Origin of the sequence: Sphingomonas aerophila, assembly GCF_014199305.1 — a bacterium.
In the GTDB taxonomy this organism is placed as follows: Bacteria; Pseudomonadota; Alphaproteobacteria; order Sphingomonadales; family Sphingomonadaceae; genus Sphingomonas; species Sphingomonas aerophila.
Genome location: NZ_JACIJK010000009.1, coordinates 1 through 56,502, shown reverse-complemented (window position 1 = coordinate 56,502; position 56,502 = coordinate 1). Strand labels below are relative to the sequence as shown.

Sequence of the window (56,502 nt, the reverse complement as noted above, 5' to 3'; positions counted from 1 at the left end):
GAAGGTGGTGGGACGTGCCATGAACCGGCGTGGCGTGGTGCCGAGAAAGGTCTCCGCGTCCCGCAGGAAGTGCGACGCGTCGAAATAGCTCTTGTCGATCAAGTCGTAATTCGCCGCGTCCCCGGCCGCGAACAGGCGTAACAAGGACCGGAGAAACCGTGCACGACGGAGCAGCAGCTTGGGCGTCATGCCAAAGAACTGACGCGACAGCGCGCGCAACTGATGCGGCGCAAGCCCAAGCTGGCGGGCGACATCCCCTACGTCCAGGATGTCCTTGGTCACGGTGATGAGGGCCAACTGGCGGATCAGCGGCTCGTCCGGGTGAACCGGGCCGAGCAGGTCGGCGAGCACGGAGTCGAGCGCGCCCTTGATGTCCCGGTCGCTGCCCAGCCCGGTAAGGGCCGCCAGCATTCGTTCGGCCATGTCGGCGCCGCCAAATTCCGAAAGCGGGACGATGCGATTGTGGATATCGCTCGCGCTACGTCGAAACAGTCGTGACCAGCCAAGCGCGCTGACCCCGGTGCCGATCATCACTCCGCCGTGCGTCGTCAGCCGCATGGCCCAAGTCGTCGGACCATATAAGGCAACTTGCGGAACCGCCCCGATCTTGCGGCTACCCATGGCGGCCGAGATTGGTCCAGCATCAAAGGAGATGTTGATCATTACCGGTGCTGGCAGGAACCAGTCCACCAACTCCGCCGGCGAGTCCGACGCGTAGCAGGTGTAGCCGGTAATGTAGTCGGATAGCGTCGCCGCCGGCTGGTCGTAGCGCATCCGCATCCCCGGCCCCATTGAAAAGGCGGAGTCGGGGATGCCGGGTGTCTGCGTCCCGCCGGAAACAAAGCTGCGCTTCACCCGGCGGAAACTTATCAAATGTGAATCGGTTTCCCGGTCACGGCCATGGCCGCTTCTTTGATTGCCTCGGAATGGGTCGGGTGGGCGTGGCAAGTATATGCGATGTCTTCGCTGGTCGCGCCGAACTCCATCGCCTGCGCGGCCTGGGCGATCATGGTGCCTGCAACGCTGGCGATGGCCCAGACGCCGAGCACGCGGTCGGTCTTGGCATCGGCGATGATCTTCACGAAACCATCGGACTCATGGTTGGTCTTGGCGCGGCTGTTCGCGAGCATCGGGAACTTGCCGACCTTTATCTCGCCAACCTTTTCGCGCGCGGCCTCTTCAGAAAGGCCAACGCCGGCGAACTCGGGGCTGGTGTAAACGACCGAGGGGACGACGTCGTGGTTCACGATGCCGTGCTGGCCGGCGATGTTCTCGGCGACCGCGATGCCTTCATCCTCCGCCTTGTGCGCAAGCATCAGTCCGGGCGCAACGTCGCCAATCGCCCATATGCCCGAAACCGAGGTGCGGAAGTCGTGATCGATGTCCACCTGCCCGCGCTTGTTGAGCTGCAGCCCAGCGGCTTCCAGGTTCAGGCCGTCCGTGTTGGGGCGCCGGCCGATCGCGACGAGCACAGCGTCAGCCTGAATCGTCTCGCCCTCACCGCCCGCAGCGGGTTCGACCGCGACGCTGGCCCGGTCACCCTGCACGGTGACGCCGGTGACCTTTGTCGAGAGTTTGAATTCGAAACCCTGCTTCTTGAAGATTTTGTTGGCTTCCTTGCGGACCTCGCCGTCGAAGCCGGGCAGGATCTGGTCGAGATATTCGACCACGGTCACCTTGGCGCCAAGGCGCTTCCACACTGATCCGAGCTCCAGGCCGATGACGCCGCCGCCGATTACGACGAGGTGCTCGGGGACCTTGGGCAGCTCAAGCGCGCCGGTGGAGTCGACCACCACCTTCTGGTCGACGGTAACGCCGGGCAGCGGGGTCACCGAGGAGCCGGTGGCAATGACGATGTTCTTGGCGCGGACCGTCTGGCCTGCAACTTCGACGCTGTCCGTCCCGGTGAACTTGGCGTGTCCCTTGAGCCAGGTCACCTTGTTCTTCTTGAACAGGAACTCGATGCCACCGGTCAGCGACTTGACCGCGTCGCGACGCTGCGCGTGCATCTGGTCGAGGTCCAGCTCCGCGGTAACCTTGATGCCGAGCTTGGCGAGCTTACCAGAGGCCGCCTCGTCGAACAGCTCGGACGCGTGCAGCAGGGCCTTGGACGGAATACAGCCGACGTTGAGGCAGGTACCGCCAAGCGTCTCGCAGCTCTCGGCGCACGCTGTCTTGAGCCCTAGCTGCGCGGCGCGGATCGCGGCCACATAGCCGCCCGGGCCGGAGCCGATTACAAGGACGTCATAGTCGTAGGTCTGGTCAGACATTCAAAGCTCCGTTCGCCCTGAGCATAGTCGAAGGGCATGCCCCGAAAGTGCGTCGACTTCGCTCGGCACGAACGGAGATAGGGATGATCCGGCTGGGATCACAGGTCGATAAGGATGCGGGTCGGGTCTTCGATCGCGTTCTTGAGCGCGACCAGGAAGGTAACTGCCTCGCGGCCATCGATCAGGCGGTGGTCATAGGAGAGCGCGAGATACATCATCGGGCGCACCACGACCTGCCCGTTCACCACCACGGGACGCTCCTCGATGCGATGGAGGCCGAGCACCGCCGCCTGGGGCGGGTTGATGATCGGCGTGGACATGAGGCTGCCGAACACGCCGCCGTTGGAGATGGTGAAGGTGCCGCCCTTCATCTCGTCCATCTTCAGCGTGCCGTCCTTGGCGCGGCGGCCAAAGTCGCCAATCGTCTTCTCGATGCCTGCGACCGACAGGTCCTGCGCGTCGCGAATGACCGGAACGACCAGTCCGTTGGGCGCTGAGACGGCGACCGAAATGTCGGCGTAATCGTGATACACGATCTCGTCGCCCTCGATCGAGGCGTTGACGGACGGAATGTCCTTCAGCGCCATCGTCGCGGCCTTCACGAAAAAGCCCATGAAGCCCAGGCGCACCCCGTGCTTCTTCTCGAACAGGTCCTTGTACTTGGACCGGGCCTCCATCACCGCGGTCATGTCGACGTCGTTGAACGTCGTCAGCATGGCGGCGGTGTTCTGCGCTTCCTTCAGCCGCTTGGCGATGGTCTGGCGCAGGCGCGTCATCTTGACGCGCTCTTCCTTGCGGCCGCCGCTGGTCGGCGCTGTCGAAGGTGCCTGCGAAGCAGGTGCGGCGGTGGGTGTCGGCGTCGGCGGCTTCGCCTGGGCAGCGGCGGCCACGTCCTCCTTGGTGATGCGGCCATCACGACCGGTCCCGGTAACGGTGGAGGGATCGACACCATGCTCCAGAACCGCGCGGCGAACCGACGGGCTGAGCGCGGCGGGGCTGTCACCGGTCGCTGCTGGTGCGCTCTGCGCCGGGGCGGCCGGGCTGGCGGCGGGCGCCTGGGTCACCGCGGGCTGGGGGGCTGCCGCCTGCGCCGGAGCGCCGCCGCCAGCGTCTACGGTCGCGATCATCGCGCCAACGGCCACGGTGTCCCCGACCTTGACGGCATGCTGGCCCATGACACCCGCAACGGGGCTGGGCACCTCAACCGAGACCTTGTCGGTTTCGAGGCTGGCGATCGGCTCATCGAGCTTCACCGGGTCGCCCGGCTGCTTCAGCCATTCTCCAAGCGTGGCTTCGGTGATCGATTCACCCAGGGTCGGGACCAGGACTTCGGTTGCCATTCTTCCGTTCCTCGTTCCCCGGCGAAGGCCGGGGTCCAGTTGCGCCGTGCCCAAATGGAGGGCGCTGCACGTTGTTGCCTACACCTCCCGCTAGATCCCGGCTGGGCGCCCACAAAGTGCTACTTTGGTGGCGCGGCCCATGCCGGTTTCCAGGGGAGGGCTCAAATCAGCTGCTCGGCCCTTGGGTGGGCCGGGCAGCGGTGGTGTCGTTCTTGCGGGTGCGGCGTACCTCGTCGCGGACCCCGTGGCCGAGCGCGTCGGCGACGAGCGCGGCCTGTTCCAGCGTGTGCCGCTTCATCAAGCCCGTCGCGGGAGAGGCTGCGGCGGCGCGGCCGGCATAGCGCGGACGCTTGGGCGCGGTGCCCGCCTTGATCATGGCCTCCTCGACGGAAGGCTCGACGGAGGTCCAGTAGCCGTTGTTCTTGGGCTCTTCCTGGGCCCAGATCACTTCCTCCAGCGCCGGCATACGGGCAAGCCGCTTGCTGAGCGCGTCGGTCGGGAACGGATAAAGCTGCTCGACGCGGATGATCTGCGTCGCAGTGTCGCCCGCAGCGTCTCGCGCCTCGATCAGGTCATAGGCGACCTTGCCCGAGCAGAGCACGACGCGCTTCGTCGCCTCATCGGCCGCTCCGTTCGGGTCGGACAGGAGACGCTGGAAGTGCGTACCGCCCTGGAAATCCGCGGCAGACGACACAGCCATCTTGTGCCGCAACAGCGACTTGGGCGTGAACACCACCAGCGGCTTGCGGAAAGAGCGGTGCATTTGCCGGCGCAGCAGGTGGAAATAGTTGGCCGGCGTGGTGCAGTTCGCGACCTGCATGTTGTCCTGCGCGCAAAGCTGCAGGAAACGTTCCGGGCGTGCCGAGGAATGCTCGGGTCCCTGCCCTTCATACCCATGCGGCAGCAGCAGCACTAGGCCGTTGGCACGCAGCCACTTGGCCTCACCGCTCGCGATGAACTGATCGATCATGATCTGCGCGCCGTTGGCGAAATCGCCGAACTGCGCTTCCCACATCACCAGCGTCTTCGGGTCTGCCAGGGCGTAGCCATATTCGAAGCCGAGTACGCCATATTCGCTCAAGGGACTGTCGAGCACCTCGAACCGGCCATGTTCGCTGGTCGAGAGCGGCACGTACTTGTGTTCGTCATTCTGGTCGACCCAGACCGCGTGGCGCTGCGAAAAGGTGCCGCGCCCCGAATCCTGGCCCGACAGACGAACGCCATAACCCTCGGCGAGCAACGCACCGAAAGCCAGCGCCTCGCCGGTTGCCCAGTCGAAGTTCGCGCCGGTCGCGAACATCTGCTTCTTCGCCTCGAGCACGCGCGACAGCGTCTTGTGCGGCGACAGGTGGTCCGGAACCGTGGTCAGCGTGCGGCCGATCGCGTCGAACAGCTTGGGCGTCAGGCCCGTTTCAGCGGCGCGGCGCGCGCCCTCCCCGTCGGACGGCGCGCTAAGGCCCGTCCAGCGGCCCGCGAACCAGTCTGCCTTGTTCGGCTTGTACGACGCGCCAGCCTCGAACTCGCCTTCAAGCAGGGTCGTGTACTGGTGGATGTTTTCGTCCAGCCACGCCTGGTCGATCACGCCTTCGCTGATCAGCCGCTTGGAATAGATCTCGCTGACGCCCGGATGATCCTTGATCACCTTGTACATCAACGGCTGGGTGAAGCTCGGCTCGTCACCCTCATTGTGGCCGAAGCGGCGGTAGCACCACATGTCGATCACGATATCGCGGTGGAAGGTCTGGCGGAACTCCATCGCCATCTTGGTCGCGAAGGTTACCGCCTCGGGATCATCGCCGTTGACGTGGAACACCGGCGCCTGGACGCCCTTCGCCACATCCGATGGATAGGGTGAGGAGCGCGCGAACTGGGGCGAGGTGGTGAAGCCCACCTGATTGTTGATGATGAAATGGACGCAGCCGCCGGTGTTGTAACCGCGAATGCCGGAGAAGCCGAGGCACTCCCACACGATGCCCTGGCCCGCAAAAGCGGCGTCACCGTGGATCAGCACGGGCAGCGAGCCCGAGTGATCCTTGAGGTCGTTGGCGATCGTCTGGATCGCGCGGGTCTTGCCCAACACGACTGGATCCGCCGCCTCAAGGTGCGACGGGTTGGCGACAAGGCTCATGTGGACCTTGACCCCGTCGAACTCACGGTCGGAAGAGGTGCCGAGGTGGTACTTCACGTCACCCGAACCGCCGATCTCCTCGGGGTTGGCAGAGCCGCCCGCGAATTCGTGGAAGATGACGCGCAGCGGCTTGCCCATGACATTGGCGAGCACGTTCAGGCGGCCGCGGTGGGCCATGCCGAACACGATCTCGCGCACGCCATACTGGCCGCCATATTTGATGACCGATTCAAGCGCCGGGATCATCGACTCTCCGCCGTCCAGGCCAAAGCGCTTCGTGCCGACATATTTGCGGCCGAGGAACTTCTCCCACTGCTCGGCCTCGATCACCTTGTTCAGGATCGCCTTTTTGCCCTGCGGCGTGAAGTCGATGGCCTTGTCCTTGCCCTCCATCCGGTCCTGGAGGAAGCGGCGCTCGTCCACGTCGGCGATGTGCATGTATTCCAGGCCGACATTGCCGCAGTAATTACGTCGCAGCGTGTCCACGAGTTCGCGCACCGTGCACCATTGCAGGCCCATGGTGCCGCCGAGATAAACGGGACGGTCGATGTCCGCGTCGGAGAAGCCGTGATATTCGGTGCGCAGGTCGTCGGGCAGCTCGCGGCGCGAAAGGCCCAGCGGATCGAGATTGGCCGCGAGGTGGCCACGTACGCGATAGGTGCGGATCAGCAGCTGCGCGCGGATCGCGTCGCCGGCGGCGCGGATGATCTCGTCCTGGCTTGGCGCAGCAGCAGCGGCGGGAGCAGGCGCAGGCTTGGCGCCGCCCTTCGCGGGCTTGGGCGCAGGCTCCATCTGCGTCGGATCGAGCGCCGCGGTCAGGTCGTCCGTGGTGGTGAGCGGCCAGCGGCTCGACTCCCAGCTCGGACCCTGAGGCCCGGCCTCAAGCCCCTGGAAGAAGCCCTGCCAGGCCGGCTCGACCGAACCGGGCGAGGACTGGTACTTCGCGTAGAGCGCTTCAATGAACGCCGGGCTGACGCCCGCCGCGATGTCCGAGAAATCCTGGCCTTCGTAGCCCATCTTGCCGTCTCCTTCGTCACCCCGGCCTAGGCCGGGGTCCAGGGTCGAGAGCAGTGCGCTCGTGGCTCTGGATCCCGGCCTGCGCCGGGATGACGGAATGTTTAAGCCTTCAACACTTCCAGCAAGGTCGAGCCGAGCTCCGATGGCGAAGCCGCCACCTTGATCCCGGCCGCTTCCATTGCGGCAATCTTGTCCTCGGCGCCGCCCTGGCCACCCGACACGATCGCGCCGGCATGGCCCATGCGGCGGCCCGGAGGCGCCGTGCGGCCGGCGATAAAGCCTGCCATGGGCTTCTTGCGACCGCGCTTCGCCTCGTCGCGAAGGAACTGCGCCGCTTCTTCTTCGGCCGATCCGCCGATCTCACCAATCATGATGATGGACTCGGTCGCATCGTCGGCCAGGAACAGCTCCAGCACGTCGATGAAGTTGGTGCCGTTAACCGGGTCGCCACCGATGCCGACCGCCGTGGTCTGGCCAAGGCCGGCGTTGGAAGTCTGGAACACCGCCTCATAGGTCAGCGTGCCCGAGCGCGACACGACGCCGACGGAGCCCTTCTTGAAGATCGAGCCCGGCATGATGCCGATCTTGCACTCGCCCGGTGTCAGCACGCCCGGGCAGTTCGGACCGATCAGCCGCGACTTGGAACCCGACAAGGCGCGCTTGACGCGAACCATGTCGAGCACGGGGATGCCCTCGGTGATCGTGACAATGAGCGGGACTTCCGCGTCGATCGCTTCCAGGATCGAGTCCGCGGCGAAGGGTGGCGGGACGTAGATCACGGACGCGCTGGCGCCGGTCTTGCTGACCGCTTCCGCGACGGTGTCATAGACCGGCAGGCCGAGGTGCTCGGTGCCGCCCTTCCCCGGCGTGACGCCGCCAACCATCTGCGTGCCGTAATCCAGCGCTGCCTTGGTATGGAAGCTGCCGGTCTCGCCGGTCATGCCCTGAGTAATGACCTTGGTATTCCGGTCGACGAGGATGCTCATTCTTGCTCCTTGTTCCCCGGCGAAGGCCGGGGTCCAGTTCGGAAGGTCCTCATGGCAGCGGCAGACGGTCGTACAGGTCTTCCCAATCCGGGTTGACGCCTTCGATTTCCTGCAACTTCCAGACTAGCTTCCATTCCTTCATTTGCAGCTCGCGCTGCCTTGCGCCTTCGATGCTGTCGTGCGCCTCGTACCAGACGAGGCGATCGCAGCCTTACTTCCTGGTGAAGCCCTCGACGGCCCCGCTGCGCTGCTCCCAAACGCGTTTGTGGAGTTCGCTGGTCCCGCCGATATAGATGGGGCCGTTTCTGCCGCTCGCCATGATGTAGACGTAAGCGGCGCGGTCCACCTTTGGGCTTCTACCACTGCACCCCGGCTTTCGCCGGAAAACAGCTTACTTCAACGTTTCGTCAATCCCCTTGCAGGCGACCAGCAATTCCTTGACCGCGTCGACCGAGACCTGGAGGTTACCCTTTGCCTCCTCCGACAGCTTGACCTCGACCACCTTCTCGACGCCCTCGGCGCCAATCACCACGGGCACGCCGACATACAGGTCGTCGATCCCGTACTGCCCGGTCAGATGGGCCGCAGCAGGCAGGATGCGCTTCTGGTCGTAGAGATAAGCTTCGGCCATCGCGATGCCGCTGGTAGCGGGCGCATAATAGGCCGAGCCGGTCTTCAGCAACGCCACGATCTCGCCGCCGCCGCCGCGGGTGCGCTTGATGATCTCGTCGACCTTTTCCTTGGTCGAGAAGCCCATCTCGATCAGGTCTGCGACGGGGATGCCCGACACAGTCGAATATTCGAGCACCGGCACCATGGTGTCGCCATGACCGCCGAGCACAAAAGTGTTCACGTCCTTCACCGAAACGCCGAACTCCTCGGCGAGGAAGTGGCTGAAGCGTGCCGAATCGAGCACGCCGGCCATGCCCACCACCTTGCGATGCGGCAGGCCCGAGAACTCGCGCAGCGCCCAGACCATCGCGTCGAGCGGGTTGGTGATACAGATCACGAGGGCGTCGGGGGCGTTGTCGCGAATGCCCTCACCTACCGCCTTCATCACCTTGAGGTTGATGCCGAGCAGGTCATCGCGGCTCATGCCCGGCTTGCGGGCAACACCGGCGGTGACGATGATGACGTCCGCGCCGCGAATGTCGGCATAATCGTTCGTGCCGGTGATCTTGGCATCGAAGCCTTCAACCGGACCGCACTGTGACAGGTCGAGCGCCTTGCCCTGAGGCACGCCTTCGACCACGTCGAACAGAACGATATCGCCCAACCCCTTCAGCGCCGCGAGATGCGCGAGCGTCCCACCGATGTTACCGGCGCCGATCAGCGCGATCTTCTTGCGGGACATGCAATCCTTCTCCGTTGAGCCGGGCTTCGGCGAGAGCGCATAGGCCCATCCGACGCGTCCGGCAACCGCTTAAGGATCGAAGGTAAAGAAACTTACTGCAAACGTCTCGCAATATCAACAGCGCTGATGCTTACTCCGCCCCATGCCCGGTGGCCAGATATTGTTCCGACCGCATCTCCTCCAAGCGGCTGACTGTACGCTGGAACTCGAAGGCGCCGTCGCCCGAGGGATAGAGCGCGTCAGGCTGGGCGTCCGCGGCTGCGAGCAGCTTCACCTTGTGCTCGTACAGCGCATCGATCAGCGAGACGAAGCGGGCAGCCTCGTTGCGGTTGTCGGGACCAAGTCGGGGGATGCCGACCAGGATCACCGTATGGAAGCGGCGGGCGACGGCGAGGTAGTCGGACGCGCCCCTCGCCTCTCCGCACAGGCGCTTGAAGGAGAAGACGGCGACGCCTTTAAGCGCCTTGGGCACGTGCAGCGTCCGACCCTGGACCGTCAGGTCCTCGCTTGGCACACGCGCGCGGTCCTCCACTGGATAGTCTGTCAGCCGGAAGAACGCGGCCGACAGCTGCGCGGTCGCATCCGGGCCGTTGGGCACGAGCCAGGTGTCCTGCGAACCCAGCCGGTCGCGGCGATAGTCGACCGGGCCGTTGAGCGCGAGCACATCGAGGCGGTCCCCGATCAGTGCAATGAAGGGCAGGAAGTGCTCGCGATTTAGGCCGTTCTTGTACAGGTCAGCAGGCGCGCGGTTGGAGGTGGTGACCACGGTGGTGCCGGCGTTGATAAGTGCGGTGAACAGCCGCGACAGTATCATCGCGTCGGGGCTGTTGGTGACCATCATCTCATCAAACGCGAGCAGCCGCGCTTCCTCTGCCAGCGCGGCGGCGACCGGCAGGATTGGGTCGCCATTCTCCTTGCGGCGTTCGTCGGCGATGCGGGCGTGGATCTCCAGCATGAACTCGGCGAAATGGACCCGGCGCTTGCGGCGGATGTCCAGGTTCGCGAAGAACAGGTCCATCAACATCGACTTGCCGCGCCCCACCCCGCCCCACAGGTAGAGGCCGCGTGGCGCCTGCGGCTTGGCGCGGAGCAGGCGCCACAGGGTACTGCCGCGATGGGGCACCGCCTCCAATTGGGTGGCGAGCGCGTCGAGCCGGGCGGCGGCGGCGGCCTGTTCGGGGTCGGGGCGCAATTCGCCTGCGGTGAGGAGCGCCTGATAGGCGGAAAGGACTTTCATTCAGTCGATGCAATCGCGAAGTCAGGGGATGTGAGCGCCAGGGTAATAAGGGTCACGCCGGGGCGCCCGGGGCGTGGGACTTGCGCAGCGTGGCAGTGAAGCTGGCGATGACGGGAGTAGAGTCTTGAACCACAAGGCCGCGCAGGAACAGCAGGCGGCCAGTTTCGCGAAGCAGTTCGATCCGCGCCTCCAAGGGCTCGCCCAACGTGCCGCCCGCGATGAATTGGCTAGCAAGGTCCACCGTTACTGCACCGCCGGCCTGGAGGACACCAAGGCCGCGGGCGGCGGCAAACAGGGCGCAGTCGATGAAACCGAGCAGCGCGCCGCCATGGACCTGATCGCGAACGTTCGAGTGCTGGCGATCGGGAACCATGCGGACGCGGGCAATGCCTTCGTCGGCGCGGACCAGGATAGGGCCGAGGAACGCGTTGAAGCGGATTTCGTCACGGAGCGTCCATTCCATCCAGCCAGGATGGTCGGGATGCTCAGCGTAGTGGAAGGGGGATTGGGTCACGCCCTTTGGAGTCACGCCGCTTTCCTGCATGGACTGACCATCAGCTTCCGCCGCCACGACACGGCAGCGCCGCGTCGATCAGGCTGGACGATGCCGACCTGTCGGCCGCCATCGCCGGTTCGGGCGGCAGCTGCGCTGCCGCCCCGCCGTCGTCAAAGGACCCGCTCGGCTTCCATCTTCTTGACCTCGGCAATCGCCTTGGCCGGGTTTAGGCCCTTGGGGCAGGTGTTCGCGCAGTTCATGATCGTGTGGCAGCGATACAGACGGAACGGATCCTCCAGCTGATCGAGGCGCTCGCCCGTGATCTCGTCACGGCTGTCGGCCAACCAGCGATATGCCTGAAGCAGAATGGCCGGGCCCAGGAATTTGTCCGAATTCCACCAATAGCTGGGGCACGAGGTCGAGCAGCACGCGCACAGTATGCACTCGTACAGCCCGTCCAGCTTGGCGCGCTCTGCTGGCGTCTGCAGCCGCTCCTTACCCGCAGGCTGCGGCGTCTCCGTCTGCAACCACGGCTTGATCGACGAGTATTGCGCGTAAAAGTGCGTGAAGTCGGGGACGAGATCCTTGATCACTTCCATGTGCGGCAGCGGCGTGATCTGCACCGTGCCCTTCACGTCCTCGATCGCGGTGGTGCAGGCAAGGCCATTGCGTCCGTCGATGTTCATCGAGCAGGAACCGCAGATGCCTTCGCGGCATGACCGGCGGAAGGTAAGCGAGGAGTCCTGCTCCGCCTTCATTTTGATCAGCGCGTCGAGCACCATGGGGCCGCATTCGTCGAGATTGATCTCGAACGTGTCATAGCGGGGGTTCTCGCCCGTATCCGGGTCGTACCGGTAAACCTTGAACGTCTTGGTGCGCGACTTGTCCGCGTTGGGCGTCGGCGACGTATGGGCCTGACCCTTATTGGGAACGCTGTTCTTGGGCAGCCTGAACTCGGCCATCAGAGGCTCCTTTGCTGCGGTGCGAGCTATGCCTTTCGCTGCGGCCGCGCAACCCCTGGAGACGGATCAGATAATGTCGAGCACCAGACCCAGGTCGCGGGCCTCCTCTGCGTCAATGTACCAGTTGCTGGTCGCCTTATCGAGCAGCTCGTTGAGCGACACCTTGGACCCGGCGACGATGTCGCGGAAGCCTTCTTCCTGGATGCGGATCGAGTGCTCGATCTCGTTCAGCTTTGCACGCAGCGTCGCTGGCAGCGTGGACAGGGGTCCGGTAAGCTGCAGCGTCGAATTCATCGATCGCTCGTGCAGCATCAGGCGGGTGTTGCGGGTCAGGAAGCGCTTGTCGGCCGGGAACGCGCTCATGAAGGTCGCGCCGGCAGAATACACCGCAACCTTGCCCAGGAACAACGCCTCGCGGCCATAAGCGTCGCGGAGCAGCCGGATGTCGTCGCCCATCGCGCGTCCAATCTCCGGATCGCCGCCAAGCGTGGTGATGGACACCACCAGCGGGCCGTCGACCGGAGCGGCAAGGATGGCGTTCTTGAAGCGATCATACATCGCGTCGTCCACCGTACCATGGAGGCGGACCTGCGGTGCGGCGAGAAGCGGGTAGCGCTGAACGGGAGTTTGGTCGGGCATGGCCCACGCAACAGCCCCATCGCGGGCAAGTTCCAGCGCTGCGTCAAAATTGCGCTGGCCGGTTGCCCCGAACCACAGGCCGTTGAGCGCTTGAGGGGAACCGGCACGACTCCGGGTGGGTTAGGCCCGGCATGTCCATTACGCTCAAGCCGCTCGCCGATCAGGTCGTTGTTATTACCGGCGCCAGTTCCGGCATCGGCCTTGTCACTGCCCGCACGGCTGCCCGGCGGGGCGCCAAGGTGTTTCTAATCGCTCGAAGCGAAAAGGAGCTGGGCGACGTCGTCGGTGAGATCAACGCGAGCGGCGGAACAGCGGACTTCGCTGTCGCCGACGTTGGCGACGAGGAGGCGGTGGAGGCAGCGGCAGCGCGCGCGGTGGAGCGGTTCGGCCGTATCGACACCTGGGTCAACAACGCGGGCACCACCGTCTATGCCCGCCTGCTCCACCTGCCCGATGACGAGCATCGGCGCATGATGGACACCAACTATTTCGGCGCCGTCCATGGCTGTCGCGCGGCCGTGCCACGGCTGAAAGAGTCGGGTGGTGCGCTGGTCACGGTCGCCTCCATCGCATCCGACATGCCCAGTCCGGTGCTGGGCGCCTATGCCGCCACCAAACATGCGCTGAAGGCATATATCCAGGCGCTGCGCATCGAGCTGGTCGAGGATGCGCCCAAGATTTCGGTCTCGCTGATCAAACCTGCCGGGATCGACACGCCGATCGGTCAGCATGCCACCAACCATGAAGGCGGCGAGGCGCAGATCCCGCCGCCGGCCTATGACCCGCAACTGGTGGCCGACGCCATCCTCTACTGTGCGGAGCATCAGCGCCGCGAGCTGACGGTTGGCGGCGTGGGTCGGGCGCAGGCAGTGTTCCACAACCTGTTCCCCGCCCTGTTCGAGAAGTTGGCGGTGTTCGCAGCGGCAGGTGCGGTTGATCCCACCAAGCAGCAGCCCGGCCCGTCCAATCTGTGGAAGGGTGGCCAGGCGGGCGAGGAACGATCGGGCGAGCACCCTGCCCGGCTGCGCCACAGCATCTATGCTGAGGCGGCCAAGCGTCCGGGCGTCACCGCAGCTATCGGCCTTGGCGGACTGGCGCTCGCAGCTGGCGTGTTGTTCGCGAACAACCAGCGCAAAAGCTGATCAGGCTGCCGTGGGGGTCAGCAAACCTCCGCGGTGTAGGCAGGCAGAGGGCCCGGCGGCACACGCAGCGGAGAATTATACCAACGGTCCGCATCGAGGCGGTGGTTGTCGCCAAAGGCCTCCCGCAGGACGGCGGCGAGCGGCGGGTCGTAACGGGCAAGGTCCTCATCCGACAGTATGTGGACATCGCCGAATGAAGCGTAGGGTGCAGTGTTGAACCAGAACTGCGTGCCCACGGCCCAATATTCCTCGACGGTGGTGGAGGCGTATTCGCCCTTCCACCGGCCGGCCTTGGAGGCGGCATCGTAGGCGGCAAATACCCGGTTGTAGAGCGCGCGGTCGGCGACATAGGCCGCGCGAAAGATGTCGTGCGAGAACTCATGGACGAAGATGTTTTGGCCGCGATAGCGATCGCCCGTCAGGCCGAGCAAGTTTTCCGTGCCGGCACTGGTCAGCTTGCCCGCCAGGCCACGAGCGCGCCAGTTCCAGTATTGGCGGTCGGTCAGGCCCCCGATCCGTTCGTCATAGTGCTTGCGTTCGCACCGGGTCAGGCGCGGGTCGTCGGGCTTGGGCCGGGTCCAGCTTGCCTGTTCGGGCAGGTCGGTAGTCGCCTCATCCGGCGCCATCACCGCGATGCGATAACCCTGCCGGGCAAGCTCGGCCGCAATGTCGGGACGATGGGCGAGCATCTGCCGCACGATCGCGGCAGCGGTGGTGAGCGCCTCCTCAGGTGCCCGGGAGGAGGACACCACGGGCAGGCCGGCGGCATCCAGGTAGCGCGTGTAGAACGGGTTGAGGCCCAACCCGGCGGGCGGTGCCACCGCGATGACGGGCGGCGAGCTCGCCGCGCCAGTCAGCAGAGCTCCGGCCAGCAGAATAGGGGCGCTCGCCAGGGCGACGCGTGCGAACATGTTCGTGCCCGTCGCACTTCGGGACCGCGGAGGCAAGCGAGTGCCAGAGAACCGAACGTTCAGCAAGCAAGGCGGTGCGCCGGCTTTCCCGGTCGTTGAACGGCCAGCGGGTCGGTAGTTCGAGCCCCAGGATCCGGTCTCTCGCAGTGCTGGTGCGGATTGCACCGAGCGATCGACGGGTCGCGGCGGACAGCACCCACGTTTACGACCGTCGGGCAACCGTCGCCTTCGCTCTACGACCCGGGTCAGACGCTTGCTTTCGAGCGGTGCGAGCCGCCCGGGGGCGGTCGCGCTCACGTCCAGGCCGACGGTGCGGGCACGCGTCCGATAAGAGCTGCTAGCCGATGCCGACCTTCTCGGCGGAACGGGCGTGGACACCGCGCGGCCCGCCAGCGGCCGGAGAGGGACATGCCACAGGCCACATCAGTCGGCGGCTTTGTATCCCGCCCCTCTCCGCTCCGATGTGTCTCCGTACCTTCCAGACGAGATACTGCACGAACACGGTAAGTTCGGGCCCTACCGCTACCCCGTAGGAATGCTCAGTACACGCGCTTCTTGGGCTTGATGTACTCTACATCGTCAGTGAGCGTGTAATCGTGCACCGGACGATAATCGATCGCAGTGGCGCCACCGGTTCCGCCCCAGCCAGTGAAGGTGGTGAGCGTGTGCTTCATCCACTCGCCATCGTTGCGGTCGGGGAAGTCTTCGTTGACGTGGGCGCCGCGCGACTCCTTGCGGTTGGCGGCCGACTCTACCGTCACGACTGCCTGGCCGATCAGGTTGTCCAGTTCCAGCGTTTCCACCAGGTCGGTGTTCCAGATCATGGAGCGATCCTTGATCCCGACATCGGTCATGCGGTTGTAGGTTGCGCGGATCAGCTCCTGCCCTTCGGTCAGCAGCGCGTTGTCGCGGAACACGGCGCAATGCTTCTGCATGGTGCGCTGCATTTCCAGGCGGATCTGTGACGTGGGCGAGCCGCCCTTGGCATGGCGGAAATGGTCAAGGCGGCTGAGCGCCAGTTCCTCCGAACCTTTGGGAAGCGCGTTGTGCGGTGCGTTGGGCTTTGCAATCTCCGCGATCCGCTTGCCCGTCGCACGGCCGAACACGACCAGATCGATCAGGCTGTTGGAGCCCAGGCGATTGGCGCCGTGGACGGACACGCACGCCGCCTCACCCACCGCGAACAGGCCGGGGACGACCGTGTCGGGGTTGCCGTCCTTCAGGTGGACGACCTCGCCGTGGAAGTTCGTGGGGATGCCGCCCATGTTGTAGTGTACGGTCGGGGTGACCGGCAGAGGCTGCCGCGTAAGGTCGACGCCCGCGAAGATCTTCCCCGTCTCAGTAATGCCCGGAAGGCGCTCATGCAGCACCTTTGGATCGATGTGGTCGAGGTGGAGGAAGATGTGATCCTTGTGCTCGCCGACGCCGCGACCTTCGCGCATCTCCATCGCCATAGAGCGCGACACGACGTCGCGGCTGGCGAGGTCCTTCGCGGACGGGGCATAGCGCTCCATGAAGCGCTCACCCTCGGAGTTGGTAAGGTAGCCGCCCTCACCACGCGCGCCCTCCGTGATCAGCACGCCCGCGCCGTAGATACCGGTCGGGTGGAACTGCACGAACTCCATGTCCTGGAGTGGCAGGCCAGCACGCAGCACCATGGCGTTGCCGTCACCGGTGCAGGTGTGGGCGGAGGTTGCCGAGAAATAGCAGCGGCCATAACCGCCGGTCGCAAGCACGGTGTTGTGGCTGCGGAAGCGGTGGATGGAGCCGTCCTCCATGCACAGCGCGATCACGCCGCGGCAGACGCCGTTCTCCATGATCAGGTCGAGCGCGAAATACTCGACATAGAAGTCGGCGTCGTATCGCAAAGACTGCTGGTAAAGGGTGTGGAGCATCGCATGCCCCGTCCGGTCCGCGGCGGCGCAGGTGCGCTGCACGGGCGGGCCGTCGCCCATGTTCTGCATATGGCCGCCGAACGGGCGCTGATAGATGGTGCCGTCGTCGTTGCGGCTGAACGGCATGCCCGCATGCTCTAGCTCGATCACTGCCGCGGGCGCTTCGCGCACCATGTACTCGATCGCGTCCTGGTCGCCGAGCCAGTCCGACCCCTTCACCGTGTCGTACATGTGCCAGGACCAATGGTCGGGCGAGTTGTTGCCAAGGCTGGCCGCAATGCCGCCCTGTGCGGCGACGGTGTGGCTTCGGGTCGGGAACACCTTCGTGATGCAGGCGGTCTTGAGCCCGTTCTGCGCGCATTCCATGACCGCGCGCAGGCCCGAACCGCCCGCCCCGACAACCACTGCGTCATAGCTGTGGTCGATGATCTTGTAGGCTTCCGCCATTACTTGGCTCCGAATGCAATCTTCGCGATGGCGAAGAGGGCGGTCGCGCCGAGGCCGACCGTGAAGAAGTTGAGCAGGATCAGGAACACGACCCGGGTTTCGTTATGCTGGTAATCTTCGATCACCACCTGCAGCCCCAGGCGAAAGTGCGTAAAAACGGAGATCACCAGCAGCGCCATTGGCACTGCGACCCAGGCGGACTGCATCCACAGCCGCATCGACGCATAATCGAAGCTGCCGCGCGACAGGATCGACACAACCAGCCACAGCATCAGGAACAGGTTTGAACCCGCAGTGACGCGCTGGCGCCACCAATGATGCGTGCCCTCCTTTGCGGATCCGAGCCCGCGGACGCGACCAAGCGGAGTGCCGGTACCCATTACTTGATCCCCAGGATGAGCCAAAAGGCGGCCGTGGCGACGACCGAGATGATGAGGCTTGCCATCGCGCCCATCTTGTTGCGCTTGAGCTCGTAGCCAGCGCCCGTGTCCAGAAACAGGTGACGCACGCCCGATGCCATATGCTGGAACAGGGCCAGCGTCAGCCCGATGCCGATCACATAGCCGATGATATTCAGCCGCCCGTTGGCATAGGTGAACACGTCGCGGAACGTGGCGTAACTTTCCGCACCACCCGCCAGCGCGGCAAGCCACCACACCAGCAGAACCGATCCCACGGTCGCCATGCCGCTGCCGGTGATGCGATGCAGAACGGAAACCAGCATATGCGGTCCCCATTTATAGACCTGCAGATGCGGGCTGATCGGGCGGGTGCTGCGCGAAGCCAAAACGAAATCCTTCCTGCTGCCAGACGGATGGCGGCGTGCCCGCGACCTATTAGCCCGCGCCCCCCGATGCAAGCCACGCCGACCCCATAACGACCCCGGCCACCCCCTAACCCCCCCTTAACCAATGACCATTAGCGATGCGGATTATCCATTCACCCTTTTGAGGGCTTTCGGACGTGCCGCAGATCACTCTTCCCCCGCCCACCACCATTGCCGCCATGATCGACCTGCCCGCGCTGGTGGGCGCGTTCGACGGCGCGGACCGGTCGCTGTCCCGGCAGGCAGCGAAGCTGTGGAGCTTGATCGAACCGGAAGTCGATACGATCGTCGTCGCCTATTGGGACCACTGGCGCGAGCGGAACGGCGACACCTCTGAATGGGGCGTTCTGGACCGCCAGAAGCGCATGGACGCTGGCAGAGCCTATCTTCACAACCGCTTCTGCGACCTGACCGGCCGTGCCTGGGTGGAGTCGCTCGAGCGCGCAGTCGCGTCGGCTTATGCGGCAGGCGTGCCGATCCTGGACGTGCTGGCCATGTCCTGTGCGAGCGATCGGGCAGCGCTCGCCGCGCTGAACCGGCGCGTTCCCGCCGATGATCCACGACGCGATACCATGACCGATACGCTGATGCGGATGTTCGCGATGGAAGTCGAACTGTCGGTGGAGCTTTTCGCCGGCTTCAAGAACCACGCGGACACGCAATCTCGCGACCTTCTGACGGCAGAGTTCCGCGACGGAATCGCCGCGCTGGTGGAAACCGCGACGGATGAAGGACAGGCGTTGCGCGCGCAAACGGTGCGGACCAGCGGGTCGGTACGCGGCGTGCTGGGCAAGGCGTCCGAAGTGGCGGCAGCGGCGGAGCAGTCAGCGGTGGCGATGCGGGAAGCAGCGCAGACCGCGGCCGGCCTGATCCGCGCCATCGAGGACGCGCGCACCGAGGTGGAGGCCGCGGCCGAGATCTCGACCCGCGCCGCAAGCCAGGCGGGTCAGGCCGTTGGCATGAGCGAAGCATTGTCCGACCACGCCAAGTCGATCGAAAGCATCCTGGGGCTTATCCGCGACATCGCCGGGCAGACCAACCTGCTGGCCCTCAACGCCACGATCGAGGCGGCACGCGCCGGGGACGCGGGCCGTGGCTTCGCCGTCGTCGCGCAGGAGGTGAAGAGCCTGGCCAACCAGACCGCGCGCGCGACAGACGACATTGCCGCCAAGATCGCCGCCATCCAATCTGCAACCCGCTCGACGGTCGACACCAATGCCTCGATCAAGGCAACCGTTGCCGAGGTGCAGGAAAGCGCTGACCGCATCCGCTTCGCCATGGAAGCACAGGCGCAGACGGTAACCGCCATCACCGCCGCGGTCGACGAAACCGCGCTCGCGGCGGATTCGATGTCCAATACCATCGCGGCGATCCGTGAAGACACCGAGGCCGTCGCGAGTGAGATCGACTCGGTCGGACGCGGCTTTGGTGGGCTCGACGGGCAATTGAATAATCTGAAAAACAGCGCCAGCGAGTTCGTCGCCAAGGTTGCTGCCTGACACACCGGCTAGGACCGACAGATGCCCCATCGATTACTGGCCCAAAGCGCGCAGCGTTCGATTGCCGAACAAATCGCCGTTTACGACTGGGACGGCTCCATACGACCCAATGCCGCTGCGATCGTGGAGCTCCTGACGGCCGACGACTTTGACCTGATGGCAAGCACCTTCTGGTCGCACTATTTGTCACTTGCCAAGGACGACCGCCTGAATGGGGCGGACGCGCAGGAGCGGCTTGCCCCGCTGATCGAGTCGAGCCGCCGCTATGCGATGGTCAAATATGGCGACCCTTATGGCAGCGAATGGGGCCGCTGGGCGCAGCGGAATGCCGACCTGTCCTTCGAATCCGGTGCCTCGCTTGCGACGCTGCTTGCGGCGCTCGCGTTTGCCCACAGCACGACCCTGAAGCTGATCGAGGACCGGCTTGGCGACGACCAGGCGCGGATGCGGCAGTTGGGCGACGTGGTGCAGCGCCTGGCACTGATCGAGGCGGACGTGATGAGCGCCCACCTGATGTCACGCCACGCATCTCGCGAAAGCGCCGAGCGTGCCGACCGGTCGGCGTCATTCAGCGAGAGCATCGCCCGATCGATCGGGACCGCCGCGGCGCTGGGCGCCGACGTTCGGGTTCAGGCCGGCATGGCTTCGGGCGCCACCCGTCAGGTTCTGGGTCGCGCGTCCGAAGTGGCGGCAGCGGCGGAGCAGTCGGCGGTGGCGATGCGGGAAGCAGCGCAGACCGCGGCCGGCCTGATCCGCGCCATCGAGGACGCGCGCACCGAGGTGGAGGCCGCGGCCGAGATCTCGAACCGCGCCGCAAGCCAGGCGGGTCAGGCCGTTGGCATGAGCGAAGCATTGTCCGACCACGCCAAGTCGATCGAAAGCATCCTGGGGCTGATCCGCGACATCGCCGGGCAGACCAACCTGCTGGCCCTCAACGCCACGATCGAGGCAGCACGCGCCGGGGACGCGGGCCGCGGCTTCGCCGTCGTCGCGCAGGAGGTGAAGAGCCTGGCCAACCAGACCGCGCGCGCGACAGACGATATTGCCGCCAAGATCGCCGCCATCCAGTCCGCGACCCGCTCGACGGTCGACACCAATGCCTCCATCAAGGCAACAGTTGCCGAGGTGCAGGAAAGCGCTGACCGCATCCGCTTCGCCATGGAAGCACAGGCGCAGACGGTAACCGCCATCACCGCCGCGGTCGACGAAACCGCGCTGGCAGCGGATGCGATGTCGGGCGCGATCAGCGCAATCCGCGAGGATGCGGGCGGGGTCGCGCGGGACATCGACTCGCTGGGGCAGGCGTTCGGGCAGATGGACGACCAGCTTGGGTCGTTGCGGGCGGCCGCAGACAGCTTCTCCGAAAGCGTGGCGTAGCCAAGCGGGCGGGGCTAAGGCCCTGCCCCATGAGCATCCTTCTTACCGGATCCAGCCGCGGCATCGGTGCCGCCATCCTGTCCAGCCTTCAGGCACGCGAGGTGGCCGTGTTCGGTCATGGCACGCGGAGCGGCATCCCTGCCGACTTTGACGAGGCGGGCGCTCCGGCGGCGTTGTGGAACGAAGCGCTTGATCGCGCCGGCGGCACAATCGACGTGCTGATCAACAATGCCGGGGTGTTCGAGGCGAACGCGCTCGACGGCGAGGATGACGACTGGCTGTTCGGCTGGGAAAGGACGATGCGGATCAATCTGACCGCATCGGCGCAGCTATGCCGGCTGGCGGTGCTGCATTGGCAAAACCGGGGAGTTGGCGGCCGCATTGTCAATGTCGCCAGCCGCGCGGCCTATCGCGGGGACAGTCCTCAACATTGGCATTACGCGGCGTCCAAGGCCGGCATGGTCGCCATGACCAAGACGATCGCGCGGGGCTATGCGAACCAGGGCATCCTCGCCTTCGCCATCTGCCCGGGCTTCACCATGACCGGGATGGCGGAGGAGTATCTGGCGAGCCGCGGTGGCGACAAGCTGCTCGCCGACATCCCGTTGGGCAAGGTCGCTGACCCCGAAGAGGTGGCAAAGGTCGCGACCTTTTGCGCGCTGGATGCGCCGCCCTCGATGACCGGTGCCGTGATCGACGTGAACGGGGCAAGCTATGTCCGCTAGTGCGGCGCTGTTCTTGGCAGCGGCCACGGGCGGAGTGGACGGGCCGGCACTGGCGGCGGCGTGCCGGGGCAAGGATGGCTGGACCGATCCTGCCCCGCCTGCGCGCGTGTACGGCAATACCTATGACGTCGGCACCTGCGGCATCGTGGCGCTGCTGGTAACCTCTCCCAAGGGTCACATCCTGATCGACGGCGGGCCCGCCGAGGCCGCCCCGCTGGTCGCGGCCAACATCGAACGGCTCGGCTTTCGGCTGCGCGACGTGCGTTACCTGATGAACACGCATGAGCATCATGACCATGCCGGTGGACTGGCCGAGTTGCAGCGGCGAACGGGTGCGACGCTGGTCGCGCGGGCGCCGGCCAAAAAAGCGCTGGAGACCGGGCGTGGCGAGCCGGCCGATCCGCAGTTCACGATCCTGGAGCGCTATCCCGGTGCCAGGGTCGGGCGAGTGATCGGCGACGGCGGGCGGGTCACGCTGGGGGGGCTGGTGCTGACGGCCCATGCGACTCCGGGCCATGCGCCGGGCTCCACCAGCTGGACATGGCGGTCGTGCGAGGCGGGGCGATGCGTCACCGTAACCTATGCGGACAGCATCTCCTCCATTTCGAGTGACGAATATCGCTTCGCCGCGCACCCGGCGCTGGTTGCGACCTTTCGGGCGACCATGGCGAAGGTCGCGGCCCTTCCCTGCGACCTGCTGGTAACGCCGCACCCGGCGGCTAGCCACTTTTACGAGCGCCTGGCCCGGACCGAGCCATTGATCGACCCGGCGGGATGCCGTCGCTACGCCGAGCGGGGTCGGCAAGCGCTGGACGCCCGGCTGGCCAAAGAGGAAAAACGATGAGCTGGCGAACCACCCTGCCCTGCACCCGCGCCGAAGCCGAGGCGATCGATGCTGCGGCGGACATCGCAATCGACGCGGTCCTGATGACCACCGAGGAGGTGGAGGACGATGTCGAACGCTGGCGACTGGACGCCTATACCGACGACCAGCCCGATGCGGCCATGCTGGCGGAACTAGCGGCGCTGGTCCCGAGCTCGGCAGGGACAGAGCCGGCAGTCGTCGAACTCACCGAAGAGGATTGGGTCGCGCTCAGCCAGGCCGGGCTAGAGCCGATCCTCGAAGGCCGATTTGTCGTGCACACCGACGCGCACCCGGTCGATCCGCCCGAGGGTGGGCGCGCGTTCCTGATCAATGCGGGCCAGGCGTTCGGCACGGGGCATCACGGCACGACGGCGGGATGCCTTTCTATGCTCGACCGATTGGAAAGAGAGGGAAAGCGGTTCGGGGCCGCTATCGACCTGGGCACGGGAACAGGGTTGCTCGCCTTTGCTGCGCGCGAGTTGTGGCCGGAGGCGAAGGTGATGGCGACCGACATCGATCCCATCGCAATTGACGTGACCCGCGAAAACATGGAGCGGAACGGGGTGGACCAGGTCGCCTTGCTCGTCGCAGACGGTGCTCGGGATCCGGCGATCGAGGCGGCGGCACCGTTCGATCTGGTGATCGCCAACATTCTGGCGGGGCCGCTGATCGCGATGGCGCCGGAGATTGCTGCGATCGCCGCACCGGGGGCGAGCGTGGTGTTGGCGGGGCTGCTTTCCACCCAGTTCGAGGCGGTTGCAGAAGCGTATCGCGCTGCGGGATGCCGGGTCGAAGCGACCGACGTGCGGGGTGACTGGACGGTGGCGCTGCTGACGGCCGGTGTTGCTGCGGCGAGCGGGACGACCGCGGCGGGCGATCGCGCGGGGTGGGCCACGGATAGCTGAGGCCGATTGTGCTTTTCTGTTCCCCGGCGTAGGCCGGGGTCCAGTGTCGGCCCGGTAGGCCGACTGATGCTTCCGCAGCGTTGTTTGCCGAAGAGCCGGGCGCTGGCCTTCGCTAGGGAACGGCTTTGGCTACCTTACATCAGGCTGGCGGCTGCCAGAGCTCTATCGCGTTACCCTCTGGATCGTGGATGCGCGCGAACTGGCCGGTCTCGGGGCTGTTCCAGCTGGGGTCGGTGATGATCTCCACCCCCGCAGCCCTGAGCGTGCCCAGCAGGCCTTCGAGGTCGCTGACGCGCAGGTTAAGCATGAAGCTCTTCTCCGCCGCGAAATAGTCCGTGTCGGCCTTGAAGGGGGCGAAGACGACAGGACCGCCTTCGACCCGCCACATCCACTCGTCCGGCTCACCCGCGCCGGGTGCCGCGCAGCCTGCCCCGACGCCTAGATGCTCGCGGTACCAAGCCGACAACGCGTCGGGGTCGCGGGCGCGGAAAAACAGGCCACCGATGCCGAGGACGGGCATTAAGCTTCTCCTATGAGGTCTTACTGCGGGCATATTCCTGAGTGCCGTGGGTCAACACCTCGTCGCCCGGCTCGATCTGGGCGACGGGGATGTCCGGCTGCTGCTTCAGTTGTTCGTACAAAGGCGCGAAGTCGGTTTCGACCGTCAGGCGCAGGAGTTCGTCGACGCTCGGGATGACGAAGTAGTTCTGCTGAAAGTCGTCGATCCGATACTCGGTGCGCATCACCCGGGCGAGGTCGAGCATGATGCGGTTCGGGCTGGGATCGTCGAGCGCAAAACGGCTTTCTGCATAGCTCGACACGATCCCCGAGCCATAGATGCGCAGGCCTTCCGGCTCCGCGATCAGGCCGAACTCCACCGTGTACCAGTAAAGGCGACCGAGATACTTCAGCGCATCGAGCCCCAGCGCGCGCTGGCCACCGCGACCATAAGCGGCCAGGTAATCGGCAAAGACCGGGTCGGCGAGCATCGGTACATGGCCGAACACGTCGTGGAAGACGTCAGGTTCTTGCAGATAGTCGAGCTGGTCGGGGCGCCGAATGAAGTTGCCCGCAACAAACCGGCGATTCGCCATATGATCGAAAAAGACATCGTCCGGCACCAGCCCGGGCACCGCCACGACGCGCCAGCCGGTGAGCTTCTCCAGACGGTCGGATAGCTGCTCGAAATCAGGAATGCCGGGGCGATCCAGACGCAGCACGTCCAGCCCCTTCAACCACGCATTGGACGCGCGGCCGGGCAGCAGCTTCGCCTGGCGCGCGAACAGTGTGTCCCAGGTTGCATGTTCCTCAGCCGTGTACGCGCCCCAGTTCTGGCTGATCGTCCAGTCCGGACGAGCACCGGGCGGGGGTGAGTCGAGAACGTGCGTGTCATTGGCCATGCGGCTGGTCTAGCATGGACATATGCTGGCGCGAAACGGACGGCGTATCGGGGCAGCATTGCTGCTGGCGATCATCGCCTATCTGGCGGCGGGACTGGTCGGCGGGTCGTTGCCGAGCAACCCGGACTGGCGCCAACCGACGAGTGGCATTCCGATCTTCCTCGAAGATAACGGCATCCACACGGACCTGGTGTTGCCCAAGCGCGCCGGAAACATCGACCTTTCTGACCTGGCCCCCGCCGGCGACCTGCGCGACCCCCGCTTTGCGCGCCACGGCTGGCTGGCGATCGGCTGGGGAGAAACGGCGTTCTTTCTCGACACGCCCACCTGGGCTGACCTGCGCCCGTCCACGCTGCTGTTCGCGGCAGTCGGCAGCAACCGCACCTTGCTGCACATCGAGCACATCGCCGAGCCGCAGGACGACCCCGCCACGGGCGTGCGGCGGGTCGTGTTGCGGCCGCAGGAATATGCGCGACTGGTCGCGTTCGTGCGGATGAGCCTGAAACCCGGTGGCCGCGCTTATCCCGGCAACGACCGCCACGATGCCTTTTACGAGGCACAGGGCCGCTACGACCTGATGAACACTTGCAACGCCTGGACGGGGCGGGCGCTGCGACAGGCGGGCGTACGAGTGGGCCGCTGGACGCCCTTTCCGGTGACGGTGATGGGCTGGTTCTGATCCAGCAGCGTTGAACGTGCTCTGGATCGCGGCCACAGGGTGGGCGAACCAGAGGATTGCCCATGTCACCAGCAGTTGTTCTGCACCGCCCGGCGTCAGCACTTAGGTCCTTTTTGTCGAGCGAGGCGGCGGGCGGTGTGCTGCTTATGGGGGCGGCGGCGCTGGCGCTGGTAATCGCCAACGGTCCTGCGGGGGACGCGTATGAGGCGGCGCTGCACTGGCGCATCGGGCCGCTGACACTGCTTCGTTGGGTGAACGACGCGCTGATGGCAGTGTTCTTCCTGCTTGTCGGGCTGGAGATGAAGCGCGAGCTGGTGGACGGGCGACTGGCGCAACGCAGCGACCGGGTGCTGCCCTTTGTCGCCGCAGCGATAGGGATGGTGGCGCCCGCCCTTGTTTACCTGCTGCTGGCAGGGAACGAGCCTGGCCTGGCGCGAGGCTGGGCGATCCCGGCTGCGACCGACATCGCCTTTGCCATGGGCGTGCTGGCGCTGCTTGGCTCCCGCGCGCCGGCGTCGCTCAAGCTGTTCCTGACCACGGTTGCGATCGTGGACGACATGGGGGCGGTAGTTATCATCGCACTCGGCTACACGGCCGATCTGCGGCTTCTCCCGCTTGCCGCAGCGGCGCTGGTGTTGGCCATGATGGCGTGGGCGAACAGGCGGGGAGAGCGACGGCTGGCGGTCTTCCTGCCGCTTGCCGCGTTGCTGTGGGTCGCGGTGTTTCTGTCGGGCGTGCACGCCACTGTCGCGGGCGTATTGGCTGCCCTCACCATCCCGGTTGAAAAAAGCCCGGGACAGCCGGACAGCGTCGCATCGCCGCTCCACCGGCTGGAACACGCGCTGTCACCCTGGGTCGCGTTCGCCATCGTGCCGGTGTTCGGTTTCGCGAATGCTGGCGTCAGGCTGACCGGGTTGGGCGCAAACGAGCTGTTCGCTCCCCTGCCCCTCGCCATCGCGGCGGGGCTGTTTCTGGGCAAGCAGGCCGGCATCCTGGTCGCCGTGCGCGGCGCGGTGGCGTTGGGAGTCGCGAGCAAGCCTGCCGGCGCGAGCTGGGCGCAGGTCTATGGCGTCGCGCTGCTATGCGGCGTTGGCTTTACCATGAGCCTGTTCATCGGCGCCCTCGCCTTCGCCGACCCGCTTTTACTTGCCGAGGTGAAGGTCGGCGTGCTGGGCGGATCGGTAATGTCGGCGGTGGCAGGCTATCTGGTGCTGCGCTGGGCGGGGCGTCAGCTGCCCGCGCGATAGCCGTTGTAGTTCTGGCAATCGGGATCTTCCCGGTTCTTGCGGCAATGCTTCTCGAAATCGCGACGCTCGCGGCCTTCCTTGGCCTCCTGCTTGCGCATCTTGCGACCATAGTTGCGATCCGCTTCTTCCTGGCTCGTCGTGCTCCAGTCAACGACCTGCCCCGCAGCCTTGAACGGCGCCTTCACCACGCTAGCTGCCGTGCTGATGCAGCCGGCAGTCAGCGGCAGCAGGCTGGCGGCGATGAACAAGCGAACACGCATCAGGGAAGGTCCTTTCGGGCGAGGGCAGCGGCGCCCTGTGCCGGATGATCGGTGAAGAATCCGTCGATTCCAAGGCGAAGCGCCGCATTGATCTCACCAATCAGGTCGCCATGATCGCCCGGCGCGTCGCCGCGGTAAAAGCGGGGCGGTAGAAAGGCGTTCTCCGCGCGATAGGTCCAGGCATGGACGCGCAAGCCGGCGTCATGCGCGTCGGCCACCAAGGTTGTTGGCGCGTCATCATGCCAGAGCAGGCCTTTGTGGGGGCCGATGCCCCAGGCATAGCTCGCGATCTGTCGAAGCCCGGTCGGGGTCGCCATCGCGGCATAGCTTCCTTCTGCGCCGTCCGCGGGGCCACCATGCGCATTCAACAATTGAACCAGTCGCAGGTGAGTGAGGCCCGCGATGCGGCGCAGGTTCGCGACCTCGAACGACTGGATGAACACGGGCGCATCCGGCGTGGTCCATCCTGCCGCCTGCAACTCGCGGACCAGCGGTTCGTCCGTCGAAAGCCCGATTGAGGCGAAGTATGTCGGGTGCTTGGTTTCGGGGTAGATCGCGATCGTACGCCCGACCTCGACCGAGCGACGCTTGGCAAGGTCTATGACCTCGGCAAGCGTCGGCACTTCATACCGCCCGTCATGGGCCGTGTTGGCCGGGCGCAGGCCGGGAAGGCGTTCACGCGCGCGCAGGGTTTTCAGCTCCGCCAGCGTGAAGTCCTCGGTGAACCAGCCGGCCACATCGTGCCCGCTGATCCGCTTGGTCGTGCGCCGGGCCGCGAACTCAGGATGGTCCGCGACGTCGGTCGTGCCACCGATTTCGCTTTCGTGCCGCGCGACCAGGATGCCGTCGCGGGTCGGCACCAGGTCGGGCTCGATCACGTCGGCACCCTGGTCAATCGCAAGGCCATAGGCGGCAAGCGTGTGCTCCGGCCGTTCACCGCTGGCGCCGCGATGCGCGATCAGGATGGGCGGGGAGAGCGGTTCAGGGCGCATTTCGCTACCCTGCCCCCATGCGCCCCGCGGTGCCAGCCGCCCATTGATCACTGCGAACCATTCTCACCCGGATACGCACCGGCGAACCTGCGTTAAGCCTTCAAGACAAGAGGGACCCCAGCATGCACTGGACGATCAACGGCCAGCGGTACGAGGCCGAGCCAGATATTCGCACGACCCTGCTCGATCTCGCCCGCGAGCATCTGGGCCTGACCGGCAGCAAAAAGGGCTGCGACCATGGTCAGTGCGGGTCCTGCACGATGCTGGTCAACGGCCGGCGCATCAATAGCTGCCTGAGCCTGGCGGTGATGCACCAGGATGACGAGATCACGACGATCGAGGGGCTGGGCCAGCCGGACAACCTCCACCCGATGCAGGCCGCCTTCGTCAGCCATGACGGATACCAATGCGGCTATTGCACGCCGGGCCAGATCTGTTCGGCCGTTGGCATGCTGGACGAGGTCAAGAAGGGCTTCCCGAGCTGGGTCAGCGACGATCTTTCTTCCCCTTCGCTCAACGACCAGGAGATCGGCGAGCGGATGAGCGGCAATCTGTGCCGCTGCGCCGCCTACCCCAACATCGTCGATGCGATCGCGGAGGTCGCAGGCCTCTCCGAAGATCAGCGCCAGACCAGCCAGAAGGTGTCGGGATGAAGCCCTTTAGCTATGCCAAGGCGGACAGCCCCGAAGCGGCGATCCGCGAGGTGAATACCGAGCATACGCGTTTCATCGCGGGCGGCACCAACCTGCTCGACCTGATGAAGCTGCAGGTGGAAACGCCTGACAAGCTGGTCGACATTAGCCGCCTGCCGCTGGATGAGATCGAGGAGCGGGAGGATGGCGGGCTGACGATCGGTGCGCTGGTGCCCAACAGCGACCTCGCCGCCGACCGCCGTATCATCGAGCGCTACGAGACGCTGAGCCGCGCGTTGCTGGCGGGCGCGTCGGGGCAGCTGCGTAACAAGGCTTCCACGGGCGGCAACCTGCTCCAGCGGACGCGTTGTTACTATTTCTATGACACCGCCTCTCCCTGCAACAAGCGGGAGCCCGGGACCGGGTGCTCGGCATTCGGTGGGCTCAACCGCATCCTGGCGGTGATCGGGACCAGCGAGCACTGTATCGCGACGCATCCCAGCGACATGGCGGTAGCCATGCGCGCGCTCGACGCGACGATCATCACGCTGAAGCGCGACGGCGACAAGCGGCGCATCTCCATCCACGATTTCTACTGTCTTCCGGGCGACACACCGCACATCGAGAATGTGCTGGAGCCGGGAGAGCTGATCACCCACATTGAATTGCCTGCCCCGGTTGAGGGCGCCCGGCAATTCTATCGCAAGGTGCGCGACCGCGCTTCCTACGCCTTTGCACTCGTGTCGATCGCGGGCGTGGTGAAGGTCGAGGACGGGCGCATATCGCACGCCGCGCTAGCCTTTGGTGGCCTAGCCCATATGCCATGGCGCAACCCTGACGTGGAAGCTGCGCTGGTCGGCAAGGCGCCGACCCGCGATGCGTTCGAGGCCGCGGCCGACGCCCTGCTCGATGGGGCCAGGGGTTTTGGCGACAATGATTTCAAGATCCCGCTCGCCCGCCGCACGCTGCTGGCGACGTTGCGCGACGTGACCGGAGAATAACGCCATGTTCGGCCTCGGCGACAAGAACAGCAGCAACAGCCTGGTAATGAACACCGCGCACCCCGACAGCCTGCTCGACAAGGGTGCGCAGGACGTGATCGGCAAGCCGATCAGCCGCATCGACGGGCCGTTGAAGGTGTCAGGTCACGCGGCCTATGCCGCCGAGTACGGGTTGGCGAACGTCGCCTACGGCTTCCTGGTCGGCTCCACGGTCGGCAAGGGCAAGATCACCGAGTTGCACGCGGAGGTCGCGCGTGAGGTGCCGGGCGTCATCGACGTGGTGGTCGACTACAAGACGTTCCTGCGCAACTCGCAGCAGGGCGGCGAGAAGAAGGCACCGACCCAGGGCGTCGAAAACGTCGACTATGTCGGCGAGCCGGTCGCGATTGTCATCGCCGAAACCTATGAAGCGGCGCGCGACGCGGCGGAGCGAGTGCGCCTGGCGGTCGAATACCAAGAGCAAGAGGGCCGCTACAGCTTCAACGCCTATCGCGAAGAGGCAAAGAAGCCGCCGTACAACAACATCCCCTCGCACTACGACCAGGGCGACGTCGAGAAGGCACTGGCGGAGGCGCCCGTCACGCTGGACCGTACCTATACCACGCCCAGCCAGAACTCCGCGGCGATGGAGCCGCATGCCAGCATTGCGAGCTGGGACGATGACGGCCGGCTGACGCTGTACGCTTCGTTGCAGATGCTTTCCTCCGACCGCCAGCAACTGGCCGATGCGCTGGGGCTGAAGCTGGACAAGGTCCGGCTGGTCGCGCGCTATGTCGGCGGGGGCTTTGGCTCGAAGCTCGGAATCGCACCTGAAAGCGTCGCGGCGGCGATCGCGGCCAAGAAGCTGGGCCGGCCGGTCAAGGTCGTCATGGCCCGCCAGCAGGTTTTCGAGGCGACGGTGCGTCGCTCCAACACCGAACAGCGTATCCGCCTGGGCGCCAATGCCGACGGCACGCTGACCGCGATCGCGCACGAGACGATCTGTTCCAACCTGCCGGGCGAGGGATATTTCGAGCCCGCCGGACAGTCGACACACTTCATGTATGGCGGCAAGAACCGGCTGATCACGCATGACCTGGTCGAACTCGACTGGATGCTGTCAGGCTCCATGCGCGCACCTGGCGAGGCGGTTGGAATGCTCGCGCTGGAAACAGCAATGGACGAGCTGGCCGAAACGCTGGGCATGGACCCGATCGAGTTGCGGCGGCGCAACGATCCGGACAAGGACCCGGAAAAGAACGTGCCCTATTCCTCGCGCATGCTGACGCAGTGCATGGACAAGGGCGCGGAACTGTTCGGCTGGTCCGAGCGGCGCGAGGCGCTGGGTGACCGGCGCGGCGACTGGTTTCACGGCATCGGCATGGCTGGGGCTGGCCGATCGAACATTCTGATGAAGTCGGCCGCAAAGGTCACGGTGGACGGCCAGGGCCACGCCATCGTCGAAACCGACATGACCGACATCGGCACGGGTACCTATACCATCCTGGCGCAGATCGCTGCGGAGATGCTGGGCCTGCCGATCGAGGACGTGACCGTGCATCTGGGCGACACCGATGCTCCTCCGGGTGCAGGGTCGGGCGGATCATGGGGTGCGACCTCGTCAGGGTCGTCGGTGTACCTGGCGTGCGAAGCGTTGCAGAAGCAGATCGCTGACAAGATGGGTGTCGAGGTTGGCGCCATGACGCTGAAGGACGGCCGCGTCATCGCCGAGAACCGCTCTGTGCCGCTGGCCGAACTTGTCGGCGACGGGATCAACGCAACCGGACAGGTCGCCCCAGGACTGCAGGCCAAGCTGACGACCCAGGCAAGCTATGGAGCGCATTTCGCAGAGGTCGCGGTGAACGCGATCACGGGTGAAACGCGGGTGGTGCGGATGCTCGGCGTCTTCGCAGCAGGGCGCATCCTGAACGAAAAAACAGCGCGCTCGCAGTGCCTGGGCGGCATGACCTTTGGCATCGGCGCCGCACTGACGGAGGAGGTCGTCCACGACCCGCGCAACGGCAAGGTCGTCAACCACGACCTGGCCGAATACCATGTGCCCGTGAACGCCGACGTCCCCGCACTTGAGGTTCACTTCCTCGATGAGCGCGACGTTCACGCCAATCCCATCCACGCCAAGGGAATCGGCGAACTCGGCATCTGCGGCGCGGGCGCGGCGATCGCCAATGCAATCAACAATGCGGTTGGCGTCCGGATGCGCGATTACCCGCTGACGCTCGACAAGCTGCTGGACCAGTTGCCGCCAGTGTAACGGTGCGCCGGTCGGCCTATATACGGACGGTCAACGGTTCGGGGTTGGGCAATGCGCGAAGGTAAGATGGACGGGCCGTACCGTCCGGCTGGGCTCACCCAGGCGGAGCAGGGTGTGCTGGGCGCAGCGGTGCCGCGGATTGAGGGGCCAGCAAAGGTGACCGGCACCGCGCAGTACGCCGCGGAAAAGGCGCCGGAGGGCACCGCCTATGCGGCGATCGTGGTCAGCGCGATCGGGCATGGCCGCGTGATCGGCATCGACGCGAGCGCAGCGGAGGCAGTCGCGGGGGTGCTGGTGGTCATCACCGACGATCCCCGCCTGCCGGCACAGGGCGGCAATTCTCGCCAGGCACCGCCGACAGGATTGCGCGACATCTTTTATGCGGGCCAGCCGGTGGCGATCGTGGTGGCGGAAACGCCCCAGGCCGCGACGGAGGCGGCGCAGTTGGTGCGGGTGGAATCCGAGGCAGCGGCCGGGCGCTTCGATGCTGGCGCTGAAACGCCCGACACGGACCATGGTAAAGGCTTTCTGCCGCCCATCGACGCAGGCGATCTCGACAGCGCGCTTGCGGCCGCGGAGGTCGTCTTCGACCAGCGCTATACGACACCGGCGCACTTCCCCGCCGCCCTGGAGCCGCACGCCACGACTGCGTGGTGGGACGGCGACCGGCTGACCGTCAGGACCAGCAACCAGATCATCGGCGCGGCGCGGGGCACGATCGCGACAGTGCTGGGCATCGATAAAGAGCGGGTGCGAGTATTGGCGCCCTTCGTCGGCGGCGGCTTCGGCGGCAAGACCGGCGTAGGCCCCGAAGCGATCGTCGCGGCGATCGCGGCGGAACGGGTCGGGCGGCCGGTGAAGATCGCCCTGCCCCGTCGCCAGACCGCGAGCATGGTCCACCATCGCTCCCCCACCAGGCAGCGCATCCGGATCGGCTGCGACCGCGACGGGCGGATCGGCGCAATCGCGCATGACAGCGTGGTCGCGCAGAACGAACATGGCGATTTCGTCGAGCCGGTACCGTTTGGTTCACTGCCGCTATACGCGGGGCAGGTTCGCCGCTTCCGCACCGACCTGGTCACCGTCGACCTCCCCCAGACTGGCGCGGTGCGCGCGCCGGGCGAGGCCGTGGGCACCTTTGCCATCGAATGCGCGATGGACGAACTGGCACATCAACTCGGCCTCGACCCCATCGAGCTTCGCCGCCGCAACGAGCCCGAGGTTGATCCGCTGAGTGGCAAGCGCTTCTCCACCCGGCGGCTGCTGGACTGCTATGACGAAGGGGCGCAGCGCTTCGGCTGGGATCGGCGTCTCCCCACCCCTGGCGCGCGGCGGGAGGGTGACTGGCTGATCGGCCTTGGCATGGCAGCGGCGCTGCGGGGTAACTTCACCGTCGAGGCGCAGGCGCGCGTGACGCTGGGCACCGACGGCCGGGTGCTTGTCGAAACCGACATGACCGACATCGGCACCGGCACCTACACGATCCTTGCGCAGGTTGCGGGCGAGATGCTGGGATTGCCGGTGGACGCTGTTGAGGTGCGGCTCGGCGATAGCGAGTTGCCGCCGAGCGCGGGATCGGGCGGGTCATTCGGCGCGAGCAGCGCGGGGTCCGCCGTGGTGCTCGCCTGCGAGGACATCCTGGCCGAACTCGGTCGCCGGATGAATGCTGCGCCCGAAGAGCTGCGGCTGCGCGAGGGCTGCGTCAGCGTGGGCGAGCGGCGGGTTCCCCTGGCCGACCTGACCCACGGGGAGCCCATTCAGGCGACGGGCAAGGCGATGCCTGGCGCGGAAACGAGCGGGACGAGTCAGGCGAGCCACGGCGCGCAATTCGCGGAGGTTGCTGTCAACGCTGTGACGGGCGAGGTGCGCGTGCGCCGGATGCTGGGCGTGTTCGAGATCGGCCGCGTGCTCAACCGCGCAACGGCCGCGAACCAGGCGGTCGGCGGCATGGTATGGGGCATCGCTTATGCACTGCAGGAAGAAGCGGTGGTCGACACGCGCACCGGCCGCTTCGCCAACCCGGACTTCGGCGAATACCACGTCGCGGTGAACGCCGACGTGCCCGCGATCGAGTGCCACTTCATCGAGGAGGTGGACACCAGCGCCAATCAGGTCGGCGCAAAGGGCGTGGGGGAGCTTGGCATTTCGGGCGCTGGCGCCGCGGTGGCGAACGCGATCTTCAACGCGTGCGGAGTGCGTGTACGCGACTTCCCCGTCACGCTGGACAAGCTCATCGCCGGCCTGCCGGCGGTCTGAAAGAGAGAACATGGCCGAAAATGACAGCGTGATCGCGGCCGCCCGGCAATGGGCGGGACAGCCCATGGCCATTGCCACCGTCACTTCCACCTGGGGGTCGGCGCCGCGGCCCAAGGGAAGCCACATGCTGGTTCATGCCGATGGCCGGTTCGAGGGCTCCGTGTCGGGCGGCTGTGTCGAAAGCGATATCATGCAGACCGCCGCCGACGTGATCGCGGGCGCGCCGTTCCAGATAATGCGGTACGGCGTTGCGGACGCGGCGGCATGGGAGGTCGGCCTTCCCTGCGGCGGCGAGATCGAGGTCATGGTTCAGCCGGTCAGCGCGGAGGGCTTCGACCCCGAATTGTTTGACCGGATTTCCGAGGCTGGCGAACAGGGACGCGCTCTGACCGTCACCACGGACCTGGCCACCGGGCACAGCGACCTGCGTCCGGTCGAGACGGGGGCGGTGTTCGCCAACCGCTACGCCCCTCCGCGCCGTCTGCTGATCGTTGGCGCGGTGCAGATCGCGCAAGCGCTGGCGCAGCTCGCGACGACGCTGGGGATCAAGGTGACGGTGGTTGATCCGCGCGCCCGATTTCTGACCGAGGAGCGCTTTCCCGGCGTGACACTGGACGACCGTTGGCCGGACGAGGCGGTCGAGGCGCTGCGGCCCGACCCGGCCACCGCGGTGGTGACTCTTAGCCATGACATCAAGATCGATGATCCCGCACTGATCGCCGCATTGAACAGCCAGGCCGCCTATGTCGGGGCGCTCGGCAGTAGGCGCAGCCATGCGGCGCGGCGAGAGCGGCTGGCGACGGCGGGGCTGTCAGCGGAGCAGATCGACCGGATCGATGCGCCGGTCGGGATCAGCATCGGCGCGATCGGGCCGTCGGAGATCGCGCTGTCGATCGCCGCGGCGATGGTCGGCGCCTTCCATGCCGAGGATTGAGGACAGCGTTCTGGTGTTGTTGGCGGCCGGGCGCTCGACGCGCTTTGGGGCTGGGCGGCACAAGCTGCATCAGGAGCTGTTCGGGCGGCAGCTGGGCGAGGTCGCTGCGGCAACCCTGGCTGCTCTGCCATTTCGGGAGCGGGTGGCGGTAACGGCTGCTGGTGGGCTGGATTTAGCGGCATTGGGGTTTCGACAAGTCGTGAACCCCGACCCAGCGGCTGGTATGGGGCGGTCGGTTTCGCTCGGGGTCGAGGTTGCGGATAAGCTCGGGGCAGCGGCGGTGCTGGTCGCGCTGGCAGACATGCCCTGCGTGACCGCAGCTCATGTCGAGCGGCTGTTCGCGGCAGCAGGCGCCGCGGGCGTCGTGGCATCCAGCGATGGGCACGCCGCCAAGCCCCCTGCCCTGTTCACGCGTGACCAGTTCGCGAGGTTGCGGGCGCTTTCCGGAGACGTAGGCGCGCGGGCCCTGTTACGCGACGCGGTGCTGGTGAGCGCACCAGTGGACGACCTGGTCGACGTCGATACGGCCGAAGAGCTGGAACGGCTGCGCGGGCGACTGGGCTAGACCAACCGCCCCACCCCCGCGAACACTATTCGTGCCGAAGCGCGTCGATGGGGTTGAGCGAGGCCGCGCGCCGTGCCGGGAAATACCCGAACACCACGCCGATGATCGCAGAGGTGGCAAAGGCGATCACGTTGATCTGCGGATCGAACAGGAACGGTACCTGCATCAACGGCGTGATGGCCAGGATCACGAGCTGCGCGATCACGAGCCCGATCAGGCCGCCCAGGCACGACAGCGCCACCGCTTCGACCAGGAATTGCATCAGCACCTCACGCGCCACGGCGCCGATGGCCAGGCGGATGCCGATCTCTCTCGTGCGCTCCGTCACGGACACTAGCATGATGTTCATGATGCCGATGCCGCCGACCACCAGGCTGATCGCGGCGACTGCCGCAACGATGCGGGTCAGCAACGTGGTGGTGCCGGTCAGCGTGTCGGATATCTGCTTGGTATCGAAGATGAAGAAGTCGTCGTCCTTGCCCTGCGTGATGTTGCGCCGCTCGCGCAGCAAGTCCTGGATGGATGCCTGCACGGCCGCGGTGGAATAAGCCTGGTCGACGCCGACCAGCATCAGGCGCACATCGCGATTGCCGGTGAAGCGGCGCTGCACCGCCTTGATCGGCATGGCAACGACGTCGTCTTGGTCGCCGCCGAAACCAGCCTGCCCCCGCGTCGACAGAACGCCGATGATGTCACAGCTGATCGGGCCGATGCGAAAGCGTTGGCCGACCGCCTGGCCGCCTCGGAACAGGTTCTGGCGAACGGTGTTGCCGATGATGCAAACAGCCTTGCCGGCCTGCTCCTCCGCCGGCGTCCAGCGGCGCCCTGCCACCAGCGGCCAAGGCTGGACGGTAAACGACGCGTCAGTGGTGCCGTTGACGGTGGTGGACCAGTTCGCGCCCTCATAGATGGCGGTCGCGGTCGCCTGCGCTTGGGGGGCGACGGCGGTGACGCCCGCGACCTGGTTGGCGATGGCGGTGACGTCCGCGGGCTTGAAGTCCGGCGGGCGCGGGCCGCCGCCGCCGCGACCGAAGCCCTGGCCGGGGCGGATCTGCAGGATATTGGTGCCGAGCGCGCTGATCTGGCTCTGGACGGCGGCGGTGGTCGCCTTGCCCAGCGTCACCATGGTCACCACCGCGCCGACACCGATGATGATGCCCAGGATGGTCAGGAATGAGCGCAGCTTGTGCCGGGCGATCGAGCGCAGCGCGAGCAGAAGGATGGTGCCGCCCATGTTAGTGCTCCTGTTCGCCGGCAAAGGCCGGTATCCAGCACCTCACAACGGTATCGTACGGCAGCGCCATTCGGCGCTGTGCGCCGAGGCTGGGTCCCGACTTACCCCAGAGTATGGCAAGGGATGAACAGGTCATCTCAACGCATCTCCGGGACGACGCCCTGCTGGTGACCGCGCTCGATCCGCTCCACTAGCCCGTCCTTGAAGTGCACCACCGTGCGCGCAAAGGCGGCCATGTCGGGTTCGTGGGTGACCATCAGCACGGTAATGTTGCTCGCCCGGTTGAGGTCGGTCAGCAGCTCCATGATCTCCACGGAGCGTTCGGAATCGAGGTTGCCGGTTGGCTCGTCGGCAAGCAGCACGTCCGGCTGCGTCACGATCGCGCGCGCAATGGCGACCCGCTGCTGCTGCCCGCCCGACAACTCGCCGGGCGTGTGATCCCACCATTGATCCAGCCCGACCTTTTCCAGCGCGCCCATTGCCAGCGCGCGGCGCGCCTTCTTTTCGTCGCCACGATAGAGCAACGGCAGCTCCACATTCTCCAGCGCAGAGGTGCGCGCCAGGAGGTTGAACCCCTGGAACACGAAGCCGAGATATTTGCGGCGAAGCAGAGCGCGCTGGTCACGGTCGAGCCGCTCGATATGCACGCCCTTGAACAGGAACTCGCCAGCCGTGGGCACGTCGAGGCAGCCGAGGATATTCATGGTCGTCGACTTGCCCGACCCGGACGGCCCCATGACCGCGACAAAGTCACCCGCCTGGATGTCTAGGTCGACACCCTTCAGTGCCTGGAACTGCGTCGCGCCCGAGCCATAAGCCTTGGTGACGTTGCGCAGTCGGATCAGGGGATCGGCGCTACTGGCCACCGCCCGCCCCTGCCCCGCGCCGGCGCGCGCCGCCAGCACCTGCGTTCCGGCGACCAGCCGAGCCGCCGGCGTCATCGCCCGATAGCTGCCCGGTGATGACCTGTTGTCCGGCCTTGAGATCGCCGGACAAGATTTCCGTCATGGTGCCATCGGTATCGCCGGTCGTGACCTGCACGGGCTGCGGTTTGCCGTCTGCACCCTTGACGTACACGGTCTGGACGCCGCCGCGACCAACGGTCGCCTGACGCTGGTTACCGCCGCCGCCGCGCCGACCGCGCGGGATCAGGGCGCTGGTGATGCCCCCGCTGCCCGAACCCTGGCCCGCGCCGTCCGCGGTCGGCTTGAAGCGCAGCGCGGCGTTGGGGACGAGCAGCGCATTGCCCTTGTCCGACGTGATGATGTCCGCCGTCGCTGTCATGCCTGGGCGCAGCTGCAATGTTGGGTTCGAGACGGTGAGGTCGGCGGCATAGCTGACGACCTGCCCGGTGGTGGATGTGGCGCTGGTGGTAGCGGAGCTGGTGGCCGAGCTGACGGTCAGGTTGGAGCCGAGGTCGACCCGGCTGATCGTTGCGGGAAATGTTTTGCCCGGGAAGGCATCTACGGTGAACGAGGCTTTCTGCCCGACCTTCACCTGACCCACATCCGCTTCGTCGATCGCGACTTCCAGCTTCATCTGGGTCAGGTCCTCCGCGATCACGAACAGCGTCGGCGTGTTGAAGGAGGCAGCGACGGTCTGGCCTGGGTCGACCTGACGCGCGAGCACGACGCCGTTGACGGGACTGCGGATGATGGCGCGGGCACGCTGTGTCTGCACCTGGCCCAGTTGCGCGCGGGTCGCGGCGACGTTGGACTGGGCGACCCGCAAGGCCGCCACGGCACGCTGATAATCGGCGCGACCGGCCTGAAGCTCGGTTTCGGACGGCACGCGCTTGTTGGACAGGCGGTACACCTCTTCGAGGCGGTTCAGCTGCGCACGGCTTTGGGCGAGTGTTGCCTGGGCCTGGCCGACCTGCGCCTGGTTCGCCTCAATCTGGGCGTTGATCTGACGGATCTGGTCTTCGAGCTGCTGGGGGTCGATCAGGGCGAGCGCCTGGCCGGCGGTCACGCGATCGTTGACGTCCACGACGACCTTGGTGACCAGGCCCGACAGCTGCGACCCGACCGTCACCTGGTTGGTCGGTGCGAGCTTGCCCGTCGCCGAAACGGAGACGGTCAGGTTGCCGCGATTGACCGGCGCGGTGGCGTAACCCGCGTCCGCCTTGCTGCCAAAGCAGCTCTTCAGCAGCAGCGCGAGCAGGATCACGGCAATCGCGACGAGCACCCACTTGCCCCAGCGGCGCCACGCGGGCGCGGGCTTGGTGCCCAGGAACTCGTCGAGCTGTTCGTCTGCCATTAATTGCTTCCCGTTGGGCGGGGGGTGGAGGTGCGGGTAGCCTCAGCGGTCGGGATGGAAGCAGGCTCCCATCCGCCGCCGAGCGCCGCATAAAGCGCGATCAACGCCGCAGCCTGGTCTGAACGCGCCTGGGTCAGGCCGTTCTGCGCGCTGAGCAGTGCCGCTTCCTGCTGGTTGAGCGTGGTGAAGTCGGTCAGCCCCGTGCGGTACTGGCTGCGGGCAAGCAGCGCGGAGTTGCTGGCGGCGTCAAAGGCGATGCGGAACTGGACTTCGCGCTGGCGGGCGGTGTCTAGCGCGACAATCGCGTTCTCCACATCCTCCAGCGCCAGCAGCACGGTGCCCTTGTAGCTGGCGAAAGCAACGTCCGCGGCAGCCTCTGCGCTGCGCACCTGGCTGCGCAGGCGACCGCCGTTGAAGATCGCCTGGGTCAGCCCGGCGAACAGGCCGCCGGTGACCGCGTCACCGATGCTGCCGATCGAGGTGGCGTTAGTCTGGATGTTGCCGGTGATGGCGAGCGCGGGATAAAGCTGCGCCCTGGCGACGCCGATCCGCGCGGTGGCGGATGCCAGTGCGCGTTCGGCGGCAAGGACGTCCGGGCGCTGGCGCAGCGTGTCGGCGGGGATGCCGGCGCCAACCACGCCGGGAGCGGTCGGGATCGGTCGTGTCGCCTCCATACGAGCACGAAGGGCGCCGGGTGCCTGGCCCGACAGCACGCCGAGCCGCGCCACGGCAGCCGCATATTGCTGTTCCAGGCTGGGGATGGTTGCCGCCGTCTGCGCGCGCTGGCTGCGCGCCTGCTCGACATCGGTCGAGGAGACGAGGCCCGCCTGTACGCGGAAGCCCGCGATCTGCAGATTGTCGTCCTGGATGCGCAGGCTGGCACGCGCGTTGGCGATCTGCGCCTGATAGGCGCGGACCAGGACGTAGTTGCGGGCAATGTCGCTCTCGATCGAGACGAGAACCGCGGCATAGTCATAGCCCGCCGCCTGTTCCTCCGCCCGCGTCGCCTCCACCGTGCGGCGCACTTCGCCAAACAGGCCGAGCTGGTATTGCGCATCAAGGCCGAGTGAGAAGCTGTCGCCGGCCGAGCGGGAGATAGTGGTCACCGTGCCGTCTGGCAGGGTCAGGTTGCTCGTGCCGCCGACCAGGTTAAAGGAGCGATTGTAACCCGCCGAACCTGACACGGTGGGCAGCAGTTGCGAGCGCGACTGTACCAGCGACTCCCGCGCCTGGCGCAATCGGCCGACCGCCTGGGCAAGGTCCGTGTTGCCCGCGCGCGCAGCCTCCACCAACTCGCCCAGAACCGGATCATCGAAGCGGTCCCACCAGCGGGTGAGATTGTCGGCCCGGGCCGCCGCCGGGACTGACCATGCGTCGGGCACGCCGAGCTCAGCAGGTGTGCTCGGCCGATAGTTGGGGCCAACCGTGCAACCGGCCAGTGCGACGCTGGCCGACACGGAGACTAGAAGGAGCGCGCGGGGGCGAAACATGGGCGTGGTGTGTGAACAGCACACCTGTTCCAGTCCAGCGCAATTGTGTCGCAATTTGTCGCCCGGGCGCCCTATTCCAGCTCCAGGATGACCTGATCGACCGCCAGGCTGGCACCCGCTTCGACCTCCACGGACTTGATTGTGCCCGCCTTTTCCGCGCGCAAAATGTTCTCCATCTTCATCGCTTCGACCACCGCGAGCGGCTGGCCGGGTTGCACCTTGTCTCCAGCCTTTGCGTCCAGTCGCACCAGCAGGCCCGGCATGGGGGCGATCAGGAAGCGGCTGAGGTCGGGCGGCACTTTCTCGATCAGGTGGTGCGCATAGGATGCGACATGCGCGGGCAGAACGCGGGCGGTGTGGCTCGCGCCGCGGGTGGTCAGGCGAAAGCCGGTGCGGGTGCGGGCAAGCCGGACGGACAGCGGCGCGCTGTTCCATTCAGCATGCACCAGCCGGTCGCCGGGGGTGTACTCGATCGACAGGTCCGCTTCTTCGCCGGCGATCACCAGCGTGTCGGGGGCGAGCAGGACCTGATGCTCCCGACCCGCGATGCGCACCAGCCACTCGCTGGGCGGCCGCAACCGTCGGCCAAGCTGGCCATCGACGCGGCGCGCGCGATCGGCTTCTGCCGTCGCGGCAAAGGCAGCTATCCCGGCAAGAGCCTGAACAAGCTCGGGCGCGGCAGGGGCGCCGTTGAAGCCGTCGGGATATTCTTCCGCGATGAAGCCGGTCGTGAGCGCCCCTGCGCGGAATCGCGGGTGCTGCATCAACGCCGACAGGAAGTCGATGTTGTTGCCGACGCCATCGAGCTCGAACGAGTCGAGCGCGGAAATCTGCAGGTCCGCTGCCTCCTCGCGGGTGGGTGCCCAAGTAATCAGTTTGGCGATCATCGGGTCATAGAACATCGATACCTCGCCGCCCTCGGTCACGCCGTCATCGACACGGACATAGGCATCGCTCACACTTCCGAGCGGCTGCTGATGCGCGGATGCCTCCGGCGGGGCGTAGCGGGTCAGGCGGCCGATACTGGGGAGGAAACCGCGATAGGGGTCCTCGGCATAAACGCGGTTCTCGATGGCCCAGCCGGTGAGCTTCACCTCATCCTGCGTGAACGCGAGATGCTCGCCCGCCGCGACGCGGATCATTTGCTCGACCAGATCGAGCCCGGTGATCGCTTCCGTGACAGGGTGCTCGACCTGTAGGCGGGTGTTCATCTCGAGGAAGTAGAAACCCTGCCCGGTCGTGTCGGCGCCTGACACGATCAGCTCGACGGTGCCCGCAGAGTAGTAGCCGACCGCGCGGGAGAGCGCGACAGCCTGTTCACCCATGGCGCGACGCATCTCGGGCGTGACGAAGGGGGATGGCGCTTCCTCCACCACCTTTTGGTGGCGGCGTTGGATCGAGCATTCGCGCTCGCCAAGATAGACGATGTTGCCGTGCTGGTCGCCCAGCACCTGGATCTCGATGTGGCGCGGGCTCTCGATAAACTTCTCGATGAAGACGCGGTCGTCGCCAAAGCTGGCAAGGCCTTCGCGCTTGGTCGCCTCGAATCCCTCGCGCACGTCCTGTTCGGACCAGGCGAGGCGCATCCCCTTGCCGCCGCCGCCAGCCGACGCTTTCATCATCACCGGATAGCCGATGTCGGTCGCAATCCGCACCGCCTCGTCCGTGTCGGCTATTTCACCTAGGTAACCAGGGACGACGTTGACGCCCGCCTGTTTGGCGAGCTTTTTGGACTCGATCTTGTCACCCATCGCCGCGATCGCGTTCGGCGGTGGGCCGACAAAGGCGATGCCCGCCTCCGCACAGGCGCGCGCGAAGCTCTCGCGTTCGGACAGGAAGCCATAGCCTGGGTGGATGCAGTCGGCGCCGGTTTCCTTGGCGGCGAGCAGGATCAACTCGGCCTTGAGATAGCTTTCGGCCGCGGGTGCCGGGCCCAGGCGCACGCTCTCATCGGCCATCAGGACATGCGGCGCGCGGGCATCTGCGTCCGAATATACCGCGACCGTTGCGATGCCCATCCGCTTGGCGGTCCGCATGACGCGGCAGGCGATCTCACCGCGATTGGCGACCAAAATCTTCTTGAACATCAATGCGGCTTTCTAGTCCCGAGAAGGGTCACTTCAGGCATGGTCGCCACGATCTCCGAGCCAGCGAGACTACGTAAGCCGACCATCTCCGCGCCGTCTTGTGCGCGTTCGGCTTGGACGAGGATCGCCGGGCGCTTAACCCCGTGTTCGTCAGTCCAGACCGCGTATTGAGGGATTTCCGAAGTCAACGGGCCCTTGCCGCCGCCGTTCATGGAGAAAACGGCGCTGCCCTCCCGGGCATCCTGAACCGTTGCCGGTCGCCCCCTGATGAAGCCGGTCGCCGGTAGCTCTGGCCATTGCGTCTCGGCGGCCACCACAGCCGGCGTCGCGGCGAGACAGAGCGCCATCGCCACCCGGTTACACGTGCTTCTCACTCCGCCGCCACCCGCATCGGCTCGTCACCCTCCATCGCGCGCAGGCCCAGCTTGGCGAACAGGGCGGCGTCGGCGCTGTCGCCGGCGTTGCCGGTCGTGAGCAGCTTGTCGCCGGTGAAGATCGAGTTTGCGCCCGCCATGAAGCAGAGCGCCTGCGCCGCTTCGCTCATGCTTTCACGGCCAGCCGACAGGCGGATCATGCTCATGGGGCAGGCGATGCGCGCAGCGGCGACGACGCGGACGAACTCGATGTCATCGACGCGAGCCATCGGCGTGTCGGCAAGCATGTCGCCGAGCGGAGTGCCCCTGATCGGCACCAGCGCGTTGACCGTGACGCTTTCGGGGTGGCGCGGCAGGGTGGCGAGCGCGTGGACGAAGCCGATGCGGTCCTCCCGCGTTTCGCCCATGCCGACGATGCCGCCGCAACAAACGCTGACGCCTGCGTTGCGCACGTTTTCAAGCGTATCGAGCCGGTCCTGATAGGTCCGCGTGCTCGTCACCCGCTCATAATATTCGGGCGAGCTGTCGAGGTTGTGGTTGTAATAGTCGAGCCCTGCGTCGGCGAGCGTCCTGGCCTGGCCCTCATCAAGCATGCCCAGCGTCATGCAGGTTTCGAGCCCCATCGCCTTCACGCCCTCGATCATCGCGACCACCTTGGGCATGTCGCGCTCCTTGGGGCTGCGCCAGGCGGCGCCCATGCAGAAACGCTGTGAGCCCGCGGCCTTCGCCTCCGCGGCAGCGGAAAGGACGCTGTTCACGTCCATCAGCTTCTCGGCCTTCAGCCCTGAACCGTGGTGCGCGGACTGCGAGCAATAGCCGCAATCCTCCGGGCAGCCGCCGGTCTTGATCGACAGCAGCGTGCACAACTGCACTTCGTCGGCGGCCTGGTGGGCCCGATGAACCTGTGCTGCGCGGAACACGAGTTCAGTGAAGGGCAGGTCAAACAGCGCGCGGATCTCGGCGCGGGTCCAGTCGGTACGAAGCATCAGCGAGGATCGCCCTTGAGTTCACGGGTTCTGAGACGGGTCAGCTGCGCAAGGCAGGCTGAATGTTGCATCGGCTGCATCGAGCCACCCTCATACTGGGCGGCGCTGCGTCCACACTCGGCATCACGATACTTGAGCCAGGCGCGCTGCGAAGCGAGCAAAAGCGAAGCACTCCTCCCGCCTGCCCGGCGCGCTTGCGCCATGGTCGTCCGGTACTGCGCGTTCAGCAGTGCATCGGCGCGGCGATGATCCACCGCGGCTTGGGTGTTCAGCGATTGCTGCGTTTGCGCGGCGACCGGCGTTGCCAGCAGGGCGAGCGACAGCAGGGCGAGCCTCATTCAGCGGCCTCCTCTCGCGGAGGCATGTTGTGGCCGAGCAGGCGCAGCACTTCCTCGGCCGCGTTGATCAGGTTGGTGCCGGGGCCAAAAATCGCCTGGACGCCGGCATCACGCAACGACTGGTAATCCTGCGCCGGGATCACCCCGCCCGCGATCACGCGAATGTCGGCGCGGCCAGCATCGCGCAGGTGGCCTATCAGCTCGGGGATCAACGTCTTGTGGCCGGCGGCAAGGCTGGAGGCACCGACCACGTCGACGCCGCTGTCGATCGCCAGCCGCGCGGCCTCTGCCGGGGTCTGGAACAGGGGTCCGGGTACAACCTCAAACCCCAGGTCGCCGAACATGGACGAGACGAGATTGGCGCCGCGATCATGCCCGTCCTGCCCCATCTTGGCGACCAGCATCCGGGGCTTGCGGCCAAGCCGCCGCTCCGTTGCATCAACGCCATCGCGCAGCCGTTCCCAACGCAAGTCGTCGGCATAAGCGCCACCATAGACACCCGACACGGGCGTCGGCTTTGTAGCGTGACGGCCAAAGGCGACCTCCATCGCCGCGCTGATCTCTCCAAGCGTGCACCGCGCACGCGCACAGTCGACCGCGAGCGAGAGGAGATTCTCCGACCCTTCCGCCCCGGCGCGCAGCGCCTCGAGTGCCGCCGTCACAGCCGCCTCGTCCCGGTTCGCGCGCAGCTGCTCCAATCGGCGCACCTGCGCCTCGCGCACGGCATGATTGTCGATGTCGAGCACGTCCACGGCGGTGTCTTCGGACGGGCGATACTTGTTGACACCGACGATCACCGTCTCGCCCTTGTCCACCGCAGCAGCACGGGCGGCAGAGGCTTCCTCGATCATCGCCTTGGGCCAGCCGGCTGCAACGGCCTTCGCCATGCCGCCTTCGGCATCGACCCTTTCGATGATGTCCCAGGCTCTTGTGACGAGCTCCTGCGTCAGGCTCTCGACATAATAGCTGCCACCCAGCGGATCGACGACGTTGGTGATCCCCGTTTCCTCCTGCAGCACCAACTGGGTATTGCGGGCGATGCGGGCGGAGAAGTCGGTGGGAAGCGCGATCGCCTCGTCCAGCGCATTGGTGTGGAGCGACTGGGTGCCGCCGAGCGCAGCGGCGAGTGCCTCCACCGTCGTGCGGATCACGTTGTTATAAGGGTCCTGCTCCTGGAGCGACACGCCGCTGGTCTGGCAGTGGGTGCGCAGCATCTTGGAGCGTTCGTCCTGGGCGCCGAGCTCTGTCATCACCCGGTGCCACAGCCTCCGTGCAGCGCGAAGCTTCGCCACCTCCATGAAGAAGTTCATGCCGATCGCGAAAAAGAAGCTTAGGCGTCCGGCGAATTTGTCGATGTCGAGCCCGGCGGCCATCGCCGCCTTCGCATATTCCTTGCCATCAGCGATGGTGAAGGCGAGCTCCTGCACCTGCGTCGCGCCGGCTTCCTGCATATGGTAGCCGGAGATGGAGATGCTGTTGAACTTGGGCATTTCTGCAGAGGTATAGGCGATAATGTCCGCGATGATCCGCATCGATGGTTCGGGCGGATAAATGTAGGTGTTGCGGACCATGAACTCCTTGAGGATGTCGTTCTGGATGGTCCCGTCCAGTTTGGCGCGGGGTACGCCCTGTTCCTCGCCGGCAACGATGAAAAAGGCGAGGATCGGGATCACCGCGCCGTTCATGGTCATGCTGACCGACATCTGATCGAGGGGGATCCCGTCGAACAGGATCTTCATGTCCTCAACCGAGTCGATCGCGACACCCGCCTTGCCGACATCGCCGACGACCCGCGGGTGGTCGCTGTCATAGCCGCGGTGCGTGGCGAGATCGAAGGCGACGGACAGCCCCTTCTGTCCGGCGGCTAGATTGCGGCGGTAAAAGGCGTTCGATTCCTCCGCGGTCGAAAAGCCGGCATATTGGCGGATCGTCCAGGGGCGCCCCGCATACATGGATGCGCGCACGCCACGGGTGAACGGCGCGAAGCCCGGCAAACCGGGGTCGGCGGTGACGTCCTCAGCCGTATACAGTGGCTTGACGTCGATCCCTTCGGGCGTGTGCCAGTTGAGCCCTGCCCCCTTCACTTCCTTGGCGGCGAGCGCCTGCCAGTCGGACAGCGTCGGCTGCGGGGTAGGTTCGGGAAGGTCTCGCGCAGGCGGTACGCTGCCTGCATCCTCTCCCGAGTTGAGTTCAATCTCGGCCATCAGGCTCCCGTGAACCCGGGCGCGCGTTTCTGCAAGAACGCCTGGCCGCCTTCGCGTGCATCGGCCGTCCCACGCGCGGTGCGCTGCGCCTCCGCTTCGGCCAGCAGGGCGGCCGCGTAATCCGTTTCCATGGCGCGGTGCAGGGCACGGCGCATCAGGCCGAGAGCGACGGTCGGCCCCGCCGCGAGCCGTTCCGCCAACGCCAGTGCGCGGGCGTCGAGCATGTCGTCGTGAACGACCTGGTGGATCATGCCCCAGTCATGCGCCTTGGACGCGGGCACGCGCTCGCCCAGCATCATCATTTCGGCCGCACGGGCGCGCCCGATCAGGCGGGGGAGCATCCAGCTGGCCCCGCCGTCCGGCACCAGGCCGATGTTGACGAAAGCCTGTAGGAAATAGGCGGTGTCGGACGCGATACAGAAGTCACCGGCCAGCGCCAGCGAGCAACCGATACCGGCAGCGGGCCCGCGGACCGCAGTGACCACGGGAACCGACAGGTTCGCGATCGCCTCCAGCGTCGGATTATAACCCGTTGTGAGCGCAGCAAAGGTAGCCTCGCCCGGGTCGTCCGCCAAGAGCGCGCCCATCGCAACATCCGCGCCCGAACAGAAGCCCCGCCCCTCACCGCGGATCAGCACGGCGCGTGCGCCGGCGAGATCGGCCAGCGCCTCCCGCAGTTCAATGAACATGGCGGGCGGCGCAGCGTTGAGGCGGTCGGGGCGATTTAGCGATACCACCAACACGTCGCCGCGCCGGTCGACCAGGATATGCTCCGGCATCAGTGATCCCCCTGCGGCGTTTCCATCAACTCGACCAGCACGCCACCCGTGTCGCGCGGGTGCATGAAGACGATGGGCGTGCCGTGCGCCCCGATGCGCGGCTCCCCAAGCAGGGTTGCTCCCTTCGCCTTCAGGTCGGCTATAGCGGCCTGGATGTCGGGAACCTCAAAGCAGAGGTGGTGCTGGCCACCGCCGGGGTTCTTGCGCAGGAAACCGGCAATGGGCGAAGCGTCGTCATAAGGCTCGATCAATTCGATTTGTGTGTTCGGCGCGTCGAGAAAGCAGATCTTCACGCCCTGCGCCGGAAGGTCGAACGGCTCGCCAATCGTCACGGCACCAAGGAGGGTTCGATAGGTCTCGATCGAGCGCTCGATCGATGGCGTCGCGACGCCGACGTGGTTGAGGCGGCCCAGCGTCATCCCTCGATCCTCGGCACATCACGCCCGCGTTGCGCGGCCGCTACCTCCACCAATGTTTCCAAACGAACGACGCGACGGTCGATTCCATCCGCATAGTCGCGGGTCCGGCGAACGTCGGACGCCATGGCTTCCACGTTGCGCTGCAGGCGGGCGACGTCCTCCTGCAACAACATGACCTTCTTCAGCGCGGCGAAAACGTCGCTGATGGTGCTCATCAGGCGATGCCCCGGTCCTGGAAGAACTGGTTCATCTCGGCATGAAGGTCTTCCAGCACGACATTGGAGCGGTCGAGCGAGGCACGCATCGCAGGAACCGCGGCGTTGAGCTCTGCGGCGAGCGCCGCAAGCTCGACTTCCTCCTTTGCCGAGATCCGGTCAAAATTGTCGACGGCCAGACGGATGTACTCGCCGCTCGATACGCCAAGGCTGGCCGCCTTCGCCTCGATCGCGGCCTTGCGATCGGGGGTCGTCAGAAATGTCACCCGGGCGTTCTGCATCGCGCTCTCCTTACAATCACATTGTAATGTACCGGAGGGCGCCTCACAACGGAATGTTGTCGTGCTTCTTCCACGGGTTTTCGAGCACCTTGCCGCGTAGCTTACGCAGGCCCAGCGCGATGCGGCGGCGGGTGGAATGGGGCTGGATCACCTCGTCGATAAAGCCCTTGGACGCGGCCACGAACGGGTTGGCGAAACGCGCCTCATATTCGGCGGTTCGCTCGGCGATCTCCTCCGGCGTGCGGCCCCGGAAGATGATCTCCACCGCGCCCTTTGCACCCATCACCGCGATCTCTGCTGTGGGCCAGGCATAGTTGAGGTCGCCGCGCAGGTGCTTGGAGGCCATTACGTCATACGCGCCGCCATAAGCCTTGCGCGTGATCACGGTGATCTTGGGCACGGTCGCCTCGGCATAGGCGAACAGCAGCTTGGCGCCGTGCTTGATGATGCCGTTATGCTCCTGCGCCGTGCCGGGGAGGAAGCCCGGCACGTCCACGAACGTCACGATCGGAATGTTGAACGCGTCGCAGAAGCGGACAAAACGCGCCGCCTTCTTGGATGAGTTGATGTCGAGCACGCCCGCCAGCACGGTCGGCTGGTTCGCGACGATTCCGACGGTCCGCCCCTCTATCCGACCGAAGCCGCAGATGATGTTGGCGGCATGAGCGGGCTGTACCTCAAAGAAGTCGCCCTCGTCCACGACCTTCCGAACCACCTCATGCATGTCATAGGGCTGGTTGGCATTGGCCGGGATCAGCGTGTCGAGGCTGTGCTCGATGCGGTCCCAGGGATCGCTGGTCGGCCGCTCCGGCAGCCCTGATCGATTGGATGCGGGTAGGAAATCCACGAAATCGCGCGCGGCGAGCAGTGCCTCGATATCGTCCTCGAACGCGACATCGGCGACGCTGGTCTTGGTCGTATGCGTGATCGCGCCACCCAGCGCCTCCTGCGTCACCACCTCGTTGGTTACTGTCCTCACCACGTCGGGGCCAGTGACGAACATGTAGGACGAGTCCTTCACCATGAAGATGAAGTCGGTCATGGCGGGCGAATAAACAGCGCCGCCCGCGCACGGTCCCATGATCAGGCTGAGTTGCGGCACCACACCGCTGGCCAGCACGTTGCGCTGAAACACCTCGGCATACCCGCCCAGCGAGGCGACGCCTTCCTGGATGCGGGCACCACCTGAGTCGTTAAGGCCGATCACAGGCGCGCCGACCTTCATCGCCATGTCCATGATCTTGCAGATCTTCTGGGCGTGCCGCTCCGACAGGGAGCCGCCGAACACCGTGAAATCCTGGCTGAACACGAACACCAGCCGGCCGTTGATGGTGCCCGATCCGGTCACCACGCCGTCGCCCGGGATCACCTGGTCCGCCATGCCGAAGTCGATGGCGTTGTGCTCGACGAACATGTCGAGTTCCTCGAACGAGTTCTCGTCGAGCAGGACGTCCAGACGCTCGCGCGCGGTCAGCTTGCCCTTGGCATGCTGTGCGGCGATGCGCTTTTCACCACCGCCAAGGCGGGCCGCCTCGCGACGGCGGGCCAGTTCTTCCAGGGTCGAAGACATGCGCTCTCCTGCGTGTTTGCGCCCCTCCTTTCAGGCGGCTAGGCGAAAAGCAACCAGGCAGGAGAGCGCTGATGTCCGACGAGTTGTACCCCGTCCCCGCATATTGGGCAGATCGGGCGACGCTGGACGAGTCGGGTTATGCCGCGATGTACGAAGCCGCCCGCGCGGACCCGGACGCGTTCTGGCTGGAGCAGGCCGGCCGTCTCGACTGGATCAAGGCGCCGCGCAAGGCGGGCGAATGGTCCTTCGACGAGGCGGATTTCGGCATTCGCTGGTTCGCCGATGGCGTGCTAAACGTCGCCGCGAACTGCCTGGACCGCCACCTGGCAGAGCGCGGCGACACCACGGCCATCATCTGGGAACCGGACGAACCGAGCGAACAGCCACGCCACTTCACCTATCGCGAGGTGCATGGCGAGGTCTGCCGCTTCGCCAACGTGCTGAAGGCGCAAGGGGTGGCCAAGGGCGATCGGGTAACGATCTACATGCCCATGATCCCGGAGGCGGCCTTTGCAGTGCTCGCCTGCGCGCGGATCGGCGCGATCCACTCCGTCGTGTTCGGCGGGTTCAGCCCGGAAGCCATTGCGGGGCGCATCGTCGATTGCGACTCCCGCGTCGTGGTCACCGCCGACGAGGGCCGCCGCGGGGGCAAACGTATCCCGCTAAAGGCCAATGTCGACGCGGCGGTGCAGCGTGCCCCGTCGGTGGAGCGGGTCGTCGTGGTGCGTGCCACCGGGGCCGACGTGCCGATGGGTCCCCTCGACATCTGGTACCATGAGGCGGCTGGGTTGGTCGCCGCCGACTGCCCGCCCGAGCCGATGAACGCCGAGGACCCGCTCTTCGTCCTCTACACATCTGGCTCGACCGGGAAGCCCAAGGGCGTGCTCCATACCAGCGCCGGCTATCTTCTGTGGGTAAGCCTGACCCACGAATGGTGCTTCGATTATCGCCCCGGAGAGGTGTTCTGGTGCGCGGCCGACATCGGCTGGGTCACCGGGCACAGTTATATTCTCTATGGCCCGCTCGCTAACGGCGCGACGACGCTGATGTATGAAGGGCTACCAAACTGGCCCGATGCAAGCCGGATCTGGCAGGTGGTCGACCGGCATCAGGTCAACACGCTGTTCACCGCGCCCACCGCTTTGCGGGCGCTGATGAAGGACGGCGACGAACCGGTAAAGCGGACCAGCCGCGCGTCGCTGCGGCTGCTGGGATCGGTCGGGGAGCCGATCAATCCGGAGGCATGGCGCTGGTACCATGAGGTGGCGGGTGACGGTCGTTGCCCGATCGTGGACGCCTGGTGGCAGACGGAGACCGGCGGGATCATGATCTCCCCCCTGCCCGGCGCCACCGCGCTGAAGCCGGGCTCCGCGACCCGACCGCTGCCGGGTGTCGACCCGCAGTTGGTGGACGAAACGGGCCGGGTGTTGGAAGGCGCAACGTCGGGCAACCTTGTCCTGACGCAGAGCTGGCCCGGGCAGATGCGCACCGTCTGGGGCGATCACGATCGCTTCTTCCAGACCTATTTCACCACCTATCCCGGAACCTACTTCACGGGCGATGGCTGCCGGCGCGATGAGGACGGTTATTACTGGATCACCGGCCGGGTGGATGACGTGATCAACGTGTCGGGTCACCGGATGGGCACTGCGGAGGTGGAGAGCGCGCTAGTGCTTCACCCCAAGGTTGCCGAAGCCGCAGTGGTCGGCATGCCGCACGATGTGAAAGGCCAGGGCATTTACGCCTTTGTCACGCTGAACGCCGGGGTGGAGGGATCGGAGGAGCTGCGGGCAGAGCTATGCACTCATGTGCGGCGCGAGATAGGCCCCATTGCAACGCCTGATGCGCTTCAATTCGCCCCAGGCCTGCCAAAGACGCGGTCGGGCAAGATCATGCGACGCATCCTGCGCAAGATCGCGGAGGGCGATGTGTCGCAACTGGGCGATACCTCCACACTCGCGGACCCCGCAGTGGTGGACGACCTGGTTGCCCATCGGGCAAAATGAACCGCCAGACGCACGGCGTGTGCCGGTTTTTTTTGAGGATGTTGCAGAAACATGGCGGACGTTGACGGCTTGATCGAACGTCATCTCAACAGGCTTCGCGCGCGCCATTCCATCTCGGCTGAGGAGGAGGGGGCGATCCGCGGCCTGCTCGACGCCCCCACTCGCGTTCCCGCCGGCACCCTGTTGATCCGTGCGGGCAAGCGGCTGGAAAACAGCACCTTGCTGCTGGACGGGTTCCTCAGCCGGTACAAGGACATGGCGAATGGACGGCGCCAGGTGACGGAAGTCGCAGTGCCCGGTGACTTCGCGGACCTTCATTCCTTTGCGCTCAAGCGGCTCGACCATGACATCGCGGCGATGAGCGACTGCCTTGTCGCAACCGCGCCGCATGAGAAGCTGGAGGAGTTGACGCGTACACATCCCCGACTGACCCGGATCTATTGGTTCACCACCAACCTCGACGCGGCGATCCATCGCGAATGGGAGCTGTCACTGGGCCAGCGCTCTGCCGAACAACGACTGGCGGCGTTGATCTGTGAGTTGCAGGTCCGCCTAGGCCTGATCGGGATGGCGGACGAGAGTGGCTATGACCTGCCGCTGAAGCAGGTGCACCTGAGCGAATGCGTCGGGCTGACCCCGGTGCACGTCAACCGGATGCTGCGTGTGCTGCGCGAACGCGGGCTGATGTCCTTTTCGGGTGCGCGCGTCACCATCCACGATCTTGCCGGCCTGCGCCGCCTCGCCGAGTTCGACGACGGCTATCTATACCTTCACCCCGATCCGTTGTGACGGAACGGGACAGGTGCCTGCTGGTTGAGCGGCCATGCCGACCTATGACGCCCGCTCCACCGCCCTCATCCTGATCGACCTGCAACAAGGTATCGCCACCGACAACAAGGCGCCGCTTACCGGCGCTACCGTGGTCGAGCGCGCCAAGAACCTTGCCGCCCGGTTCCGTGACGCGGGAGCGCCGGTGGTGCTGGTGCATGTCGCTCTCGACCGGCACAACGGCCCGAGCGGGGCGGCGGACAAGCCATCGCTGCCGGCCCAAGGCACGCCGCCCGGCTTCGAGGATTTCGTGGAGGGTTTTCGCCAGCCCGACGACCTTGTGGTGTTGAAGCACCACTGGGGCGCGTTCACCGGCACCGATCTCGACCTGCTGCTGCGCCGCCGTGGCATCCGCACGGTCGTGATCGGCGGCATCGCGACCAACATGGGCGTCGAGTCCACCGCGCGATCGGCATGGGAGTTGTCCTACGACGTCGTCATTGCAGAGGACGTTTGCTCGTCCATGTCAGCCGAATGGCACCGTTTCTCAACCGAGGAAATCCTGCCCATGATCGCCCGCGTCGTCCCGGCGGAAGCGATCGGCTTTGATCGCGGCTAGCCGTATTCGCACGGGCGAGGCGGCTTTCCCCGACGAAACCGGTATCCGGCGGAACTCCTGACCGCCGGCCCGCCAGCCGCCCGGGTTGTCGCATTGTGGATGGACCCCGGTGGACAAGGGGCCGCGGCAAGTTAGAGACCGCCTGAATGACCAGCCCCGTCAACAATGCTGACATTGCCGTGCTCGGCGCCGGATCGTTCGGCACCGCCATTGCCACTGCACTCGCGCGGGGCGGCAACCGAGTGCGCCTGTTATCCCGCACGGCCGAACAGGCAGAGGCGATCAACACGACGCGGGAGAATAGCCGCTTCTTCCCCGGCCATACGCTCAACCCGTTGATTAGCGCGACGGCATCGCTGGACGAGGTGCTTGGCGCGCGGGTGCTGTTTCTCGCCTTCCCGTCCAAGGTCATGGACGGTTACGCTACCCAGATCGGCGCGGGCGCGGCACCGGGCACCGTCGTGGTAAACTTGATCAAGGGGCTTCATCCCGACCACTTCACCTTTGCGGAGCTGTTCCGGCACGTTGCGCCTGACGTGAGCTATGTCGCGTTAAAGGGCCCGACCTTTTCCAGGCCGCTGTTCCTGGGCGAATGGTCCGGCATGACCTGTGGTGCCGACGACCCGGCAGTGGGCAAGCGGGTAACCGACCTGTTCGGGGGCGGCGCGCTGGCGCTGGACGCGATCCCGTCTGCGGCGTCGGTCGATATCGCGAGCGCGCTCAAGAACGTCTACGCCATCGCACTCGGGCTGGTCGGCTCGACGGGTCCGTCGGAGAACACGACCTATATGGCCGCAACACTGGTCATCAAGGAACTGCGCCGGGTACTCGATGCGATGGGCTGCCACCCGGATGTGCTGTGGAGCTTTTCGGGTGTTGGCGATATCCTGCTGACGGGATTGTGCGATACCAGTCGCAACCGCACCATCGGCCTGATGATGGGCAAGGGCATCCCGATCGATCTGGTCCGGTCCGACTTCGTTGCCGAGGGTGTACGGGCTGTGGACGCGCTGGAGGCGCATTGCGGCCATGTCGATACGCCGCTGCTCGATGCAGTGGCGGAAGTGCTGCACGGGCGACAGGGGCCGGCACACATATTCGAGCAATTTACCCGCTGAGATTCGCGGGGCCAGCCGTGGTTTCCACCGGCCGGCCGGGGCGCTAGAGCCCGGTTAGAGACGAGCATAAGTTAAAGGGGTCGAGCTTTGCGCATTACCATGATCGGATCAGGCTATGTCGGCCTGGTATCCGGGGCCTGCTTTGCCGATTTCGGTCACGACGTATGCTGCGTCGACAAGGATGCGAGCAAGATCGAACGGCTGCTCGCCGGCGTAATGCCGATCTATGAGCCCGGCCTCGACGATCTGGTCGAGCGCAACGTCAAGGCGGGCCGCCTGCGCTTCACCACCAGCCTTGCCGACGGGGTAGCGGACGCGGTGTTCATCGCGGTCGGCACGCCGTCACGTCGAGGCGATGGCCATGCGGACCTGAGTTATGTGTTCGGCGCCGCCAGGGAGATCGGTGAGGCGATCACCGGCTACACGGTGGTGGTGACCAAATCGACGGTGCCGGTCGGCACGGGCGATGAGGTCGAGCGCATCATCCGCGAGGCGAACCCGCAGGCCGAGTTCGGCGTCGTCTCCAACCCCGAGTTCCTGCGCGAAGGCGCCGCGATCGACGACTTCAAACGCCCCGACCGGATCGTGATCGGATCGGAGGACACGCGTGCAACGGAAGTCATGCGCCAGGTATACCGGCCGCTTTATCTCAACCAGGCGCCGATCCTGGTCACCGGGCGGCGCACGGCAGAGCTGATCAAGTACGCCGGCAATGCGTTCCTCGCGACCAAGATCACGTTCATCAACGAGATCGCGGACCTGTGCGAACGGGTCGGTGCCAACGTCCAGGAGGTCGCGCGCGGCATCGGGCTCGACAACCGGATCGGGTCCAAGTTCCTTCATGCCGGACCCGGCTATGGCGGATCGTGCTTCCCCAAGGACACGCTGGCCCTGCTCAAGACCAGCCAGGATTATGAGGCACCCCAGCGGATCGTCGAAGCGGTGGTGGCGGTCAACGACCAGCGCAAGCGGGCCATGGGTCGCAAGGTGATCGCGGCGATGGGCGGCTCCATCCGCGGCAAGACGGTTGCGGTGCTCGGCCTCGCGTTCAAGCAGAACACCGACGACATGCGCGACAGCCCCGCGATCGCGGTGGTACAGGCGCTGACCGACGCCGGCGCCGTGGTACGCGCATTCGACCCCGAAGCGACCGAACAGGCCCGCCCGCTGCTGCCCGATATCGAATACGCCACTGGCCCTTATGAGGCGATCGAGGGTGCGGACGCGGTGGTCGTGGTCACTCCATGGGACGCCTTCCGCGCGCTCGACCTGAAGCGTATCAAGTCACTGCTCGCCGCGCCTGTCGTCGTCGATCTGCGCAACATATTCGACCCGGAACAGGTGCGCTCTGCCGGACTGGAATATACCGGCGTGGGACGTTGATGGAACGGAAGCGTATCGAAACGCGTACCTCCCTTCGCGATTAACGAAGGAGTGAGTTAATGCGTAACACGCTTTTCGCCGCTGGTGCGGTCGCCCTGCTGAGCGCGGGCACCGCGCTGGCACAGACCAGCCCTGCACCCGCGACACCCCCGGCCGCACCCGCAACAGGGGCACAGCAAGCCGCACCTGCCGCCCCCGCTGCGCCTGCCGCCCCCGCTGCGCCTGCCGCCCCCGCTGCGCCTGCCAACGTCTCGGCCGGTGCAGCCGTGGTCGACGCGACCGGCGCATCGGTTGGCACGATTGCCCAGGTGAATGGGGCCACGGCGATCGTGGACACAGGCACCAACAAGGTCGGCGTGCCGGTCGGCAACTTCGCTGCGGGCCCGAACGGCCTGGTGCTGGGCAACACAAAGGCGGAGCTGGACGCGGCGGCTGCCCAGGCAGCGGCACAGACGCAGGCGCAGACAAAAGCGCTGCTGGTAGCCGGCACTGCCGTTCATGGTAGCGCGGGCAACGTGCTGGGTAAGGTCAAGTCCGCGGACGATCAGTTCGTTACCGTCACCAGCAGCAAGGGCGGCGACGTCCGCCTGCCGGTAAGCGGTTTTGCTGCAACGCCAGCGGGGCTGGCCGTCGGCATCACTCAGGCAGACTTCGACAAGGCAGTGGCGGCCGCGCGTCGCTAAGGTTCCGGGGCTCGGTCAGTGATGGCCGGGCCCGCTTTTGGGACGCGGCGGCAAGGCTGGCCCGCTTCCGACAGGCGCCTGTCGACAGGCGCACGAAACGCGATACGGTTGCGACCGGCAAGGGGCTGCTCGGACGGGCCCATGATTGCCGTCGGGGAAGCAGTAGCCTTTTCGACCAAGTCAGGCGTATCTAGCTCTCATGAGTCCGACTGCGTCTTTCATGACCAACGAGGGATGCCAGCGCGGCCCAATCGCGATCCGCTCCCCTGGCCACCTGCCCCGCCGCGATCGTGAGCGGAACGTTCCGGCACGTTGTGAAGGCCGGCGGCGCGGGGTGACGCTGTGACCCGCTTGTTTGTCGCTTCCTTACCGGGCGTGCCGGCCTTGGTTGCTCGCCCCGCCTACGATCCGGCTGCTGTTTCGGTCGGGATCGTGCATTTCGGCCCGGGCG

General features: G+C 65.9%; 52 protein-coding genes (1 of these 52 only partly in view). 20 read left to right on the top strand and 32 right to left on the bottom strand.

Annotated elements, in window-relative coordinates; translation table 11 throughout:
• The 10 genes from FHS94_RS14345 to FHS94_RS14300 form a co-directional block, all read right to left on the bottom strand.
• Positions 1–855 carry the 5' portion of a helix-turn-helix domain-containing protein gene (locus FHS94_RS14345; protein ID WP_184059070.1) on the bottom strand. It extends 105 nt beyond the left edge of the window, so 855 of the gene's 960 nt are visible here — the first part of the coding sequence; its start codon is at positions 853–855; the stop codon falls past the left edge of the window.
• A 14-nt stretch (positions 856–869) separates the two neighbouring features.
• Positions 870–2,270, bottom strand: coding sequence for a dihydrolipoyl dehydrogenase (gene lpdA / locus FHS94_RS14340; protein WP_184059068.1), 1,401 nt, complete (start codon positions 2,268–2,270; stop codon positions 870–872).
• Between the two features lie 98 nt (positions 2,271–2,368).
• On the bottom strand, positions 2,369–3,610 hold the full coding sequence (gene odhB / locus FHS94_RS14335) for a 2-oxoglutarate dehydrogenase complex dihydrolipoyllysine-residue succinyltransferase (protein ID WP_184059066.1): 1,242 nt from the start codon (positions 3,608–3,610) through the stop codon (positions 2,369–2,371).
• Between the two features lie 166 nt (positions 3,611–3,776).
• On the bottom strand, positions 3,777–6,755 hold the full coding sequence (locus FHS94_RS14330; protein ID WP_184059064.1) for a 2-oxoglutarate dehydrogenase E1 component: 2,979 nt from the start codon (positions 6,753–6,755) through the stop codon (positions 3,777–3,779).
• A gap of 101 nt (positions 6,756–6,856) precedes the next feature.
• On the bottom strand, positions 6,857–7,741 hold the full coding sequence (gene sucD, locus FHS94_RS14325; RefSeq protein ID WP_184059062.1) for a succinate--CoA ligase subunit alpha: 885 nt from the start codon (positions 7,739–7,741) through the stop codon (positions 6,857–6,859).
• A gap of 391 nt (positions 7,742–8,132) precedes the next feature.
• A complete protein-coding gene (gene mdh / locus FHS94_RS14320; RefSeq protein WP_184059060.1) occupies positions 8,133–9,095 on the bottom strand; it encodes a malate dehydrogenase in 963 nt (320 codons plus the stop codon).
• A 130-nt stretch (positions 9,096–9,225) separates the two neighbouring features.
• Positions 9,226–10,332, bottom strand: a complete 1,107-nt coding sequence (gene zapE / locus FHS94_RS14315) for a cell division protein ZapE (protein WP_184059058.1) — start codon at positions 10,330–10,332, stop codon at positions 9,226–9,228.
• Positions 10,333–10,384: 52 nt separating this feature from the next.
• The gene (locus tag FHS94_RS14310; RefSeq protein ID WP_184059369.1) at positions 10,385–10,876 is read right to left on the bottom strand and encodes a PaaI family thioesterase; all 492 of its coding nucleotides are present in this window, start codon (positions 10,874–10,876) and stop codon (positions 10,385–10,387) included.
• 122 nt (positions 10,877–10,998) lie between these two features.
• The gene (locus FHS94_RS14305; protein ID WP_184059056.1) at positions 10,999–11,790 is read right to left on the bottom strand and encodes a succinate dehydrogenase iron-sulfur subunit; all 792 of its coding nucleotides are present in this window, start codon (positions 11,788–11,790) and stop codon (positions 10,999–11,001) included.
• A 66-nt stretch (positions 11,791–11,856) separates the two neighbouring features.
• Positions 11,857–12,429: an ATP-dependent Clp protease proteolytic subunit gene (locus tag FHS94_RS14300; protein WP_184059054.1), complete on the bottom strand. Its 573-nt coding sequence runs from the start codon at positions 12,427–12,429 to the stop codon at positions 11,857–11,859.
• Between the two features lie 131 nt (positions 12,430–12,560).
• Here FHS94_RS14300 and FHS94_RS14295 point away from each other — a divergent pair, with 131 nt between their 5' ends.
• Positions 12,561–13,571 carry an SDR family oxidoreductase gene (locus FHS94_RS14295; protein ID WP_184059052.1) on the top strand — a complete coding sequence of 337 codons (1,011 nt, stop codon included), beginning with the start codon at positions 12,561–12,563 and terminating at the stop codon, positions 13,569–13,571.
• A 17-nt stretch (positions 13,572–13,588) separates the two neighbouring features.
• On the opposite strand, the gene FHS94_RS14290 is transcribed toward FHS94_RS14295, so the two are convergent.
• The 4 genes from FHS94_RS14290 to sdhC all read right to left on the bottom strand — a co-directional run bounded on the left by FHS94_RS14290 (position 13,589) and on the right by sdhC (position 17,611).
• Positions 13,589–14,482: a YajG family lipoprotein gene (locus tag FHS94_RS14290; RefSeq protein ID WP_246348632.1), complete on the bottom strand. Its 894-nt coding sequence runs from the start codon at positions 14,480–14,482 to the stop codon at positions 13,589–13,591.
• A 539-nt stretch (positions 14,483–15,021) separates the two neighbouring features.
• Positions 15,022–16,824, bottom strand: coding sequence for a succinate dehydrogenase flavoprotein subunit (gene sdhA / locus FHS94_RS14285; protein ID WP_184059050.1), 1,803 nt, complete (start codon positions 16,822–16,824; stop codon positions 15,022–15,024).
• Positions 16,824–17,204 carry a succinate dehydrogenase, hydrophobic membrane anchor protein gene (sdhD, locus tag FHS94_RS14280; protein WP_184059049.1) on the bottom strand — a complete coding sequence of 127 codons (381 nt, stop codon included), beginning with the start codon at positions 17,202–17,204 and terminating at the stop codon, positions 16,824–16,826. The genes sdhA and sdhD overlap by 1 nt, the downstream gene beginning before the upstream one ends.
• Positions 17,204–17,611 (bottom strand): succinate dehydrogenase, cytochrome b556 subunit, encoded by a 408-nt coding sequence (gene sdhC, locus FHS94_RS14275; protein WP_184059047.1) that lies wholly within the window; start codon positions 17,609–17,611, stop codon positions 17,204–17,206. The genes sdhD and sdhC overlap by 1 nt, the downstream gene beginning before the upstream one ends.
• A gap of 176 nt (positions 17,612–17,787) precedes the next feature.
• On the opposite strand from sdhC, the gene FHS94_RS14270 reads away from it, so the two are divergent.
• The 5 genes from FHS94_RS14270 to FHS94_RS14250 are packed head-to-tail and all read left to right on the top strand — an operon-like array spanning position 17,788 to position 23,021.
• On the top strand, positions 17,788–19,149 hold the full coding sequence (locus FHS94_RS14270; protein ID WP_425506189.1) for a methyl-accepting chemotaxis protein: 1,362 nt from the start codon (positions 17,788–17,790) through the stop codon (positions 19,147–19,149).
• A gap of 21 nt (positions 19,150–19,170) precedes the next feature.
• Positions 19,171–20,526, top strand: a complete 1,356-nt coding sequence (locus FHS94_RS14265; RefSeq protein WP_184059045.1) for a methyl-accepting chemotaxis protein — start codon at positions 19,171–19,173, stop codon at positions 20,524–20,526.
• Between the two features lie 29 nt (positions 20,527–20,555).
• A complete protein-coding gene (locus tag FHS94_RS14260; RefSeq protein WP_184059043.1) occupies positions 20,556–21,251 on the top strand; it encodes an SDR family NAD(P)-dependent oxidoreductase in 696 nt (231 codons plus the stop codon).
• Entirely contained in the window at positions 21,241–22,095 is an 855-nt protein-coding gene (gene bla, locus FHS94_RS14255; protein ID WP_184059039.1) for a subclass B3 metallo-beta-lactamase, read from the top strand. Before FHS94_RS14260 ends, bla begins: the two co-directional genes overlap by 11 nt.
• Positions 22,092–23,021, top strand: a complete 930-nt coding sequence (locus tag FHS94_RS14250) for a 50S ribosomal protein L11 methyltransferase (protein WP_184059037.1) — start codon at positions 22,092–22,094, stop codon at positions 23,019–23,021. The genes bla and FHS94_RS14250 overlap by 4 nt, the downstream gene beginning before the upstream one ends.
• A gap of 139 nt (positions 23,022–23,160) precedes the next feature.
• Here the strand turns inward: FHS94_RS14250 and FHS94_RS14245 are convergent, their stop codons facing one another.
• Together FHS94_RS14245 and phhA are read right to left on the bottom strand one after the other, a co-directional pair.
• Positions 23,161–23,541 (bottom strand): VOC family protein, encoded by a 381-nt coding sequence (locus FHS94_RS14245; protein ID WP_184059035.1) that lies wholly within the window; start codon positions 23,539–23,541, stop codon positions 23,161–23,163.
• Between the two features lie 10 nt (positions 23,542–23,551).
• Positions 23,552–24,421, bottom strand: a complete 870-nt coding sequence (gene phhA / locus FHS94_RS14240) for a phenylalanine 4-monooxygenase (RefSeq protein WP_184059033.1) — start codon at positions 24,419–24,421, stop codon at positions 23,552–23,554.
• 22 nt (positions 24,422–24,443) lie between these two features.
• On the opposite strand from phhA, the gene FHS94_RS14235 reads away from it, so the two are divergent.
• Together FHS94_RS14235 and nhaA are read left to right on the top strand one after the other, a co-directional pair.
• Positions 24,444–25,100 carry a TIGR02117 family protein gene (locus FHS94_RS14235; protein WP_184059031.1) on the top strand — a complete coding sequence of 219 codons (657 nt, stop codon included), beginning with the start codon at positions 24,444–24,446 and terminating at the stop codon, positions 25,098–25,100.
• 62 nt (positions 25,101–25,162) lie between these two features.
• Positions 25,163–26,347, top strand: a complete 1,185-nt coding sequence (nhaA, locus tag FHS94_RS14230; protein ID WP_184059029.1) for a Na+/H+ antiporter NhaA — start codon at positions 25,163–25,165, stop codon at positions 26,345–26,347.
• Here the strand turns inward: nhaA and FHS94_RS14225 are convergent.
• Complete coding sequence (locus tag FHS94_RS14225) at positions 26,329–26,607, bottom strand: hypothetical protein (RefSeq protein WP_184059027.1); 279 nt, start codon at positions 26,605–26,607, stop codon at positions 26,329–26,331. The genes nhaA and FHS94_RS14225 overlap by 19 nt on opposite strands.
• The gene (locus FHS94_RS14220; RefSeq protein ID WP_184059025.1) at positions 26,607–27,599 is read right to left on the bottom strand and encodes a glycerophosphodiester phosphodiesterase; all 993 of its coding nucleotides are present in this window, start codon (positions 27,597–27,599) and stop codon (positions 26,607–26,609) included. The genes FHS94_RS14225 and FHS94_RS14220 overlap by 1 nt, the downstream gene beginning before the upstream one ends.
• A gap of 122 nt (positions 27,600–27,721) precedes the next feature.
• On the opposite strand from FHS94_RS14220, the gene FHS94_RS14215 reads away from it, so the two are divergent.
• The 6 genes from FHS94_RS14215 to FHS94_RS14190 are packed head-to-tail and all read left to right on the top strand — an operon-like array spanning position 27,722 to position 35,238.
• Entirely contained in the window at positions 27,722–28,252 is a 531-nt protein-coding gene (locus FHS94_RS14215; protein ID WP_184059023.1) for a 2Fe-2S iron-sulfur cluster-binding protein, read from the top strand.
• Entirely contained in the window at positions 28,249–29,232 is a 984-nt protein-coding gene (locus FHS94_RS14210) for an FAD binding domain-containing protein (RefSeq protein WP_184059021.1), read from the top strand. The genes FHS94_RS14215 and FHS94_RS14210 overlap by 4 nt, the downstream gene beginning before the upstream one ends.
• Positions 29,233–29,236: 4 nt before the next feature.
• On the top strand, positions 29,237–31,483 hold the full coding sequence (locus FHS94_RS14205; RefSeq protein WP_184059019.1) for a xanthine dehydrogenase family protein molybdopterin-binding subunit: 2,247 nt from the start codon (positions 29,237–29,239) through the stop codon (positions 31,481–31,483).
• Between the two features lie 51 nt (positions 31,484–31,534).
• Positions 31,535–33,739, top strand: coding sequence for a xanthine dehydrogenase family protein molybdopterin-binding subunit (locus FHS94_RS14200; RefSeq protein WP_184059017.1), 2,205 nt, complete (start codon positions 31,535–31,537; stop codon positions 33,737–33,739).
• Between the two features lie 10 nt (positions 33,740–33,749).
• Complete coding sequence (locus tag FHS94_RS14195; RefSeq protein ID WP_184059015.1) at positions 33,750–34,673, top strand: XdhC family protein; 924 nt, start codon at positions 33,750–33,752, stop codon at positions 34,671–34,673.
• The gene (locus FHS94_RS14190) at positions 34,660–35,238 is read left to right on the top strand and encodes a nucleotidyltransferase family protein (protein ID WP_184059013.1); all 579 of its coding nucleotides are present in this window, start codon (positions 34,660–34,662) and stop codon (positions 35,236–35,238) included. Before FHS94_RS14195 ends, FHS94_RS14190 begins: the two co-directional genes overlap by 14 nt.
• 25 nt (positions 35,239–35,263) lie before the next feature.
• On the opposite strand, the gene FHS94_RS14185 is transcribed toward FHS94_RS14190, so the two are convergent.
• The 14 genes from FHS94_RS14185 to FHS94_RS14120 form a co-directional block, all read right to left on the bottom strand.
• Positions 35,264–36,472: an ABC transporter permease gene (locus tag FHS94_RS14185; RefSeq protein WP_184059011.1), complete on the bottom strand. Its 1,209-nt coding sequence runs from the start codon at positions 36,470–36,472 to the stop codon at positions 35,264–35,266.
• A 137-nt stretch (positions 36,473–36,609) separates the two neighbouring features.
• A complete protein-coding gene (locus FHS94_RS14180; protein WP_184059009.1) occupies positions 36,610–37,413 on the bottom strand; it encodes an ABC transporter ATP-binding protein in 804 nt (267 codons plus the stop codon).
• Entirely contained in the window at positions 37,328–38,731 is a 1,404-nt protein-coding gene (locus FHS94_RS14175) for an efflux RND transporter periplasmic adaptor subunit (protein WP_184059007.1), read from the bottom strand. The genes FHS94_RS14180 and FHS94_RS14175 overlap by 86 nt, the downstream gene beginning before the upstream one ends.
• Complete coding sequence (locus FHS94_RS14170; RefSeq protein ID WP_184059005.1) at positions 38,731–40,221, bottom strand: efflux transporter outer membrane subunit; 1,491 nt, start codon at positions 40,219–40,221, stop codon at positions 38,731–38,733. The genes FHS94_RS14175 and FHS94_RS14170 overlap by 1 nt, the downstream gene beginning before the upstream one ends.
• 71 nt (positions 40,222–40,292) lie before the next feature.
• The gene (locus tag FHS94_RS14165) at positions 40,293–42,311 is read right to left on the bottom strand and encodes an acetyl-CoA carboxylase biotin carboxylase subunit (RefSeq protein WP_184059003.1); all 2,019 of its coding nucleotides are present in this window, start codon (positions 42,309–42,311) and stop codon (positions 40,293–40,295) included.
• Positions 42,308–42,661 carry a hypothetical protein gene (locus FHS94_RS14160; protein WP_184059001.1) on the bottom strand — a complete coding sequence of 118 codons (354 nt, stop codon included), beginning with the start codon at positions 42,659–42,661 and terminating at the stop codon, positions 42,308–42,310. The genes FHS94_RS14165 and FHS94_RS14160 overlap by 4 nt, the downstream gene beginning before the upstream one ends.
• 17 nt (positions 42,662–42,678) lie before the next feature.
• A complete protein-coding gene (gene bioB, locus FHS94_RS14155) occupies positions 42,679–43,668 on the bottom strand; it encodes a biotin synthase BioB (RefSeq protein WP_184058999.1) in 990 nt (329 codons plus the stop codon).
• A complete protein-coding gene (locus FHS94_RS14150; RefSeq protein WP_184058997.1) occupies positions 43,668–44,006 on the bottom strand; it encodes a lysozyme inhibitor LprI family protein in 339 nt (112 codons plus the stop codon). Before FHS94_RS14150 ends, bioB begins: the two co-directional genes overlap by 1 nt.
• Positions 44,003–46,210 (bottom strand): methylmalonyl-CoA mutase, encoded by a 2,208-nt coding sequence (gene scpA, locus FHS94_RS14145; protein ID WP_184058995.1) that lies wholly within the window; start codon positions 46,208–46,210, stop codon positions 44,003–44,005. The genes FHS94_RS14150 and scpA overlap by 4 nt, the downstream gene beginning before the upstream one ends.
• Complete coding sequence (locus tag FHS94_RS14140) at positions 46,210–46,989, bottom strand: enoyl-CoA hydratase-related protein (protein ID WP_184058993.1); 780 nt, start codon at positions 46,987–46,989, stop codon at positions 46,210–46,212. Before FHS94_RS14140 ends, scpA begins: the two co-directional genes overlap by 1 nt.
• Positions 46,989–47,408, bottom strand: coding sequence for a methylmalonyl-CoA epimerase (gene mce, locus FHS94_RS14135; protein WP_184058991.1), 420 nt, complete (start codon positions 47,406–47,408; stop codon positions 46,989–46,991). Before mce ends, FHS94_RS14140 begins: the two co-directional genes overlap by 1 nt.
• Entirely contained in the window at positions 47,405–47,623 is a 219-nt protein-coding gene (locus FHS94_RS14130; RefSeq protein WP_184058989.1) for a hypothetical protein, read from the bottom strand. Before FHS94_RS14130 ends, mce begins: the two co-directional genes overlap by 4 nt.
• A complete protein-coding gene (locus FHS94_RS14125) occupies positions 47,623–47,904 on the bottom strand; it encodes a plasmid mobilization protein (protein WP_184058987.1) in 282 nt (93 codons plus the stop codon). The genes FHS94_RS14130 and FHS94_RS14125 overlap by 1 nt, the downstream gene beginning before the upstream one ends.
• A gap of 43 nt (positions 47,905–47,947) precedes the next feature.
• On the bottom strand, positions 47,948–49,474 hold the full coding sequence (locus FHS94_RS14120; RefSeq protein ID WP_184058985.1) for an acyl-CoA carboxylase subunit beta: 1,527 nt from the start codon (positions 49,472–49,474) through the stop codon (positions 47,948–47,950).
• A 71-nt stretch (positions 49,475–49,545) separates the two neighbouring features.
• Between FHS94_RS14120 and acs the strand changes: the two genes are divergently transcribed.
• From acs to FHS94_RS14090, 6 genes are all read left to right on the top strand, one after another.
• A complete protein-coding gene (acs, locus tag FHS94_RS14115; RefSeq protein ID WP_184058983.1) occupies positions 49,546–51,480 on the top strand; it encodes an acetate--CoA ligase in 1,935 nt (644 codons plus the stop codon).
• Between the two features lie 51 nt (positions 51,481–51,531).
• Positions 51,532–52,269, top strand: coding sequence for a Crp/Fnr family transcriptional regulator (locus FHS94_RS14110; RefSeq protein WP_246348630.1), 738 nt, complete (start codon positions 51,532–51,534; stop codon positions 52,267–52,269).
• 34 nt (positions 52,270–52,303) lie between these two features.
• Positions 52,304–52,867, top strand: coding sequence for an isochorismatase family protein (locus FHS94_RS14105; RefSeq protein WP_184058981.1), 564 nt, complete (start codon positions 52,304–52,306; stop codon positions 52,865–52,867).
• A 146-nt stretch (positions 52,868–53,013) separates the two neighbouring features.
• Positions 53,014–53,985, top strand: coding sequence for an NAD(P)H-dependent glycerol-3-phosphate dehydrogenase (locus FHS94_RS14100; protein WP_184058979.1), 972 nt, complete (start codon positions 53,014–53,016; stop codon positions 53,983–53,985).
• 87 nt (positions 53,986–54,072) lie between these two features.
• Complete coding sequence (locus FHS94_RS14095; RefSeq protein WP_184058977.1) at positions 54,073–55,368, top strand: UDP-glucose dehydrogenase family protein; 1,296 nt, start codon at positions 54,073–54,075, stop codon at positions 55,366–55,368.
• Between the two features lie 59 nt (positions 55,369–55,427).
• Positions 55,428–56,051: a hypothetical protein gene (locus FHS94_RS14090; protein ID WP_184058975.1), complete on the top strand. Its 624-nt coding sequence runs from the start codon at positions 55,428–55,430 to the stop codon at positions 56,049–56,051.
• Positions 56,052–56,502 lie beyond the last annotated feature (451 nt).

Coding starts and splice junctions, on each gene's coding strand:
- lpdA (WP_184059068.1), bottom strand. CDS start 2,270: ATGTCTGACCAGACCTACGACTATGACGTCCTTGTAATCGGCTCCGGC.
- odhB (WP_184059066.1), bottom strand. CDS start 3,610: ATGGCAACCGAAGTCCTGGTCCCGACCCTGGGTGAATCGATCACCGAA.
- FHS94_RS14330 (WP_184059064.1), bottom strand. CDS start 6,755: ATGGGCTACGAAGGCCAGGATTTCTCGGACATCGCGGCGGGCGTCAGC.
- sucD (WP_184059062.1), bottom strand. CDS start 7,741: ATGAGCATCCTCGTCGACCGGAATACCAAGGTCATTACTCAGGGCATG.
- mdh (WP_184059060.1), bottom strand. CDS start 9,095: ATGTCCCGCAAGAAGATCGCGCTGATCGGCGCCGGTAACATCGGTGGG.
- zapE (WP_184059058.1), bottom strand. CDS start 10,332: ATGAAAGTCCTTTCCGCCTATCAGGCGCTCCTCACCGCAGGCGAATTG.
- FHS94_RS14310 (WP_184059369.1), bottom strand. CDS start 10,876: ATGCAGGAAAGCGGCGTGACTCCAAAGGGCGTGACCCAATCCCCCTTC.
- FHS94_RS14305 (WP_184059056.1), bottom strand. CDS start 11,790: ATGGCCGAGTTCAGGCTGCCCAAGAACAGCGTTCCCAATAAGGGTCAG.
- FHS94_RS14300 (WP_184059054.1), bottom strand. CDS start 12,429: ATGCCCGACCAAACTCCCGTTCAGCGCTACCCGCTTCTCGCCGCACCG.
- FHS94_RS14295 (WP_184059052.1), top strand. CDS start 12,561: ATGTCCATTACGCTCAAGCCGCTCGCCGATCAGGTCGTTGTTATTACC.
- FHS94_RS14290 (WP_246348632.1), bottom strand. CDS start 14,482: ATGTTCGCACGCGTCGCCCTGGCGAGCGCCCCTATTCTGCTGGCCGGA.
- sdhA (WP_184059050.1), bottom strand. CDS start 16,824: ATGGCGGAAGCCTACAAGATCATCGACCACAGCTATGACGCAGTGGTT.
- sdhD (WP_184059049.1), bottom strand. CDS start 17,204: ATGGGTACCGGCACTCCGCTTGGTCGCGTCCGCGGGCTCGGATCCGCA.
- FHS94_RS14265 (WP_184059045.1), top strand. CDS start 19,171: ATGCCCCATCGATTACTGGCCCAAAGCGCGCAGCGTTCGATTGCCGAA.
- FHS94_RS14260 (WP_184059043.1), top strand. CDS start 20,556: ATGAGCATCCTTCTTACCGGATCCAGCCGCGGCATCGGTGCCGCCATC.
- bla (WP_184059039.1), top strand. CDS start 21,241: ATGTCCGCTAGTGCGGCGCTGTTCTTGGCAGCGGCCACGGGCGGAGTG.
- FHS94_RS14250 (WP_184059037.1), top strand. CDS start 22,092: ATGAGCTGGCGAACCACCCTGCCCTGCACCCGCGCCGAAGCCGAGGCG.
- FHS94_RS14245 (WP_184059035.1), bottom strand. CDS start 23,541: ATGCCCGTCCTCGGCATCGGTGGCCTGTTTTTCCGCGCCCGCGACCCC.
- phhA (WP_184059033.1), bottom strand. CDS start 24,421: ATGGCCAATGACACGCACGTTCTCGACTCACCCCCGCCCGGTGCTCGT.
- FHS94_RS14235 (WP_184059031.1), top strand. CDS start 24,444: ATGCTGGCGCGAAACGGACGGCGTATCGGGGCAGCATTGCTGCTGGCG.
- nhaA (WP_184059029.1), top strand. CDS start 25,163: ATGTCACCAGCAGTTGTTCTGCACCGCCCGGCGTCAGCACTTAGGTCC.
- FHS94_RS14225 (WP_184059027.1), bottom strand. CDS start 26,607: ATGCGTGTTCGCTTGTTCATCGCCGCCAGCCTGCTGCCGCTGACTGCC.
- FHS94_RS14220 (WP_184059025.1), bottom strand. CDS start 27,599: ATGCGCCCTGAACCGCTCTCCCCGCCCATCCTGATCGCGCATCGCGGC.
- FHS94_RS14215 (WP_184059023.1), top strand. CDS start 27,722: ATGCACTGGACGATCAACGGCCAGCGGTACGAGGCCGAGCCAGATATT.
- FHS94_RS14210 (WP_184059021.1), top strand. CDS start 28,249: ATGAAGCCCTTTAGCTATGCCAAGGCGGACAGCCCCGAAGCGGCGATC.
- FHS94_RS14205 (WP_184059019.1), top strand. CDS start 29,237: ATGTTCGGCCTCGGCGACAAGAACAGCAGCAACAGCCTGGTAATGAAC.
- FHS94_RS14200 (WP_184059017.1), top strand. CDS start 31,535: ATGCGCGAAGGTAAGATGGACGGGCCGTACCGTCCGGCTGGGCTCACC.
- FHS94_RS14195 (WP_184059015.1), top strand. CDS start 33,750: ATGGCCGAAAATGACAGCGTGATCGCGGCCGCCCGGCAATGGGCGGGA.
- FHS94_RS14190 (WP_184059013.1), top strand. CDS start 34,660: ATGCCGAGGATTGAGGACAGCGTTCTGGTGTTGTTGGCGGCCGGGCGC.
- FHS94_RS14185 (WP_184059011.1), bottom strand. CDS start 36,472: ATGGGCGGCACCATCCTTCTGCTCGCGCTGCGCTCGATCGCCCGGCAC.
- FHS94_RS14180 (WP_184059009.1), bottom strand. CDS start 37,413: ATGACGCCGGCGGCTCGGCTGGTCGCCGGAACGCAGGTGCTGGCGGCG.
- FHS94_RS14175 (WP_184059007.1), bottom strand. CDS start 38,731: ATGGCAGACGAACAGCTCGACGAGTTCCTGGGCACCAAGCCCGCGCCC.
- FHS94_RS14170 (WP_184059005.1), bottom strand. CDS start 40,221: ATGTTTCGCCCCCGCGCGCTCCTTCTAGTCTCCGTGTCGGCCAGCGTC.
- bioB (WP_184058999.1), bottom strand. CDS start 43,668: ATGCTTCGTACCGACTGGACCCGCGCCGAGATCCGCGCGCTGTTTGAC.
- FHS94_RS14150 (WP_184058997.1), bottom strand. CDS start 44,006: ATGAGGCTCGCCCTGCTGTCGCTCGCCCTGCTGGCAACGCCGGTCGCC.
- scpA (WP_184058995.1), bottom strand. CDS start 46,210: ATGGCCGAGATTGAACTCAACTCGGGAGAGGATGCAGGCAGCGTACCG.
- FHS94_RS14140 (WP_184058993.1), bottom strand. CDS start 46,989: ATGCCGGAGCATATCCTGGTCGACCGGCGCGGCGACGTGTTGGTGGTA.
- mce (WP_184058991.1), bottom strand. CDS start 47,408: ATGACGCTGGGCCGCCTCAACCACGTCGGCGTCGCGACGCCATCGATC.
- FHS94_RS14130 (WP_184058989.1), bottom strand. CDS start 47,623: ATGAGCACCATCAGCGACGTTTTCGCCGCGCTGAAGAAGGTCATGTTG.
- FHS94_RS14125 (WP_184058987.1), bottom strand. CDS start 47,904: ATGCAGAACGCCCGGGTGACATTTCTGACGACCCCCGATCGCAAGGCC.
- FHS94_RS14120 (WP_184058985.1), bottom strand. CDS start 49,474: ATGTCTTCGACCCTGGAAGAACTGGCCCGCCGTCGCGAGGCGGCCCGC.
- acs (WP_184058983.1), top strand. CDS start 49,546: ATGTCCGACGAGTTGTACCCCGTCCCCGCATATTGGGCAGATCGGGCG.
- FHS94_RS14110 (WP_246348630.1), top strand. CDS start 51,532: ATGGCGGACGTTGACGGCTTGATCGAACGTCATCTCAACAGGCTTCGC.
- FHS94_RS14105 (WP_184058981.1), top strand. CDS start 52,304: ATGCCGACCTATGACGCCCGCTCCACCGCCCTCATCCTGATCGACCTG.
- FHS94_RS14100 (WP_184058979.1), top strand. CDS start 53,014: ATGACCAGCCCCGTCAACAATGCTGACATTGCCGTGCTCGGCGCCGGA.
- FHS94_RS14090 (WP_184058975.1), top strand. CDS start 55,428: ATGCGTAACACGCTTTTCGCCGCTGGTGCGGTCGCCCTGCTGAGCGCG.